Source organism: Paenibacillus sp. y28 (genome assembly GCF_037137075.1).
GTDB lineage: Bacteria > Bacillota > Bacilli > Paenibacillales > NBRC-103111 > JBBBNV01.
The window spans coordinates 1-43,221 of sequence record NZ_JBBBNV010000033.1; the positions used below are offsets into that span (position 1 = coordinate 1).

Annotated in this window: 35 protein-coding genes; 9 read left to right on the forward strand and 26 right to left on the reverse strand. The window is 54.8% G+C overall.

Annotated elements, in window-relative coordinates; genetic code table 11:
• Positions 1-2,951 (reverse strand): hypothetical protein (locus tag WBG83_RS19640; protein WP_336747035.1); only part of this gene is annotated, 2,951 nt, incomplete at its 3' end.
• Between the two features lie 1,079 nt (positions 2,952-4,030).
• Positions 4,031-4,402: a DoxX family protein gene (locus tag WBG83_RS19645; protein WP_336747036.1), complete on the reverse strand. Its 372-nt coding sequence runs from the start codon at positions 4,400-4,402 to the stop codon at positions 4,031-4,033.
• 142 nt (positions 4,403-4,544) lie between these two features.
• Between WBG83_RS19645 and WBG83_RS19650 the strand changes: the two genes are divergently transcribed.
• A complete protein-coding gene (locus WBG83_RS19650) occupies positions 4,545-4,901 on the forward strand; it encodes a winged helix-turn-helix transcriptional regulator (RefSeq protein WP_336747037.1) in 357 nt (118 codons plus the stop codon).
• Positions 4,902-5,015: 114 nt separating this feature from the next.
• Here the strand turns inward: WBG83_RS19650 and pheT are convergent, their stop codons facing one another.
• From pheT to WBG83_RS19670, 4 genes are all read right to left on the reverse strand, one after another.
• A complete protein-coding gene (gene pheT, locus WBG83_RS19655; RefSeq protein WP_336747038.1) occupies positions 5,016-7,607 on the reverse strand; it encodes a phenylalanine--tRNA ligase subunit beta in 2,592 nt (863 codons plus the stop codon).
• 25 nt (positions 7,608-7,632) lie between these two features.
• On the reverse strand, positions 7,633-8,667 hold the full coding sequence (gene pheS / locus WBG83_RS19660; RefSeq protein WP_336747039.1) for a phenylalanine--tRNA ligase subunit alpha: 1,035 nt from the start codon (positions 8,665-8,667) through the stop codon (positions 7,633-7,635).
• A 669-nt stretch (positions 8,668-9,336) separates the two neighbouring features.
• The gene (locus WBG83_RS19665; protein WP_336747040.1) at positions 9,337-10,161 is read right to left on the reverse strand and encodes an aldo/keto reductase; all 825 of its coding nucleotides are present in this window, start codon (positions 10,159-10,161) and stop codon (positions 9,337-9,339) included.
• A gap of 152 nt (positions 10,162-10,313) precedes the next feature.
• Complete coding sequence (locus WBG83_RS19670; protein ID WP_336747041.1) at positions 10,314-10,604, reverse strand: hypothetical protein; 291 nt, start codon at positions 10,602-10,604, stop codon at positions 10,314-10,316.
• A 349-nt stretch (positions 10,605-10,953) separates the two neighbouring features.
• On the opposite strand from WBG83_RS19670, the gene WBG83_RS19675 reads away from it, so the two are divergent.
• Positions 10,954-11,898 (forward strand): helix-turn-helix transcriptional regulator, encoded by a 945-nt coding sequence (locus WBG83_RS19675; protein ID WP_336747042.1) that lies wholly within the window; start codon positions 10,954-10,956, stop codon positions 11,896-11,898.
• Positions 11,899-11,989: 91 nt separating this feature from the next.
• Positions 11,990-12,490 (forward strand): DinB family protein, encoded by a 501-nt coding sequence (locus WBG83_RS19680; RefSeq protein WP_336747043.1) that lies wholly within the window; start codon positions 11,990-11,992, stop codon positions 12,488-12,490.
• A gap of 489 nt (positions 12,491-12,979) precedes the next feature.
• Here the strand turns inward: WBG83_RS19680 and WBG83_RS19685 are convergent, their stop codons facing one another.
• Complete coding sequence (locus tag WBG83_RS19685; protein ID WP_336747044.1) at positions 12,980-15,295, reverse strand: glycoside hydrolase family 95 protein; 2,316 nt, start codon at positions 15,293-15,295, stop codon at positions 12,980-12,982.
• A 138-nt stretch (positions 15,296-15,433) separates the two neighbouring features.
• Between WBG83_RS19685 and WBG83_RS19690 the strand changes: the two genes are divergently transcribed.
• Complete coding sequence (locus tag WBG83_RS19690; RefSeq protein WP_336747045.1) at positions 15,434-16,339, forward strand: helix-turn-helix domain-containing protein; 906 nt, start codon at positions 15,434-15,436, stop codon at positions 16,337-16,339.
• A 198-nt stretch (positions 16,340-16,537) separates the two neighbouring features.
• On the opposite strand, the gene WBG83_RS19695 is transcribed toward WBG83_RS19690, so the two are convergent.
• From WBG83_RS19695 to cysT, 8 genes are all read right to left on the reverse strand, one after another.
• Complete coding sequence (locus tag WBG83_RS19695; RefSeq protein ID WP_336747046.1) at positions 16,538-17,056, reverse strand: phage tail protein; 519 nt, start codon at positions 17,054-17,056, stop codon at positions 16,538-16,540.
• 26 nt (positions 17,057-17,082) lie between these two features.
• Positions 17,083-17,589 carry a phage tail protein gene (locus WBG83_RS19700; protein WP_336747047.1) on the reverse strand — a complete coding sequence of 169 codons (507 nt, stop codon included), beginning with the start codon at positions 17,587-17,589 and terminating at the stop codon, positions 17,083-17,085.
• Positions 17,590-17,643: 54 nt separating this feature from the next.
• Complete coding sequence (locus WBG83_RS19705) at positions 17,644-18,162, reverse strand: phage tail protein (RefSeq protein WP_336747048.1); 519 nt, start codon at positions 18,160-18,162, stop codon at positions 17,644-17,646.
• 35 nt (positions 18,163-18,197) lie between these two features.
• Positions 18,198-18,506: a DUF6916 family protein gene (locus WBG83_RS19710; RefSeq protein ID WP_336747050.1), complete on the reverse strand. Its 309-nt coding sequence runs from the start codon at positions 18,504-18,506 to the stop codon at positions 18,198-18,200.
• Positions 18,507-18,518: 12 nt separating this feature from the next.
• A complete protein-coding gene (locus tag WBG83_RS19715; protein WP_336747051.1) occupies positions 18,519-23,393 on the reverse strand; it encodes an Ig-like domain-containing protein in 4,875 nt (1,624 codons plus the stop codon).
• Positions 23,394-23,817: 424 nt separating this feature from the next.
• Positions 23,818-24,885, reverse strand: coding sequence for a sulfate/molybdate ABC transporter ATP-binding protein (locus tag WBG83_RS19720; RefSeq protein ID WP_336747052.1), 1,068 nt, complete (start codon positions 24,883-24,885; stop codon positions 23,818-23,820).
• Positions 24,886-25,127: 242 nt separating this feature from the next.
• Positions 25,128-26,093, reverse strand: coding sequence for a sulfate ABC transporter permease subunit CysW (gene cysW / locus WBG83_RS19725; RefSeq protein WP_336747053.1), 966 nt, complete (start codon positions 26,091-26,093; stop codon positions 25,128-25,130).
• 233 nt (positions 26,094-26,326) lie between these two features.
• Entirely contained in the window at positions 26,327-27,157 is an 831-nt protein-coding gene (gene cysT / locus WBG83_RS19730) for a sulfate ABC transporter permease subunit CysT (RefSeq protein WP_336747054.1), read from the reverse strand.
• Between the two features lie 669 nt (positions 27,158-27,826).
• Between cysT and WBG83_RS19735 the strand changes: the two genes are divergently transcribed.
• Positions 27,827-28,117 carry a hypothetical protein gene (locus tag WBG83_RS19735; RefSeq protein ID WP_336747056.1) on the forward strand — a complete coding sequence of 97 codons (291 nt, stop codon included), beginning with the start codon at positions 27,827-27,829 and terminating at the stop codon, positions 28,115-28,117.
• A gap of 2 nt (positions 28,118-28,119) precedes the next feature.
• Here WBG83_RS19735 and WBG83_RS19740 read toward each other — a convergent pair whose 3' ends face one another.
• The 8 genes from WBG83_RS19740 to WBG83_RS19775 all read right to left on the reverse strand — a co-directional run bounded on the left by WBG83_RS19740 (position 28,120) and on the right by WBG83_RS19775 (position 35,255).
• The gene (locus tag WBG83_RS19740; RefSeq protein WP_336747057.1) at positions 28,120-28,683 is read right to left on the reverse strand and encodes a hypothetical protein; all 564 of its coding nucleotides are present in this window, start codon (positions 28,681-28,683) and stop codon (positions 28,120-28,122) included.
• Positions 28,684-29,055: 372 nt separating this feature from the next.
• The gene (locus tag WBG83_RS19745) at positions 29,056-30,030 is read right to left on the reverse strand and encodes a formylglycine-generating enzyme family protein (RefSeq protein WP_336747058.1); all 975 of its coding nucleotides are present in this window, start codon (positions 30,028-30,030) and stop codon (positions 29,056-29,058) included.
• A 324-nt stretch (positions 30,031-30,354) separates the two neighbouring features.
• Positions 30,355-31,134, reverse strand: a complete 780-nt coding sequence (locus WBG83_RS19750) for an ABC transporter ATP-binding protein (protein WP_336747059.1) — start codon at positions 31,132-31,134, stop codon at positions 30,355-30,357.
• A gap of 80 nt (positions 31,135-31,214) precedes the next feature.
• A complete protein-coding gene (locus WBG83_RS19755; RefSeq protein ID WP_336747060.1) occupies positions 31,215-31,547 on the reverse strand; it encodes a hypothetical protein in 333 nt (110 codons plus the stop codon).
• A gap of 124 nt (positions 31,548-31,671) precedes the next feature.
• Entirely contained in the window at positions 31,672-32,760 is a 1,089-nt protein-coding gene (locus WBG83_RS19760) for a sulfate ABC transporter substrate-binding protein (RefSeq protein ID WP_336747071.1), read from the reverse strand.
• Between the two features lie 37 nt (positions 32,761-32,797).
• A complete protein-coding gene (locus WBG83_RS19765) occupies positions 32,798-32,998 on the reverse strand; it encodes a YezD family protein (RefSeq protein WP_336747061.1) in 201 nt (66 codons plus the stop codon).
• 97 nt (positions 32,999-33,095) lie between these two features.
• A complete protein-coding gene (locus WBG83_RS19770) occupies positions 33,096-33,920 on the reverse strand; it encodes an alpha/beta hydrolase family protein (RefSeq protein WP_336747062.1) in 825 nt (274 codons plus the stop codon).
• A gap of 468 nt (positions 33,921-34,388) precedes the next feature.
• Complete coding sequence (locus WBG83_RS19775; RefSeq protein ID WP_336747063.1) at positions 34,389-35,255, reverse strand: YitT family protein; 867 nt, start codon at positions 35,253-35,255, stop codon at positions 34,389-34,391.
• A gap of 167 nt (positions 35,256-35,422) precedes the next feature.
• On the opposite strand from WBG83_RS19775, the gene WBG83_RS19780 reads away from it, so the two are divergent.
• From WBG83_RS19780 to WBG83_RS19790, 3 genes are all read left to right on the forward strand, one after another.
• Positions 35,423-37,387, forward strand: a complete 1,965-nt coding sequence (locus WBG83_RS19780) for a hypothetical protein (RefSeq protein WP_336747065.1) — start codon at positions 35,423-35,425, stop codon at positions 37,385-37,387.
• 19 nt (positions 37,388-37,406) lie between these two features.
• Entirely contained in the window at positions 37,407-38,036 is a 630-nt protein-coding gene (locus WBG83_RS19785) for an EamA family transporter (protein WP_336747073.1), read from the forward strand.
• A 68-nt stretch (positions 38,037-38,104) separates the two neighbouring features.
• Positions 38,105-39,046 carry a cation diffusion facilitator family transporter gene (locus tag WBG83_RS19790; protein ID WP_336747066.1) on the forward strand — a complete coding sequence of 314 codons (942 nt, stop codon included), beginning with the start codon at positions 38,105-38,107 and terminating at the stop codon, positions 39,044-39,046.
• Between the two features lie 285 nt (positions 39,047-39,331).
• Here WBG83_RS19790 and WBG83_RS19795 read toward each other — a convergent pair whose 3' ends face one another.
• From WBG83_RS19795 to WBG83_RS19805, 3 genes are all read right to left on the reverse strand, one after another.
• Positions 39,332-39,667, reverse strand: a complete 336-nt coding sequence (locus tag WBG83_RS19795) for a DUF2325 domain-containing protein (protein ID WP_336747067.1) — start codon at positions 39,665-39,667, stop codon at positions 39,332-39,334.
• Positions 39,668-40,099: 432 nt separating this feature from the next.
• A complete protein-coding gene (locus WBG83_RS19800) occupies positions 40,100-41,554 on the reverse strand; it encodes a SulP family inorganic anion transporter (RefSeq protein WP_336747068.1) in 1,455 nt (484 codons plus the stop codon).
• A 228-nt stretch (positions 41,555-41,782) separates the two neighbouring features.
• Positions 41,783-42,187, reverse strand: coding sequence for a DUF2203 domain-containing protein (locus WBG83_RS19805; protein ID WP_336747069.1), 405 nt, complete (start codon positions 42,185-42,187; stop codon positions 41,783-41,785).
• An 814-nt stretch (positions 42,188-43,001) separates the two neighbouring features.
• Between WBG83_RS19805 and WBG83_RS19810 the strand changes: the two genes are divergently transcribed.
• Positions 43,002-43,148 (forward strand): hypothetical protein, encoded by a 147-nt coding sequence (locus WBG83_RS19810; protein WP_336747070.1) that lies wholly within the window; start codon positions 43,002-43,004, stop codon positions 43,146-43,148.
• Positions 43,149-43,221 lie beyond the last annotated feature (73 nt).

The following is a 43,221-nucleotide window of genomic DNA, read 5'->3' on the forward strand; positions in this document are numbered from 1 at the left end:
GCCGCGCTCGTGCTCGCGTACTGCTGCTCCACGCTCGTCAGCTTCGCCGCAACCTCCGCGTGAACCTCACGCTCTAGTTCCAGCTCCGCGGCGACCTCTGCCTTCGCCTCGCGCTCCTGCTCCAGCGCCGCGCTCGTACTCGCGTACTGCTGCTCCACGCTCGTCAGCTTCGCCGCAACCTCCGCGTGAACCTCACGCTCTAGCTCCAGCTCCGCTGAGACTTCCGCTTTCGCCTCGCGCTCGCGCCCCAGCTCCGCCTCGACTCCAGCCTTCGCCTCACGCTCGCGCTCCAGCGCCGCGGCGACTTCCGCTTTCGCTTCTCGCTCACGCCCCAACTCCGCGGCGACCTCTGCCTTCGCCTCGCGCTCCTGCTCCAGCGCCGCGCTCGTGCTCGCGTACTGCTGCTCCACGCTCGTCAGCTTCGCCGCAACCTCCGCGTGAACCTCACGCTCTAGCTCCAGCTCCGCTGAGACTTCCGCTTTCGCCTCGCGCTCGCGCCCCAGCTCCGCCTCGACTCCAGCCTTCGCCTCACGCTCGCGCTCCAGCGCCGCGGCGACCTCCGCCTTCGCCTCGCGCTCCTGCTCCAGCGCCGCGCTCGTGCTCGCGTACTGCTCCTCCACGCTCGTCAGCTTCGCCGCAACCTCCGCGTGAACCTCACGCTCTAGCTCTAGCTCCGCGGCGACTTCCGCTTTCTCCTCACGCTCACGATCCAGCTCTGCGCTCGTGCTCGCATACTGCTGCTCCACGCTCGTCAGCTTCGCCACAACCTCCGCGTGAACCTCACGCTCTAGTTCCAGCTCCGCGGCGACTTCTGCCTTCGCCTCACGCTCACGCTCCAGCTCCGCGGCGACCTCTGCCTTCGCCTCACGCTCACGCTCCAGCTCCGCCTCGACTCCAGCCTTCGCCTCGCGCTCCTGCTCCAGCGCCGCGCTCGTGCTCGCATACTGCTCCTCCACGCTCGTCAGCTTCGCCACAACCTCCGCGTGAACCTCACGCTCTAGTTCCAGCTCCGCGGCGACTTCTGCCTTCGCCTCACGCTCACGCTCCAGCTCCGCGGCGACCTCTGCCTTCGCCTCGCGCTCACGTCCCAGCTTCGCCGCAACCTCCGCGTGAACCTCACGCTCTAGCTCTAGCTCCGCGGCTACCTCCGCCTTCGCTTCTCGCTCACGCCCAAGCTCCGCTGCGACTTCCGCTTTCGCCTCACGCTCACGCCCAAGCTCCGCTGCGACTTCCGCTTTCGCCTCGCGCTCACGTCCCAGCTCCGCCTCGACTCCAGCCTTCGCCTCGCGCTCACGTCCCAGCTCCGCCTCGACTCCAGCCTTCGCCTCGCGCTCACGTCCCAGCTCCGCCTCGACTCCAGCCTTCGCCTCGCGCTCACGTCCCAGCTCCGCCTCGACTCCAGCCTTCGCCTCGCGCTCACGCTCCAGCGCCGCGCTCGTGCTCGCATACTGCTCCTCCACGCTCGTCAGCTTCGCCGCAACCTCCGCGTGAACCTCACGCTCTAGCTCCAGCTCCGCCTCGACTCCAGCCTTCGCCTCGCGCTCCTGCTCCAGCGCCGCGCTCGTGCTCGCGTACTGCTCCTCCACGCTCGTCAGCTTCGCCGCAACCTCCGCGTGAACCTCACGCTCTAGCTCCAGCTCCGCTGCTACTTCCGCTTTCGCCTCACGCTCACGCCCAAGCTCCGCTGCGACTTCCGCTTTCGCCTCGCGCTCACGTCCCAGCTCCGCCTCGACTCCAGCCTTCGCCTCGCGCTCCTGCTCCAGCGCCGCGCTCGTGCTCGCGTACTGCTCCTCCACGCTCGTCAGCTTCGCCGCAACCTCCGCGTGAACCTCACGCTCTAGCTCCAGCTCCGCGGCGACCTCCGCTTTCGCCTCACGCTCACGCTCCAGCTCCGCCTCGACTCCAGCCTTCGCCTCGCGCTCCTGCTCCAGCGCCGCGCTCGTGCTCGCATACTGCTCCTCCACGCTCGTCAGCTTCGCGGCTACTTCCGCTTTCGCTTCTCGCTCACGCTCCAGCTCCGCCTCGACTCCAGCCTTCGCCTCGCGCTCCTGCTCCAGCGCCGCGGCGACCTCTGCCTTCGCCTCGCGCTCACGCTCCAGCTCCGCCTCGACTCCAGCCTTCGCCTCGCGCTCCTGCTCCAGCGCCGCGCTCGTGCTCGCGTACTGCTCCTCCACGCTCGTCAGCTTCGCCGCAACCTCCGCGTGAACCTCACGCTCTAGCTCCAGCTCCGCTGCTACTTCCGCTTTCGCCTCACGCTCACGCCCAAGCTCCGCTGCGACTTCCGCTTTCGCCTCGCGCTCACGTCCCAGCTCCGCCTCGACTCCAGCCTTCGCCTCACGCTCACGCTCCAGCTCCGCCTCGACCCCGGCCTTCGCCTCTCGCTCCTGCTCCAGCTCCGCCTCGACCCCGGCCTTCGCCTCTCGCTCCTGCTCCAGCTCCGCTGCGACCTCTGCCTTCGCCTCTCGCTCCTGATTCAGTTCAGCCGCAGCCTGCGTGTGTGCTTGGACCGCAGCCTGCTCGTCCTTTCTGGCCGCTTCCACAGCCTCCAAGGCCTGCAGCTTTTCCTGACGGGTTTGCTCCAAGCGTCCGGACAAATCCTCCTTCTCGCCTTGAAGCCTCCGCTGCTCCGCCTCGAACTGCTCCTGCTTACTCAGCAGCTGCTGCTCCAGCTGCTCCTTCACAGAAAGCAGCCTGTTAACATTGCTCTGCAGCTCTTCGCGATCGTCAATTTCTTCTCTCATCTTTATATATTCATCGGCCATATTATAGGCCGCCAAAACTGCGATTCTCGGCAAATCAAGCCGCGGCTGCGCTTGGGCGATTTTATACATTTGTTCATTGAGCTGACTGCCGACTTTTTTCATATGGGTCATACTCGTGTTATTACCGATTAAATTATAGCTCATTCCAAAAATTTCCAGAGATATTCTAGTTTTGTCCTCAGCTGTCATCCAAGCGCCTCCCGTTCTATAAATGAATCATAAATCATTCTATTTCCAAAGCTTTCGCTTTAATTCTCCTAAATCCGCTGCGAATTCGCGCATACCTCTATTGTAGTAAACTTAACCAGATGCGGCAAATTGAAAACCTCGCTTTTCCGGTTGAAATGGAAATTAAATCCACAAACATTCAAATCCAGCCCATTTTCAACAACTATCAAACAAATTCAACAAATGCTGACAAAGCTTCCAGTCCAGATAAAGCGTTTTTATTTTTGCTGTCTTCTGGATGAAAAAGCGTTCTATCCCGATTAATTCGGCATTGTGCGGTCTTTTTCCTTCTCTTGCGCCAAGGTTATCAGCGGAATATGAGAAGGACTTTTTTGCCTCAAAAAAACCAGTCGGGTATAAAAAAAAGCGAACCCTCGCGTTCGGTTAAAAACGCAGAGAGCCGCTGCTGCTGTAAACTCACATTACTTACCGGATTATCGGCGTCGGCACCCCTGCAAAAGCAAGATGCCCGTATATAAGCTAGATTAGAACCGTTCGGAACCATGGAAACGGATAAATCCAATCTAGTATTATTGCGTCCTTAGCGAAGGCGCTGCCTGATTTTTTGACAAACCTAAAACGATGAAAGCCCTGCCTCTCTTCCATTCTTGCGGCTCCTTGACCGCGCCAGTGTGAATCAAGTCAATCAAAGCACAGAAAACAAGTCATCTTTCTTTTTTTACTGCCCCTGGAATCGGTGAAGCTTCATCAATGAGGTAAGTTACGTAAAAACGATGAGGTAAAAGAAGGCTTGTTACAAAGGATAAGTAACGAGGTTAATTGAGTTTTAACTTTCATATTATATCATACCTGTTGATAAACCACAATCTGTACCCTGTTAAGTGATTTAATATCCTGGATGAACAAGTGGTTAATCAACAGGCAGCCTATGAGCTTTGTCGAAGCGGAAATTCCATGCACTGTGTTTACTGTAAGCTTATTTCTGGTTGGAAGGGCGGATCAATGCGCTTTATAATGGAAAAACCATCCATGCTTATTACCCTGAACGACCCGAAGTACAAGAAGTACAATAACTTCTGCTATTGAACCGCTTTGGCGGCTAATTTTCTTTGCCCCAGGAACACAAGGAGACATAATACCAAAAATACAAATGGTACGAACGCCATGCCAAAGCCTTGACCTGCCTGGAGATGGGTAACCACAGCTCCCGCCATAACAATAACCAGTGCCACACTAAAAACAGGAATTAATTTTTGTTTCCATACCCCTAGCAACAGACCCACCGCCGAGATCAGTTCAATAGCGCCGACAACATACATAAATCCTGTGCCGTACCCGTAAATCTCATTGAAAGCTGCAACCTGAGTTGGATCCCCGCTCAGCTTCATAAAGCCGGATAATAAGAACCCAATACCAACCAATACCTGTAAAATTCGAACGGTCCACTTCATTTCTGTTTCCTCCTTGAATAATGCGATTTGATAGATGTATACTAATACAAAAGGGTCGATTACCGGAAGTAGGCACTTAAATTAAACATAGTATACAAAAAGAAACCATAGGATTTTATTGATGTTTAAGGAGGTTGATTCCATGCCAGAGAGCTGTGAGAACAAAATGGAAACCGCTTTAGAGATTTTGGTCGGGAAGTGGAAGCCCGTCATTTTATACCTTCTTTTTAAAAACGGTACGATGCGATTTAGTGAACTCCATAAGGCATTGCCTGGTATCACCAAGAAGATGCTGACCAGCCAACTGCGTGAGCTGGAGCACCACGATATTGTTCATCGGAAGATCTACCGGCAGATCCCCCCAAAAGTAGAATATTCAATAACGGAATACGGCCAAAAAATGGCCCCTGTATTAACATCGTTGGTGGAGTGGGGAGCCGAACACATGAAGCATTTAGAGAAATTGGGCAGATCCGAGCAGCAGCCTCATTCGATGTAAACAGCAGGATAAAAAAGCCATGTATACCGGCTGTCCCGCAAGGGCTGCCACAAGCAAAAGACCCCGGAAGGACCGAATGAATTCGGTCCTTCCGGGGTCTTGCCTTTATCCGGTTTATTTGCGCAGCTCGGCCTGGTAGGTGTTCTCAAGCGCCGTCACTACGCGGCCATGCGCTTCGCTGACTTCCTCGTCGGTAAGTGTGCGGTCTGCATGGCGGTATACGAGGGCCAAGGCAACACTTTTCTTGCCTGCGCCAAGGCGCTCTCCAGTGAAAATGTCGAACACTTCAATCGACTCCAGCAGCTCGCCCGCCGCCTCACGGGCAGTGGCAATCATGCCGCCGACCGGAATAGAGCTGTCCAGTACGACCGCCATATCCCGTCCGATGGCCGGAAAGCGCGGCAGCGCGGCATAATCGATCCCGAAATCCGCCGCCTCGGTAATTGCATTCACATCCAGCTCGAATACATAGGTATCGGACAAATCCTTCTCCTTCTGAAGATCAGGATGCAGCTGGCCAATCCAGCCCAGCACAATCCGCTCCGCTCCGTCCCGTTCCACCGCAACCTCCGCCGTACGTCCCGGATGATAGCCTGCCGGCTGAGCCGCCGTGTATGCAACACCGGCAACGCCAAGGTAGGCCAGCACATTGTCCAGTACACCCTTCAGGTCGTAGAAGTCTACTGCAGCGGCTTTGCCGGTCCAATGGGTGCCGTGTCTCTTGCCGGTCAGCAGCGCGGACAGCAGCAGCTTCTCCTGCGGCAGACGGGTCAGGCTTTCTTCCGCCGTCAGGAAGCTTTTGCCGAGTTCAAAAATAGCGACATCGTCCATGTTCCGGTTGCGGTTGTATACCGCTACATCCATCAGATGCGGGATCAGGCTCGTGCGCAATGTGCTCCGGTCCTCGCTCATCGGCATCGCCAGTGCAATAGGCTTGCTCCCTGCGTCCAGTCCCGGGTACGCCGCCATCTCCTTCGGATGGGTAAGAGAATATGTAACGACTTCATGCAGGCCGCTGTCCGTCAGCAATTGGCGGATGGTACGGCGGATACGCTGGCTGCGGGTTAAAGAGCCCGGGGTCGTTACACCGCTCATCAGTGTAGTCGGAATGTTATCATAGCCGTGCAGCCGGGCTACTTCTTCAATCAAATCCACATCGCGGCTAATATCCCCGCGGCGATTCGGCACGCGTATACGCAGCGCATGGCCCGGAACTTCCTCATATCCGAAATTCAGCCGTTCAAAAATCGCCTTTACCTCCTTCAAGGACAGCTCTGTGCCCAGGTAGCCGTTCACCTTCTCCAGCGAAAGGGTCAGCTCGACTGGTTCAAAAGAAGCCGTCGATGCAGCCGCAAAGCCGTCCGCCACTTGTCCGCCGGCCAGCTGCGCCATCAGGTCGGCTGCGCGGTTCAAAGCGGCGATAACTGCATCCGGGTTCACTTCCTTCTCGAAGCGAAGCGAGGATTCGGAGCGCAATCCCAGTTGGCGGCTCGTCTTGCGGACGCTGACTCCATCGAACTTGGCGGACTCCAGCAAAATCCGCGTCGTGCCGTCAGACACCTCTGTATTGGCTCCGCCCATAACTCCGGCTAGCGCTACCGCCTTCTCCGCATCGGCAATAACCAGCATTTGCGGCTCCAGCTTGCGCTCCGCGTCATCCAGGGTCACCAGCGTTTCGCCTTCTCGTGCAAACCGCACTTCGATGCTTCCCCCAGCCAGCTTATCGGCGTCAAAGGCATGCAGCGGCTGCCCGTATTCAAGCAGAACATAGTTTGTAATGTCCACGATATTGTTAATCGGGCGAATTCCGGCCGCCATCAGCCGGTTTTGCAGCCACAGCGGCGATGCCGCCACCTGCACGCCCTCGATCAGACGGGCGGTATACAGCGTACATTGCTCCTTGGCCGCAATGGCGATTTTAACAAAGCCGGCGTCCGGATTCAGCGCTCCGGAATAGGCTGTGCCTGCTGCTCCGGCCGGTACCTCGCAAACTCCTGTCACTGGATCGCACGAGCCGGCATCCGCAGCGTCAAGAGCCCCCTGGGAGGTCGAACCGAGCGCCGTAATGGAGGACGGCGTCACGTAGCCTGTGCCAAGGGCTGCCTGCGAAGCCTCCGGCAGCTTCACCGGACGGCCGAGAATGGCTCCGATTTCATACGCCGCGCCCAGCATGCTGAGCGCGTCCGAACGGTTCGGGGTCAAATCCAGCTCCAATACCTCATCGTTAATCGCCAGCACATCCAGAATGCTGAGCCCAATTTCCGTGTCCCCTGGCAGGACAAGAATCCCTTCCTGCTGCTCCTTCGGCAGCAGCTTCTCGTTTAAGCCGAGCTCCTTGGCCGAGCAAATCATGCCCATCGACTCGACGCCGCGCAGCTTCGCGCGCTTAATGGCGAAGTCTCCCGGCAGCTTCGCGCCGACAACTGCCACCGGCACTTTTTGGCCGGCCGCAATATTTTTAGCCCCGCACACGATCTGCAGGTCTTCGCCCTGCCCTACATCTACGATACATACGCTCAGCTTGTCGGCATCCGGGTGCTTCTCCCGCGATTTGACATAACCGACAAGCACGTTCTCAACGCCCTGATTCCGGCTCTCGACGATATCGACTTCAATCCCGCTGCGCGTCAGCTTCTCGGCCAGCTCCTGAGCCGTATACCCGGATACATCCACATATTGCGATAACCATTGATAGGATACTTTCATGTCCGTTCACCCTTTCCGCTCTCGATTACACATGCACGAACTGCTTCAAGAACCGCAGATCGTTGGTATAGAAATGACGAATATCGTCAATGCCGTATTTCAGCATCGCAATCCGCTCCACGCCCATCCCGAACGCGAAGCCGCTGTATTCCTGCGGGTCGTAGCCGGCCATCTCCAGGACGCGGGGATGAACCATACCCGAGCCGAGAATTTCCAGCCAGCCGGTCTGCTTGCATACCCGGCAGCCTGAACCGCTGCACATCATGCAGGTTACATCCACCTCGGCGCTTGGCTCGGTGAACGGGAAGAAGCTTGGACGCATCCGAATGCGGGTCTGCTTGCCGAACATCTCTTGAACGAATTGCAGCAGCGTTCCCTTCAAATCGCTCATCCGGATATGCTTGTCTACAACCAGCCCTTCGATTTGCGTGAACTGGTGGGAGTGTGTCGCATCGTCGTCATCGCGGCGGTATACTTTGCCCGGGCAAATAATTTTGACCGGAACGCCGCCCTTCAGCCGCTGCATGGTTCGTACTTGAACCGGCGATGTATGGGTCCGCATCAAAACCTCATCGGTAATATAGAAGGAATCCTGCATGTCGCGGGCCGGGTGATTTTTCGGCAGATTGAGCGCTTCGAAGTTATAGTAGTCCTGCTCAACCTCCGGTCCTTCCTCGACGGTGTAGCCCATGCCGACGAAAATATCCTCAATCTCCTGAATCACCTTGCTCAGCGGATGGACCGCCCCTTGCGGCGCCGGACGGCCCGGCAGGGTGACATCAATCGTCTCCGCAGCCAAGCGCGCTTCCGTCTCCGCTTTATCGAAACGAGCCTGCTTGCTGTTGATGACTTCCTCGATCGCCGCCCGGACATCGTTGGCCACCTGGCCGATTATCGGACGCTCCTCGGCGCTCAGCGCCCCCATGCCGCGGAGAATTTCCGTGAGCGGCCCTTTTTTGCCCATATACTTGACCCGAATGTCATTCAGCTCCGGCAGTGTTTGCACCTGTCCAAGCTCACGCAGCGCTTCTTCCTTGAGCGCCAGCAGTTTGTCTCTCATCGTGTTTCCCTCCATATTTGTTCAAATAAAAAAAGCCATTTCTCCCGAAAGGGACGAAATCGCCGTGGTACCACCCTTATTTAGAAGGCCTGCGCTGATAAGCCGCATGCTTCCTCACTTTGCCGAAATAACGGTTCGGAAATCCGGTACCCTCTACTTGCGCTGGAATCCGGCCCGGCATCCTTACAGCAGCAATGCGGCCTGCGGGTCAGCAGTTCAAGGGACGGCTCGGGAGTGAACTTCGGCAGCCTGGTTCCGCGGGGATGCTCTCAATCTCCGGCATCCTCTCCCTGTGGGGAAGCACTGCGTACTTTTCTCCGTCAATGCCTTTGGCTTGACTTTTGGTATAACTGCTATTATAGGGAAATACGGGGCAGGATGCAAGGGCCGGGCTGCCGTTTTTTGCCGGAAAAATACGATGCTCACGAAGCCGAATCTCAACAGGTAATATCTGATGCATCCGGAGGAATGGTTTGATTGGTCTTTCCGCACGCGCGCAGCTCCCAGCGCGCGGTGTTTCGCTGCATGACGGCGGTCGGTCGACCACATGCGCGAGCCTGTGCTGCCATGACTCAAAGGCTCTGTATCATCCTTCTAAACCAAAGGACCCAAAACCGGGTTTTCATGGCTTTGGGGCTCTCAAGCGCTGCTGTCAAATGCCAGATTTGCTTAAAATACAAACTGATCCGGATCAGGCCCGACCCGCTTATCCTGGTTCAGCCCGTCGATTTGGGCGATTTCTTCCGCTGTCAGCTCAAAATCGAAAATGTCCGCATTTTCACGGATGCGCTCTGCCGTAACGGATTTCGGAATGGTGACAATCCCCTTCTGAATATCCCAGCGGAGTATGACCTGGGCGGAGGACTTGCCGTATTTGGAGGCAATGGCTGCAATAACCGGCTCCTGTGTCAGCTGGCCCTGCATCAGCGGGCTCCACGCCTCAAGCTGAATCCGGTGCTTCAGGCAGAAATCATGCAGCTCCTTTTGCACAAGGCGGGGATGAAGCTCGACCTGGTTAATAACAGGCACGACGCTGCTGTTTTGAAGCAGGTCCTCCAGATGGCGAATCTGGAAGTTGCTTACACCGATCGCGCGGACGCTGCCTTCCTCATATAAGCGCTCGAACGCTTTCCAGGTATCCTTGTATTTATTCGTGCCAGGCCAATGAATCAGGTACAGATCGATGACGTCCAGGCCGAGCTTTTTCCGGCTTTCCTCGAAGGCCCGCAGGGTCGAATCGTACCCCTGATGCTCGTTCCAGAGCTTCGTTGTCACAAACAGCTCCTCGCGGGGAACGCCGCTGCTCTTGATTGCTTGGCCGACTTCGGCTTCATTGCCGTAAATAGCGGCCGTATCGATGCTGCGGTAGCCGGCTGCGAGCGCCGTCGTTACCGATTCCAGCACCTGCTCGCCGGTTGCCTTCCACGTGCCAAAGCCAAGCCAGGGAATGGTGACACCGTTATTCAGTACTGTACCGTCTGTCATTCGCTTCATCCTGCCCACTCCTCCCAGATATTGCAAATCATTCGTTATCATCCAGTTTATTTATTTCGATGACATGATCCATTATAGCCAAAAAGATCGGTCTTGCAGAAGCAGGCATACCTGTGTAAGCTAGTAAACCAATATACCGGGTGCCTTGACCGCTATAAAAACTGAACCTTCTGCTCCCGCCACACAGTACGGGCATAAGCTTCCGCAAGACCGGCTTGCTTAATCAGCCCTCTGTTGACAGCCTTGCGCCTTAGCCTGGCCGTAAACAGCCGGATGAAGGGTGACGGGGGCAGCGCCACGGCAGATCCGTCAACCCATTTCGCCTGAAGCAGCGGGCCGTCCTGCCCTGCAAGTGGCGCAGAACGGGCAAAGCCCGCCCGGTACCAGGGGCGACCCTCTTTTTTGCTTGCGCCGGGCTTGTTCAGACAATGCCTCGGAAGCAAGGTTTAGCCGACCGCTCTTCAAGCCATTCTATTGTACATCCAAATGATACCATATTCCTTCGCCCCGATGAACCTGTTTATGAAGATTTTGCAATACGCCCTGTTATAAATAGGGTCGACTGCCGGCATGTATTGAAGCTCCGAGCTTTATAACTCCAGCTATATACAGCCCCTATCATGACGAGGGTCATTCTCGAAGTATGTTTTGGACGGACGGGCCTGCCGCCCCGTTTTTATTCGCAGATCTCAACTGCAATCTGCGCTATTTCAGGGAACCCCTATTCCTTGTCCATGATGAAAGTGAGTATAATGAGGTAAAAAACGCTGGAAGCAAAGGAGTGTAGCCTCATTGAAGCTGGACCGACTGCTAGCCATCACCATGCTGCTGTTAAACCGGAAACGGGTAAGCGCGGCGGAGCTGTCCGAACGGTTTGAGGTATCGCTGCGCACGGTATACAGAGACCTCGACACCCTGTCTCAGGCCGGTATCCCTGTTGTCTCTCACGCAGGCGCGGCGGGCGGCTACGAGATTATGGAGCAGTACCGGATTGAACGGCAGTTTCTTTCCCTGGACGAGCTGCAAAGCATCATCATCGCCCTGCGCGGCATTCAGTCCACCTTCAAGGATCAAGATATCAGCAGCCTGATGGATAAGGTCGGCACCCTCGTTGCCCGTTCTGAGCAGCAGACGGTGCAACAGATGAAGGAGCAGCTCGTTATCGACCTCAATCCATGGCATGGCGGACAAGAAGAAAAGGAGAAGCTGGCGGCGCTTCGCGAAGCTATCGGGCGCACACAGATTGTACAGTTTGCGTATACCAGCTCCCAAGGGGACGATTCAGTGCGCTCGTGCGAGCCTATGGGCGTGGTGCTCAAGGGCTATATCTGGTATTTGTGCGGCTTCTGCAGGCTGCGACAGGATTACCGCATTTTCCGCTTAACCCGCATCGATCGGCTGGAGGTGCTGCCGGAAACGTTTGAACGCCGGGATAAAAGTCTGGAGCAGCTGAGCTACGGGTGGGGCGGGCCTGCAGCGGCGTCTGCCAATATCCGGCTGGTGCTGCGTTTCCATTCCCGAAGAAAGGCTCGTATTCGGGACGATTTTCAGGCGGATCAAATCAAGGTGGAGCCGGACGGCAGCCTGCTTGTCACCGCCTCTCAGCCGGAGGAGCCCTGGCTGTACAGCATGCTGCTCAGCTACGGCGCGGATGTGACGATTATCGAACCAGAATCCGTCGCCAGAGCTGTATGCGCGGAAGCCAAAAAATTGATTGGCTTGTATCCGGAATACTGACACTCTGTTGTCAGGGTCGGTGGGGTATTGTTATAGGCAAGACCGGAAATTATAACAACCTATCCTAATCGGACTGAAGGAGTGTTTCTCAATGTTTACAAGCATCGAACAATTTGCAGCCAGCTGGAAGCAGCAATCGGCCGCGACACAACAGGTCATGGATGCGCTCACCGACGCATCGCTCTGCCAGGAGATTGCTCCCCGCTATCGAAGCCTCGGCCAAATCGGGTGGCACCTGGCCACCACTGTACATGAGATGCCCAGCCGCACCGGTTTAATCTTCCCGCAGCTTGAAGGCGAAGAGCTTGCCCCGGCATCCGCCAAAGTGATCGCGGAGGGTTACCGGAGCGCCAGCAAGGCTTTGCTGGATGCAGTGCAAGCCCAGTGGAAGGACGAGGATTTGTTGAAAATGAGCGACATGTACGGCGAGCAATGGTCCAATGGGCTGACGCTACGCATCCTTATTCAGCATGAGATTCATCACCGCGGCCAAATGACGGTTCTGATGCGGCAAGCGGGCCTGCGTGTGCCCGGCCTCTACGGACCGACTCGCGAAGAATGGATTGAAAGCGGCATGCAGCCCCTGATTTAATACGGACAGGACCAAACGGAATGGCCCGCATCACCTGTTTCCGGAATATATCCGCTATCCTTACTAAGTTAAACGCATGGAGCAGCAATCGAAGCGTACATCATAAAATTTCGAGCGCACATTAGGTCACAAAATCCGCTCAAAAGAAGCTATCCGACCCCACCGGTTCGGATAGCTTCTTTATTCGTTTGCTGTTTGAACTTTTTTGAATCTATCGAGCCGGACCATGAAGTACATTTCGCCATCACATTTTTCAGGGGTTAGCCGCTGAAAATGGACGGCGCAGCCGTCTTAACCCGGCTCCGGTGTGAAGCACGCAAAGATACATCGCTGCCTTTGTATTTAGGGGGCCACTGCTGCCAGACAGCAAAACACCGCGCGCTGTATGCAGCGCGCGGTGCGAATCTTCATATCATATCAGTCGAGACCTGGACGGTAAGATGAAAAGATTGCCAGCCGGCAGATGAGACGACGATGAGCGTTACATGCCTAGCAAGGCTTGATTACGATCGTCTGGCCCGGCGCCATTGTGACCGTAAGTGTTCCTGCACCAGCTTGAGACCCGCCGTCATTTCCTTCGGTCTGCAGCGGAACGTTAGCCCGGATAGAGCACGCTCCGGCCTGGGTGCTTCGGATGACAGCCTGCACCAGCTTGCCGCCGCTCCATTCGATATCCACTTCATACCCGCCCCGGGCACGCAAGCCGCTGACACGGCCGGACACCCATGCTTTTGGAAGCGCCGGGAGCAGGTGAATGCCGCCGTCGTGGCTTTGCAGCAGCAGCTCCGCGATACCGGCCGTGCCGCCGAAGTTGCCGTCAATCTGGAAGGGCGGGTGATTATCCAGCAGATTCGGCAGCGTCGATTTCGCCAGCAGCGCTCTGACATTCTCATAAGCCGTCTCCCCGTCCTGCAGCCGTGCCCAGAAGTTAATAATCCAGGCGCGGCTCCAGCCGGTATGTCCGCCTCCGTTGGCAAGACGGCGCTCCAGGGTGACCCGGGCGGCAGCCGCCAGCTCCGGTGTGCCCTGTACTGTGATTTCCTTGCCCGGATGGAGCCCGAACAGATGAGAGATGTGACGGTGTCCCGGCTCCCGCTCCTCGTAATCCTCCATCCATTCCTGAATTTGGCCGTACTTGCCGATTTTGGTTTGCGGCAATCGGCTGCGGATAGCGCTCAGCTCCTCCCGGAATGCTTCATCCCTGCCTAGCAGTGACGAGGCATCAATAACCGCACTGAACAAGGCGTTCAGAATTTGATTGTCCATCGTCGGGCCGGCACACAGCATCGGGACGGAGCCGTCCGGCATAATATATTTGTTCTCCGGCGAGGAGGAAGGGCATGTAACCAGCTTGCCGTCAGGCCCTTCGATTAAGTAATCCACAAAAAATAACGCGGACTCCTTCATCGTGTCATACGACCGGTCCAGAAAAGCCATATCCCGGCCGAATTCAAAGTGCTCCCACAGGTGCAGGCACAGCCATGCCGCGCCGAGCGGCCAGTAGGTCGCAGGAATGTAAAGATCCTGCGGCGCTGTATCCCCCCAGATGTCTGTGTTATGATGAGCTACAAAGCCTCTGCAATTGTACAGCTTGGCAGCTGTATTGCGCCCCGGCACACGCATCCGCTCAATATGGTCGAACAGCGGCTGATGCAGCTCGGGCAGATTGCAAACCTCGGCCGGCCAGTAGTTCATTTCGGCATTAATATTAATCGTGTATTTACTGTCCCACGGCGGATTCAGCAGCTCATTCCAGATGCCCTGCAGGTTCGCGGGCAGTGAGCCCGGCCGGCTGCTAGCAATAAGCAAATAACGTCCATAATGAAAATAAAGCGCAGCGAGTGCTTCATCCGAATGTCCGGCTTTGACCCGCTCCAGCCGCTCATTGGTCGGCAGCAGCGCAGCTTCCTGCTCGTCCGCAGCCGCTCCCTGCAGCTCCAGACCGACCCGGCCGAACAGCGCCTGGTGGTCCGCCTGATGAGCCTGCAGCAGATCCGCAAACGGCTTGGACGCTACCGCTTCGGCTTGCCGGATGCAGTAGGCTTCCGGGTCGGCTTCGCGGAAGGTGGTCGCCGCCGTCAAAACCAGCATCGCCTCGCGAGCTCCTTCGACGACAAGGTGATCCCCAATGACGGCTACGGTTCCGCCATCTGTTACCGCGCGGAGGGCAGCTCGGAAATCGACGCCGCCGCCGCCGGCATTGCCGCGCATGACAAGCGTCCTGGCATCATGCCGGACCGTATGCTCGAAATCACGGTTGCGGTGCAGCCGGGCGGAGAAGGAGAGCAAGTCCGGGCCTTCTGCGCGCACTCGCATAATGATGGCCTCATCCGGATAGCTGGCAAACATTTGACGGCTGTACGCCGTTTCGCCGACCTGGTAAGAAACGGTTGCCAGGCCGTTATCCAGGTTCAATTCCCGGCGGTAACCGGTCGCATGCTTATGCCCCAGGAACGTCATGGCAATATCGCCCAGCGGCGTGTAATGCCGCATGCTCGGCGGCGTAGAGGATAACGCATACAAGGCCAGCTGCTCTGCTTCCTTCACCCGTCCGGAGAGAATCAGCTCCCGGATACGCGGCAGGTTCTCCAGCGCATCCGGATTGTTCCGGTCGATTGGCCCGCCATACCAGACCGAATCCTCATTGAGCTGGATGCGCTCCTTATCCGTGCCTCCAAAAATCATTGCGCCAAGCTTGCCGCTTCCGATCGGCAGCGCTTCATTCCAATTGGCCGCCGGGCGGCTGTACCAAAGCTGCTTGCTGCCCGAAGCAGTGTAGTGGTTCTCAACCTGTATTGAATTCAAAATGATAGCCTCCCTGCTAATCGTAAGGTTATAAATATGTTATCGGTAACATAATACCACAATTACTTGATATAATCTTGTTTATTGTTGCGTTGTTTTTCACTTTTAGCTGTTTTTTTGTTCTCTGGAGGTGCAAGCATGAGCGATATGGTCGGACCCAAATACGAATTGGCGGGGAGCCAGTTTACCATTCAATACATGCGGCGCAAGGGCTATTCCGAAATGCCCCGCGCCCATTTTCATCCCCACTATGAGCTGTATTATTTGATGCATGGGGAACGGACCTTCTTTGTCAACGACAAGGTGTATTCCGCCGAGCCGGGCGATATGATTATTGTAAATCCATATGACATGCACCGGACCATCAGTCTGGACGGCACCGGCTTCGAGCGGGTGCTGGTCGGCTTCTCCCCGGACTTCGCCTTCTCCTCCAGCTGGAAGGAGCAGCTGCCGTTTCCGGCCTTCATCGAAAGCTCCCGGCTGCTGCGGTTTGCAGCGGAAGAGCAGCAGGCTATCGAGCAGCTGCTGATGGAAATTTTGAAGGAATGCAAGGAGCAGCAGGTGGGGCTGGAGATTTATGTGCAGGCGCTGCTGACCAAGCTGCTGTTGCGGATTTACCGGGCGGCGCAGGCGGAGCAGCGAACGGATCAGCGTGAGCATCCGATGCACAATAAAATATCGGAAATCGCCGCTTACATGCATGAGCACTTCCGCGAAGACATATCACTTCAGGAAGTGGCCAAGCTGTTTTATGTGAGCCCGTCCTATCTAAGCCGGATTTTCAAGCGGATTACGGGCTTTCATTTCCGCGAGTATTTGCAATATGTGCGGATTAAGGAAGGGCAAAAGCTGCTGCGGGAGACGCGCGACAAGGTGCAGACGATTGCAGAAAGCATCGGCTTTGAGAACATCGCCCACTTCAACAAAACGTTCAAAAAAATTACAGGCAGCTCTCCCCTCCGTTACCGCAAAGAAAATAACGATGCGATCGAAAAGGAAGCGGATTACAGAAGCAAAATTCAGCGCCCCCTTCCCGCCGACTAAGCGCAATCATTTTGGCCACTTTCGAACGGTTATTTGATGGTTATTTGATAATGATTTACGGGATACAGCCCCGCGAAAGCCGCGTTGAACCATGCCAGATGATCAGGCCCTGGCCTGTCCATGATCCGTTACACGCAAAAAAACCACCTTCATCTCCCCCGGATGAGCAGGGAATCGAAGGTGGCCTTCAGCATACGGCTACTGCTTGGAGGGGTAAATCCCTTCCAGGCAAATAATATAGTTCAATGCGACGAACGGCTGCATATTGTTATGAGCCTGAGACCCACCCACACTGGATAGAGCGGCAGGCTGCATGTCGACATTCGGCGTTTCTGTGTAAACGCTGACTGTCGAGCCCCGCGGCTCATTGGCCCAAACGTTCCCGATCGGACTCGTGTCGGTTGCGGTTGTTTGGGAATTAACCGTATGCGTATGATATGGAATTTCGTTCACACTCAGCGTCTCCGTCATGCTTCCCCCTGACGAATAGCAAGCCCTGGGAGTCAGACCGGCTCCGCTGCCCTGATGCATCGGCACGCAGCCGCGCAAATCAGGCAAACAGAAGTACGTTTTGTTATCCGTGCCGAACGCTCCGCCCAGTATCGTAAACAAAGCCTGATATCTCAGCAGAGACAATTGCTGGCCCTGGCAAAAGGCCCAGCCTGCCGGTGCATAGTTGCCTGAAAAAATGCGGATTTCACCTAAATAAGCGTCCATAGTAATCCTCCCTTTCGTTTATTTAATTATTGAGAATGCGGCGGGAATACACCCTGGAGAGCAATGCAGAAATTGACCACGGCATAAGGCTGCATATTGGAGTGAGCCTGGCTGGAACCGGCATTGGCGATCGCGGCCGAGGACATAGTCCCGCTGGCGGCTGAGCTGTAGCCCATGGCGCTTCCAGCACCCCACACATTATTTGTTGCCGCATTCAAATTTGCCGTATTTGTACTCCCGATGACCGAATGAGTATGTTGGGGAATTTCGTTCATGGTCAAGGTGTGCGCTTCTTCGCCCGCGGTCATATAGAGTGGAATGCCGGCAGCAGCATTCGGGTTCAAGACCGCCTTCCCTTGCAGATTCGGCAATTGGAACGTGGTTTTGCCGTCCCCTCCGAAGCTCGTTCCAATCAGGGAATACAGCGCTTGATTCTGATTGATGAGCATAACCTGACCGTTGCACTGCGCCCAGCCTCTTGGAGCAAAATCAAATGAAAACAGGCGAATTTCGCCGATAAACCAATCCCCCATCGTTCTCTCTCCTTTGTATATAGTGAATTTATATCGATGCATGAATAATAGAATTTAGTTCGGACGCACAGGATACATCCCCTCAGTGGCAATGATATAAGTCAATGCCATAAACGGCATCATGTTGTTGTGGGACTGATTCCCGCCTACTCCGGATACCGTACCGGGGTTCATCGTCGCGTTCGGGGCCGCACTGGAATATTGCTTCACGGTGCTGGCTGCCCAGAATCGATTCGTTGGAACGATGGACTCTCCGGGATTTTGCTGCGCACTTGCAATGTGTGTATGCTGAGGCAGCTGAGACTCCAACAGTGTAACCGTCTCGGTTCCCTTCTTGTCCCCCCGCGCGTAACTGGTTCCTTGAACGCTGGTTCCCATATGAACCGCAACACGGCCCTGAAGATCCGGCAGCGCAAAATTATTGGTCCCATCCCCGCCATACACGGTTCCAATCACACTATAGAGCAATTCATACTCAGCAACAGAGAGTAATTGTCCATTGCACAAAGCCCAGCCTGCGGGCGCATAATTACCGACAAACAGCCGGATTTCCCCTACATATTGATCACTCATTGGAATATCCTCCTTAATCTGTTGTAATGGAATCGCTAGACAAGCGTTTCATCCTTCAATACGCTGAACACCGCTTCGTACAAGAAGCCGTCCTCTGTACGCCCAACCGGCACCAGCATCCAAAGCACCTCATCAAGGGTGTCATGCTGCAGCTTGTATACATCTTGAGGAAGGCAACGCTCCAAGGCGCCTTTGAAAAATAATGAAAATTGCTCAAATTGGGCATTACCGCCCATAGGCTTCACCTCAGCCAGCTGAAGAAAAGACGCTTCCTCCTGATTGCTCAGAAGGAATTTGCTCCCCTTCTCCAGCCCCTGTGCCAGAGCCAACGTAAACTTCTCCATTTGCGCCTCCCCTTACCTGTTGATTAAATCAGCTTGCTGCAGCAATCTGCGGACCAGAGCGGCTGTCTCCGCACGCGTTACTTCGTCCTTCGGATGCAGTCCGCCAATGCCACCTTCTACAAGCTGGTTGCGAACTGCAGCGGATACCGCATCCTTGGCCCAGCCGCTAATCCGGGCTTGATCGGCAAATGCGGCCAATGCCTCGGGCTGCGCCGAAGTATCCAGCTTCGTCAGTTTCATGGCTCTTGCTATGATAGTGATGGCTTCTTCGCGCGTAATCGTACGCTGCGCGGCAAAGTCGCCATTCTCATAACCATTAATCAAACCGTAAGCGGCAGCTGTTTCGGTATAGCCTGCATACCAGTCACCGGCAGTTACATCTGGAAAGGCTGCCTGAGATTGAGCCTGTATTTCAGCTGGCTTCAATCCGAGACCGCGAACCATAATCGCAGCAAACTCGGCGCGGGTAATTGGCAGATCCGGAGAAAAGCGAGTCTCGCTCGTGCCCTGGATAACCAGTCTGGAGGTCAGATCATTTACATCCGCCTTGCTCCAGTGCTGTTCCACATCTTCCAGCGTACGCGGGTTCCATACAACCGAATACGTGCTGTTCGACAGGCTGCTGATCACCGCATAATAAGTGCCGTCGACTTGAGTAATCCTGGTCGGCACATGGGATACCTGGCCGTTCGGGCCAAGTACAATGCCCGTTGTAATTTGCGACGGATCCACAGCAGCAGGAACAGGAATCGTCCGCTCAACATAACTGTTAAATGCGGATACAACCACCTGCTTATCGCCGTACTTCGCAATGATCTGGAAGTCAACAGGCGGCACTACAACCTTCATGGAGCCATCAGCTTCATTGGCGTATACAAGCTGTGCCTGCTGCGCTCCCGATGCGGCAATATTAATGCTGATTTGGATATCCTCAAGCGCTGCCGGCGATCCCAGTTGTCTGGAAATTTCATCGATTTGAATTTCTGCAGCCGGTAGGGTGTAGGCAGCCAGTGCGGTTTTGATTTCAAGCACGGCTGATTTGTCCTCCATCGTTTTAGCCAGCTTGCCATTCAACTCGCTGATAATACTCGTCGCGGCTTCCGTGTACGGAATCGTAACCGTACGGTTGGATTCCGTTTCCAGTTTATGAGCAATTGTATCGTTATCAATCGTAATTACTGTCTGACCATTGCCGTTTGATTTCGCGACAGCCGTCTGCTCCTGCTTCACTCCATCTACATAAACCGCAATTCCGCTATTGGACGGGCTGGACGGCGTCTGTCCGGAGGAGGATGAACCGGAGGACGAGCCTCTATCCTTATCCTTCTGGGCCCGTGTTACGGTCAGGGTATAGGTCACATCACTAAGCCCGTCGCTGGATTTCACGACGATGGTAATCGTATTGACGCCAAGCTCAAGCGGGATTGCGCCCGAAGCCTGACCGGAATCAACCGCGCTGCCGTTGACCGTAATCCCCATAGCCTCGCCGGCCATTACAGGTGTCACCGTCATTTCAGTCACTCCGTAAGCCACCTGCAGCTGATAAGCTGTCCGTTCAGGCGAGAAGACGGGGGATACTGCCCCTGCAGAGACTGCCAGACTGCTTAATTGGGCCTTGCTTGTTCTAAACAGCCGAATCGTATACGTTTTGACCGGGTCCGAGGCATTCGGCGGCGTAACCACAACCGGAATTTCATTCAGGCCTACCGCCAGATTCGTAATCACTGCGCTTAATCCAGGCTGACCGCCAATGGTGACCGTCGCATTCGGATCGTAAACTGCGGCAGTAACTGTAGTGGATGTAACGGAAAAAGCAACTGTTTCTTCATAAGTGAGCGTATTTTTGTCGAAGGCCGGTGTCATGCCGCCCGTGCTGGTGGACAAAGCGCTCAAATCTGCAATCCCCGAAGGGAAAATCGTTACCGTGATGACAGCAGGGTCCGAATCAAGCTGACCGTCGGTTGCCACATAGGTGAAGCTGTCCAAGCCAAGCTCTCCCGGACGAGGCACATACACAAATTCATCCCCGTAAACGGCAAGACTTACGGATTTGGTTCCTGGTGTCAGCAGCCGGAAGGTCAAGGAATCTCCATCCACGTCCGTCGCGTGCAGCTTCTTGGTTAAAGTGGAGAAGCTGGTAACGCTGTAGCTTGCATTCTCCGCCACCGGTTTATCATTCACGGGGTTTACTGTAACGGTGAACGTCACCGGGTCCGATTCATCCGTTCCGTCAAAAGCCTTGATGCTGAGGCTGTCTGTTCCGTTATAATCCGGATTCGGCGTATAGCTTAGCTGATTGCCGTTACTTACAGCGGCAAGGCCGTGCTGAGCCTGTCCAGCAATGGAGAAAGTAAGTGGGTCTTGATCCAGATCAGTGCCTGTCAAGGTATGGAGCAGGACATCATCCTCATCCACCTGCAGCACTCCGGGCTGCGTCACAACCGGCTTCGCATTGCCTACAGAAACCTTGAAGCTCGTTGTGCCTTCCGCCAGGCTGGCGTCAAACACATGCAGCGTAATGGTCGCTGATCCAAGTAAGCCGTTAACCGGTTCTACCGTAACCGTGCGCTGTTTTCCGCTGCCGCTGAGCGTAATATGACTCACCGGAATCAAAGCCGTGTTGCTCGATTCGGCAGTAACCACAAAATCAGCCGGCTCTGCATCCGGGTCGGTAATGGTAAATGCCAAAGCGGAAGTTGCCGTATTCTTGGCCACACTCTGATCAGCGATAGCGCTGATTGAAGGCGCATCATTGACAGAGGTCGTGATTACGGTCGTTTGGCTGTCTGTGACAGGAAGAGCCTCCCCGTCTGTGACGGTAATCGTGATGGTTGCGGTTTCGGTCGTTTCGGGTGCAGCACGGTTCGGTGCCGGCTCAAATACCAGTTGTCTGATTTGGCTGGTCAATTGAGCCTCTGTCCCGCTGGCCTCATACACATTCCCTGTCACGCTGAAGCCGGCCGCCTGCAGGGAGGCCGCTGTAAATCCGCCTTTAGCCGCATCGTCCAGTTCGATGGTCAGGGTCAAAACCTGTCCTTCATCAGCATCGGCAACACTGACGTTAGGAAATGGCATAGCAGTTTCGGTATCCAGTATTTCGAACGGCATCACTGTAATACCGGACAATTCCGGCGCATCGTTCACCGCCGTGACCGTTACGGTAATCGTGCTCGTTGCTGTGCCGCCGTTGCCGTCGCTCACTTCGATTTTGAACTCATCTTGACCGTTGTAGTCCGCGTCCGGCGTATATTCCCAAGCACCTGTGGATGCATTGACTGTTGCTGTGCCGTGCGCGGCCTGCTGGGAAATCGAGTACGTCAGCGTATCCCCATCCACGTCGGTGGCCGATACTTGTCCGCTTGCTGCCGTATCCTCATCCGTTGTTGCCGTATCGTCGCTGGTTACCGGCGCATCGTTCACCGCCGTGACCGTTACGGTAATCGTACTCGTCGCCGTGCCGCCGTTGCCGTCGCTCACTTCGATCTTGAACTCATCTTGACCGTTGTAGTCCGCGTTCGGCGTATATTCCCAGGCACCTGTAGACGCATTGACTGTTGCTGTGCCGTGCGCGGCCTGCTGGGAAATCGAGTACGTCAGCGTGTCTCCGTCCACATCCGTGGCCGATACTTGTCCGCTTGTGGCCGTATCCTCATCCGTTGTAGCACTTTCAGCAGGAGTCATTACCGGGGCATGATTGACTTTATTGACCGTCACCGTAATCGTACTCGTCGCCGTGCCGCCGTTGCTGTCGCTCACTTCGATCTTGAACTCATCTTGACCGTTGTAGTCCGCGTCCGGCGTATATTCCCAAGCACCTGTAGACGCATTGACTGTTGCTGTGCCGTGCGCGGCCTGCCGGGAAATCGAGTACGTCAGCGTATCCCCATCCACGTCGGTGGCCGATACTTGACCGCTTGTTGGCGTATCCTGGTCCGTTGTTGCCGTATCGTCGCTGGTTACCGGCGCATCGTTCACCGCCGTGACCGTTACGGTAATCGTACTCGTCGCCGTGCCGCCGTTGCCGTCGCTCACTTCGATCTTGAACTCATCTTGACCGTTGTAGTCCGCGTTCGGCGTATATTCCCAGGCACCTGTAGACGCATTGACTGTTGCTGTGCCGTGCGCGGCCTGCTGGGAAATCGAGTACGTCAGCGTGTCTCCGTCCACATCCGTGGCCGATACTTGACCGCTTGTGACCGTATCTTCATCCGTTGTAGCCGTATCGTCGCTGGTTACCGGCGGATTATTCACTACGGTTTGTTCATATTGCAGATAAGGGTCCGCATCAAAACGGAACCGGTGAACTGCCGCACCGTCGTTCACATTTTCCGCACCGGTGATAAAAAAGGTAAGCATCCCGTTTGAAGCGTCGTTAAAATAAGTCGTCACATCAAAGGACAGCAGCTGTTCTGCTTCAATCGTGCCCAAATGGCTGTCAAGCAGCTCGTACTTACTCGGGGTTGTCAGCACTTCATTCATCGTAGGCCAGTTGGTATGGGCATTTTCAGAGCTGGAAGGCAGCGTCGTCGACTTGTATGCCCAGACCTTGGCAATAGGTATGCCGCGGATGGCTACCTCTTCCGGACCGGTGCCATTATTTTCGCCTACCTTAATGCGCAAATAAACCTTATAGCCGGCAGGAGCATTCGCTGTTTTATTGAACCTCACAAAGGCATGATAGGCATTCGTTACGCCCGTTTGAAATCCAATAAAGTAAGGCGCCCCCACATACGCCCCATAAGTAAAATCATGACCTGCAATTGCAGCAAGGGGCGGCCCGGCCAGCGTATCGGCATACACGGCCTCCCGGCCGCCGAATATCCCAACCATAATAAACACCACTGCCATCAGTCTGGCAAAAAGAACTCGCACTCCTGTTCTCTTCACGCTTTCCTCTCCTTTATACATAAAATAAATGGTCGTAGCAGCGACAAAATCGGACAAAAACTAGAGGTAAGCCGCAGCTTGCTCCTAAGCATGAGAATCGACAAAATTCCCGTTTTTCCCCAATAAGTATATCAATTCGTTCTGAACAAATTCTGAACATCATCACAATAAATGGAATTCAAAGCACGATGCCATTACGCAAATTCAGAGAAGCAGCTCCTCTGTCAGTTTACAAAATGAATCTCCCAAAAAACTCTCAAATTGTCATTTAACAGAAAATAAAATGCTTCATATGGCGGGGCGTGATTACGTGCTGATGCACACCAAAAAAGCTGTTCCGGCCGAAGCGCATTCCCGTTTCCTTCCTTGGCTCACAGCCAAACGCGAATGTGTTTCGAATCAGAACAGCCTCTTTGTCATTTGTTTAAATATGCACCGGCATCGGATCGACCTTCAGCCCGTTCTCCACCATAGCGGCTTCACTGTCATTAAACCGGTACAGCCGGTGAATGAGCACAGTGACTTGCTCGCCGGGAAGCAGCGGCTCTTGCTCAAGCGGGCGGTATGCATACAACCGGGTCCCTCCGACTTCCGCCTCAACCAGCCAGTTAGCCCCGCGAAAATAGCTGGCCCGAACCACACCCGACTCGGCGGCAAGCGGATAGCTCACCTCGCGCTCACGGCCAATCTCCACAAATTCAGGACGGATGATACCCTTCGCAGGGGCGTCGCCCTGTTCCGGCTCAAACCCCTTCAGCCCGGATACATTTTCCAGCACCGTCGATTCCCCGATAAATCCGGCCACAAATGCGGTGTTCGGCTGGCGGTATATGTCCAGCGGCGTCCCTTTTTGCTCAATCCGGCCCTGATTCACAATAATTATTTCATCTGCCACCTCGACAGCCTCTTCCTGATCGTGTGTCACGAAAATCGTCGTAATGCCGACACGATTGATCATTTCCCGCAGCCAGGTGCGCAGCTCCTTGCGTACCTTGGCATCAATGGCTGCAAACGGCTCATCGAGCAGCAGCAGCTGCGGCTCGGGAGCCAGCGCCCGGGCAAACGCCACACGCTGGCGCTGGCCGCCGGACAGCTGGCTCGGCAGCCTGCGTTCCAGCCCTGTCAGCCCTGTCAGCTCCAGCAGCTCCGTAACGCGCGCCTTAATCTCCGCTTTACTGCGGCGCTGAACGGTAAGCCCGAAGGCAATGTTGTCGTACACCGACATATGGCGAAACAGCGCATAGTTCTGAAATACGAAGCCGATGCCCCGCTCCTGCGGAGGTACATCATTCACCCGCTTGCCGTGTATATAAATGTCTCCCGAATCGGGCTGCTCAAGACCGGCCAGCATCCGCAGGATCGTCGTCTTGCCGCCGCCGCTTGGCCCGAGCAGGCCAATCAGCTTTCCTTGACCGACGGTAAAGCTGACATCCTTCGAGGCTTCAAAAGCGCCGAATCGCTTCCATAAAGATTCCACCACTACATGCTCCATCGTGAGTCCCTCCCGGTAAGCCGGCGTCCGGCGCCAGCATGAGTGCTAATAATTCCATACAGCCTTTTTTCAATCTCCTGACAAGCATTCTCTCTATACAGCTGCCAACAACAAGGTCGTCTGCGCGCAGGCTAAAGCCTTATTTTCGGCACCGTCCCGAATCCTTCCAGTTTCAAGCGGCGCTTGATTGCAAGTAATCTGCACAAGCAGCGCCCGTTGCATTCTGCGTCAGCCCCCGGACATTAAACCGATTGCGCCGCTTGGGAACCGGACTTGCCCTGACCGGTTCCGGCGGAGCCGCGGCCTGACGCAGCCTGAGCTTCCGCGAGCTGGGCCTGACGCAGCTCCTTCTGCTGCAGCCATTCCATCAGGTGTTTAATAATGAGCGTCACTACGGCCACCAGCACCAGCAGGGAAGCAGCTGCAAACGATGCAGCAAACTGGTATTCATTGTATAAAATCTCCACGTGCAGCGGCAGCGTGTTCGTTTCTCCGCGAATATGTCCGGATACTACCGATACGGCGCCGAACTCGCCCATGGCCCGCGCATTACACAAAATTACGCCATACAGCAGCGCCCACTTGATGTTCGGCAGCGTAATCCGCCAAAAAATACGCCAGCCGCCTGCGCCCATACTGGCTGCGGCCTCCTCCTCCTGGCTGCCCTGCGCCTGCATAACCGGAATAAGCTCTCTGGCTACGAACGGGAATGTAACAAATATCGTCGCAAGCACGATCCCCGGCAGCGCGAACACGATGCGAATATCATGCGCAATAAGCCACGTCCCGAAAAAACCGCGCGAGCCGAATAGCAGCACGAACACAAGACCGGAGATAATCGGTGAAATCGCGAACGGCAAATCGATCAGCGTGATCAGGAAATTTTTCCCTCTAAAATTAAATTTGGTGACCGCCCACGCCGCAGCTACGCCGAACACTGTATTCAGCGGGACCGCGATGGCCGCCGTCAGCAGCGTCAGGCGCACTGCGCTTAGCGCTTCCTTCTCCGTAATAGCGGCCAAATAGACTTCCGCTCCCTTGCGGAAGGCCTGCGTGAATACAACGCCAAGCGGCAAAATAAGCACAACGGCAAGAAACAGCAGTGCAATTCCGATCAGCACCCACTGGATGCCCCGCGACTCTGTGATATGTCTTGGCCTGGACCCCGCCGCAGCGGTTCCGCCTTGAACCGTAATGACTCCAGCCATCCGCTTCCCTCCCCTTCTGTTGAAATATAAAATGAACTGCTGGCGATAAGGCCTGTGAAACTGTGAAAACCAAGCTGCCTCCAGACAGGCCTTGCTCCGGCATTTACCGGTCTTCGTTGTTCATTTCAAGCTTTTCATTCGAAGAACCCCGCCGCCAGTAAGCCCTCGTTGTCCTCAAGCTCTGGTTTTCGCCTCGTTTTGGGGCGGGCAGCTTACTTTCCAGGCCGCCGTTTCTAGGCCGCCGTACGGCGGCCCGCATACCACTGCAGCAAATTAATGACCAGCAACAGGGCAAAGGAAACGACCAGCATGCCCAGCGCGATCGTTGTCGCTCCCGCATAATCGAACTGCTCCAGCTTGGTGCGGATGAGAAGAGGCGTGATTTCGGTTTTCATCGGCATATTGCCGGAAATGAAAACGACAGATCCGTACTCGCCAAGCCCCCGGGCAAACGCTAATGCAAACCCCGTCAGCAAAGACGGCAGCAACTGGGGAAAAATAACCCGGATAAACGTGCGCAGCCGATAAGCGCCCAGGCTGACTGCCGCTTCTTCGATTTCTCGCTCCAGCTCCTGCAGCACAGGCTGAACAGAACGTACGACAAACGGCAGCCCGATAAAGGTCAAGGCAATCGTGATGCCAAGCGGGCTGAAGGCTGATTTAATGCCGAATTCCCCCAGAAAGCTTCCGATCGCCCCATTCGGGGCATAAATCGAAGTCAGCGCAATCCCGGCGACAGCTGTCGGCAGCGCAAAGGGCAAATCGATCAAGCCGTCGACCAGCTTGCGCCCGGGAAATGAATACCTTACCAGCACCCAGGCGACCAGCAATCCGAAAACGGCATTGATGAGGGCCGCATAAAAGGCTGTGCTGAAGCTGATTTGAAAGGAAGCCACCACCCGGTCATCGGTCAGGATGCTCCAAATCTGCTCCCAGCTGAGGGACATCGTCTTCAGCAGCAGTCCAGCCAGCGGGAACAGCACGATCAGGGATAAGTACAGCACTGTGTATCCCATGGAAAGCCCGAATCCAGGCAAAATGCTGCGCTGCTTTTTCTTTTTCATGTGCGAGGTCACTCCCATTCTTCCCCTGTTTTCATAATTGCTTCTGATGAATGTTAATAATACCTAGTTGTTTAGTGTGATTTATGGTTTTTATCATATCATCGGCTTTTATTTACTGTCAACGGTTTTTCCTATATTTCCGGTTGGAATTATTATAATTCACCTTGTCTCCTCCTGCACAAATAATTGATTTCGAGAATACGGGGAATGACGGTTTGACAGGGCAAAAGAATGAAAATGACTATTTCTTGCGTAGAGCCTCCGATCACTCTATTTTGAAAAGGTCCAAGCCGCCTCAAACTGATGCTTTTACTAGGATAAGGTGGAATACTAATGAATTGGTGGGGAAAGCGGTTTATTTTGAAATCGTAGATAACAATGAAGGGGGACATTTGCGTGGCTTGCAGCAGATTCCATCCGAAGTGGTAGTAACTGGAATGTATTTATGAATGCTGAATGGAGCAACGATTGTAAATTTGTACCAGGCAGTACAACCGGTACCGCTTTCAGGAAGGAATGTGAAGTCTGGCCCCACGGCAGTAAGGTTGGTTGGGAGGGGAATGGATGGATGGATGGATTCAATCCGGGGAGGCGAAACGGCAATAGGAACATGGAAATCTGGATTATTTACTGTCCAGAATGACACCCTTTCCTTCCTGGCTGCTGGACATGATGATCAGCATCTACTTCCTTCAAACTCCCGCCTGGCCTGTTTTCATCCGCAGCCAGGAAGAATTTAAGCGCGGCGAATCGAGCAGGCCTCCCTTTGCCCTTGGAAATAAAGGCGCGCAACTACTCACGTTCTTCGGTCGTGAAGCGAACTGGATTTGGATCGGACGCGTTTATGAAAACCTCATTTCTGGCACTACTATACCAGCACTACTATACCAGCACCACAGCAAAAGAAGCCAAAAGAAGCCAAAAGAAGCGGAGTTGCTACTTCCGCTTCTTTTGCTTTGATTCTACTTATTATTCAGTTTTCTTACATCATCGTCAAATGCCTTGCTATATTGCTGGAATAATCCAGTATCAAATTTGTAACTCTTCTCATTTGCTTGGGGCTTGTTATTCTTAAGCTGATTGTACAAATTATCGGTCTCTACTGACAGTTTTGACCAAACTTGCTTCACATGATCATATTTCCCATCTAAGCCTTGTATAAATGTGTTATACTCTTCCTTTTTTTCCATTGCTTTGCCGAGACGCTCAATTGTGAAATCGATGTCGATTTTCTCACCCGTGCTACCAGTCCCACTATTTTTATACCAACTAATAGTAACAAAACCTTCGTTCCAAAATGAAACGGTAATAAACTTACTAATTTCTTCCAATTTCGACTCTACAGTGGGCTCTTCCTTTTTAGCGGAAGCGGAAGCATCCTGTTTATTTACTGCGTTAGCTAATGAATTCTGAACTGCTTCTGCCAGTTTTTCCTCGTCCGTTTTTTCTTTGGCACATCCGCTAGCGAGCAACATTACACTCGCCATGCCAATGAACAACACCATTTTTTTGTTGCGATTCAACATCCTATTGACTCTCCCCTTTTGTCTTTTCCTTGAGCTCCTTATTTATTGGAATTCATACTAATAGTTCAAGGAAATTTATATTTGCGTAATAATATACGTACCAAGAAATTTCTGGTTTCAAAGCAAATCGCTTTTGGCTTATCGTGAAGCACCGCCGAAAACAAAAACACAAAAAAACGCATGCCGGTCGGCATACGGAAATCCTGTAAGTGAAGCTGATGTAGGACTAGCAGTGACAGCATGACTCCGCGCCGGGCACCGCGTGCAGTTCCCTGCGCGCGGTGTGACGCTAACTTGCAGATTCCAGCTCCCGGTATGCCGCTGAATCGGTGGTCAGCCGTTGCTGCACAGCTCGTCCTTGTCAGAAATGTCTTATACATCGGCTGCGCAGCGGAAGCCCATATGTCCGGTGGAGCTATCTGCCGTATTGGAGGTTCGGGCCGCAACCCGGTAGCGGTTGCAGTAAGATTTGTGGCACAGGTAGGAGCCCCCGCGAATCACCTTGTTCGTCCCCTTGGACGGGCCCTTCGGGTTCAGCCTCGGGCCGTTCACGTGGAAGTCGGGACTGAACCAATCCGCGCACCATTCCCACACGTTGCCCGCCATATTGTACAGTCCGTACCCGTTCGGCTGAAAGGCTTGTACCGGGGCTGTTCCCAGGTAGCCGTCCGAGGCGTGATTTTTTCTAGGGAACAAGCCCTGCCAAATGTTGCACTGATGCTGCCCGTCGATAAGCAGCGTATCTCCCCACGGGTAGCGGCGCTGAACGAGCCCTCCGCGGGCGGCATATTCCCACTCCGCTTCGGTCGGAAGACGCTTGCCGGCCCAGGTGCAGTATGCCTGCGCATCATTCCATGAAACATGGACCACGGGATGGTCAAGCCGGGCTGCAATATCGGAATCGGGACCTTCCGGGTGTTCCCAGCAAGCGCCGTCCACCTTCCACCACCACGGAACCTCCTGTACCGCATTCGTCACCGTGTCTTTTGTCTCTGGAGAAACAAACAGGTGGAACACATACGACCATCCGAACCGCTCCGCTTCCGTCCGGTACCCGGTATCCCGGACAAAGTCCCGAAACTGGCCGTTAGTAACGGCGTGGGCATCCATGCGGAACGGACCCAGCGTCACGGTGCGAACAGGCCCTTCCCCGTCAGCCGGGAAGCCTTCGCCGTCATTCGTGCCCATCAGGAATTCACCGCCCGGCAGCAGGATCATGCTTTTCTTGAGCTGCTCCTGCTGCGAAGCCTGCCGCAAAGGGGCAGTGGACGCCGTCTCAGGTGCTGCGTTTGCGTTTCGCCCGACCGAACAGCCGCAGGAGGAAGTCGTTGGGAGGGATTCAGTCATTAGTGCTCACCTTTTCTTCATTAAATAGGTTCTTCATACAAGCGTACTCTACCGGCGACCGAGGGTCAATGTACAGGAAGGGGACGCGGCACCCGGCGCTCGACCGCCGTCATGCAGCGAAACACTGCGCGCTGGGAGCTGCGCGCGGTGCGGAAACTATGCAGGCAATGATGAGATTAGAAAGGCTGCCGGAACACAGCAGCACCGGGCGCTGAGAATCCCGCGCCCGGTGTGATTATCCTCATCGTATTCAACAGGATTGAACTCCGGCTGCCAGCGATGGACGGGTCAGATCCAGCCCGAAGCTGGGGCTGCATCCTCCTTCTAGATGCCCGAGCTGTCGATCAGCTCCAGCTCATCCACCTTCTCGAACTCGCTCAGCACAAGATGGCGGAACTCCTGGAACGCAGTGCTCGCTTTTTTGCGGGGATACGGCAAATCCACCGGAATTACATGCTTGACCGAGCCCGGCCGCGCTTTCATAATGACAACCCGCTCCCCAAGATAAATGGCCTCATCGATATCATGCGTGACGAAAATCATTGTCGTCCGGTTCTGCTGCCAAATATCGAGCAGCACCTCCTGCATATGGTTGCGGGTGAATGCATCCAGCGCCCCGAACGGCTCGTCGAGCAGCAGCACCTTCGGGCTGCGCAGCAGGGCCCGGGCAATCGCCACCCGCTGCGCCATTCCACCGGACAGCTCACGCGGATACGCCTGTTCAAAGCCCTTCATCCGCACCAGCTCAATCAGCTCATCCACCCTGCGCCGGATGGCCGGGTCCTTGAGCGACAAATCAGCCGCAATATTTTTCTCGACCGAAAGCCATGGAAACAGCCTCGGTTCCTGAAAAATAAACCCTTTTTCAATACTAGGCCGTTCCACCCGCTGCCCGTTAAGTGTCACCAAGCCTTCGTAGCCTGTATCAAGACCGGCCACAATTTTGAGCAGGGTGCTTTTGCCGCAGCCGCTCGGACCGATCACCGTTACGAATTCCCCTTCGCGAATGTTGAGCCGGATATCCCGCAGCGCCTGAACGACGCCCTGAGGGGTGCTGAACGTTTTGCTGACATTCGATATTTCAAGCCATTGTGCTGTAGCCATGTGTTGTCTCCTCCTCTGCAGCGTGCCGGCGCCGATCGGCGAACACTCCGCTCTATGTTTGCCTGGGACCGACAGCCCGGTTAATGGGCAGCGAAATATTCCTGCAGCAGCCGCGTCAGCCCGCCCTGGCCGAACCGGATAGACCGCAAGCTTTGCCCCGGTCCCTCCTGGGGCTGGCGATTTACATAGTCGAGAAACGACAGCGCTGCTTCCCGTCTTTTGATAATCGTGACGTAGCCGCTGCGGTAGAGCCACTCATCGATGGTGTTGTAAATCCCCCGGTTAATCCGAAACACCTCACTGCAATATTGATGAAACAGCAGATCCGGCAGCTGCACCGCCTCGCCCGGCTCAGTCACGCCCGCCAGCTGCTGAACCGCCTGCCATTGCGTTGCCCCTCCAATTGCCGCCATAAACATTCCTCCTTCAACATTTAAAAAGACCCCCTTATCAACATCCGCCCTCACACTGCGATGCAGGAGAACGAAAGGAGAGAAGGAGGTCTCCGGTGGACCGGTAGACGCTCATCACCAAATCTTATTTGCTAGGCTTGTAAATTTGGTCAAACACACCGCCGTCGTTAAAATGCTTCTTCTGCGCTGTTTGCCAGCCGCCAAAGTCTTTATCGATGGTCAGCAGGTCGATTTTGGGGAATTGGTCCTTGAATTTGGCCGCTACCGATTCCAGACGCGGGCGGTAGTAATTTTGAGCCGCGATCGTCTGTCCTTCCTCCGAGTACAGGTATTCCAAATAAGCTTGAGCCACTTCGCGCGTGCCGCGTTTATCAACGGTTTTGTCTACAACAGCAACCGGCGGTTCAGCCAAAATACTAATGGAAGGCACCACAATTTCGAATTTGTCCTTGCCCAGCTCATTAATGGACAGGAACGCCTCGTTCTCCCATGCAATCAGCACATCGCCGATGCCCTTCTCTACGAAGGTCGTTGTCGCGCCGCGTGCGCCGGAATCCAGCACCGGCACATTTTTGAACAGCTGGGTTACAAATTCCTGTGCCTTGGCTTCCTCGTTGTTGTTTTTCTTGAGCGCATAGCCCCAAGCCGCCAAGTAGTTCCAGCGCGCGCCGCCCGATGTTTTCGGGTTCGGGGTGACGACGGATACGCCCGGCTTCAGCAAATCATCCCAGTCCTTGATGCCCTTCGGATTGCCTTTGCGCACCAGGAAAACGATGGTGGACGTATACGGCGAGCTGTTGTCCTTCAGCTTGGACTGCCAATCCTTATTCAGAAGGCCAACCCCCTGAATTGCGTCGATATCGTAGCCGAGCGCCAGGGTAACCACATCGGCCTGCAAGCCGTCGATAACCGAACGGGCCTGTGCCCCGGAGCCGCCGTGGGACTGCTTAATCGTCACGGTTTGGCCGTTTTTCTCCTGCCAGTGCTTCACAAACGCTTTATTGAATTTATCGTACAGCTCCCGTGTCGGATCATAGGATACGTTCAGCAGCTCAACCGGCGGCTTCGCGGAGGATGCCGCCTTGTCGCCCGAAGCCGGCGTTTGGCCTCCGGCTGTGCCCTGTGTGGCCTGGCCCCCTCCCCCGCAAGCGGAAACAAGCAACCCCAGGCTTAGTACAAATGGAATAATACCGTATTTTTTGACACGCTTCATCATCACAAGACTCCCTTCTTCTCTACCTCATTTTTTTCTACTTTACGCGTTGCGTCTTCCCCCCGGCGGGCTTCGTCAGCTCGTTCTCCTGCATATCGAACCGTCGGCGCTCGGAACGCTCGATTTGAACGATTCGCCCGTCATGCACCGTAATGAGCACCGTTCCGTAGCTCAGGTCCGACACGCTTTCAAGGATACGCCCCACCCACAACTCATCAAGCCCGTGCGTACTGCTCATTGAACCCATCTCCATTCCCTTTATTTCATATGAATTTACTTGGTTTTGTTCTCTAAAAAAATTGCCCTTCGGCCCCTATGGCAGCAGCTATCCGATTTTATATGGACCAGCCGTGCCACTCTTTCTTTTTGTTGTGGGTGTAGTTCAGCCAATCAAGCGTTTTGCTGATCGCCAGCCGGCTGCTGTCTCCCGCCGAGAAGGTATGATCCGCCTGAAACAAAATTTCTTTCTCGCACTGACCTTCACTGCGCATCCAAAAAACCTTTTGATATAAAAACGTGTAATCGACCGGGATGATCTCATCCGCAGTCCCGTGCACAAGCAGCACATCCCCGCTGAATTTCTTCACTTCCTGAAAGGGCTGGTACTCGGTCAACGATTCAAAAAACACCGGCTGCAGGGTGTAGCCTAAATAATCGGCCCCTCCCCGGCTTACTGCCTCCTCATACACGCGTTTGGTCGTGATCTTGACAATATCCGAGAACGGATGAGCGACCGGCGCCCATAAGGCCAGCGTCTTGACGCGTTTGTCGCGTGCGGCCGTAAGCAGGGCGACTGCGCCGCCGAGGCTGTGTCCCAGCAGAATGACCCGTGCCAGATCAACGCTGTCTTTTTGCAAAGCATAATCAAGCACATGGCGGGTTTGTTCAATCAAAGACGTTAAACCGCCTGTTCCATAGTCCCCATGGCTTTCCCCGCAGCCCGCAAAATCAAAGCGCAGCACCATATACCCTTGTGAACTGAATTCGCGTGCCGCTTTGACGAACAACCGGTCAACGCCGACCCGGCTGCCTACGAAGCCGTGACATATAACGATGAGCGGAAACCGGCCCGCCTCCCCTTCACCGGCTTGCGCCGTCGGGTAATGTAATGTAGCGGCAAGCTCCGTTTCTCCTGCCGGTATCCAAATATGATGTTCCATCGCCAGTCCCTCCATCGTCATCAGTCATGCAGTGTGTCTTGCAGCAGGCTCCTTCAGGTTCAGCGGCTTGATCCCTCCCTCCGGTGGTCCGGTTGCTTGATTACCCACAATTCCTATTAATTTAGTATGTTTTGCTGTTGAACGTATTATATAATCGTGCAAACCCGCGTGTCAATACGTTTTTTCTAGAAAAATAGCTTTCCCTTCCTCCAAACGAGCTGCATCCGTTTATAAGCAGGATTCTTCGTATCTATAAATTATTCTGATACATGACGAAAAATAACCGGCCGCTCGCCCTTAAGCCCGTCGTTCCCGGTTATACGCCGAATATTTTCTTCCTGGAAAAAATAAGTCCCGCCGTGCAGCAAACAGCCGATTGCGGCCGCAGGCAAGCACAGCGGGACGTCTAGTTACGATCTGCCCGGAAGAGGATCGGATCGAACAGAGTATCTTTTCAGTACGAAATGCTTAGTGAATGTTGTTTTTCTCAAAATTGCCGCCCAGCACATCGGATACATGCTGAATGGAAATAAACGCCTTGCTGTCAATTTCATGCACAATCGCCTTCAGCTTGGCGACCTCCAGCCGCGTCACCACACAATAAATCATTTGCGTATCTTCCTTGGTGTAGCCGCCCTTGGCATAAATGTAGGTCGTGCTGCGGCCCAGGCGGCTGATGATGGCTTCCGAGATTTCTTCATATTCGCTAGAGATGATCGTTACCGATTTGGATTCATCCAGGCCTTCTACAACAATATCCATGACCTTGGCGGCGATATAGAAAGTGAAAATCGAATACATGGCTGAATCCCATCCGAACACGAAGCCGGCAATGATAAAAATAAAGACGTTAATTATCATGACGATTTGGCCGACCGGAATCCGGGTTTTCTTGGACAGGAGGATGGCAACAATTTCTGTCCCGTCCAGCGATCCTCCGAAACGGATCACCAGACCGATGCCTAGACCGAGAATCAGCCCGCCGAACAGGACCGCCAATATTTTCTCATTCGTAAACGGATCTACATGATGAAGCAGCGCGGTGGTGGCGGACATTAAACCGATGGCATATAAAGTGGAAAAGGCAAAGGTTTTGCCGATTTGCTTGTAGCCGAGGATGAGAAACGGAACGTTGATGAAGAAGATGAATAGTCCGAGAGGAACCGGAGTCACGTGGGACAGCACAATGGAAATACCGGTGATTCCGCCGTCAATGACCTGATTCGGGACGAGAAAGACTTCGAGTGCAACCGCCATTAAGATGGCGCCGAGCGTGAGAAAAATAGCCCTTTTCAAAAAATCCAAGATTGTAAGCCTTTTGTGCGTGCGTGTCATTTACTGATTGCCCCTTTTCTGCGATGGATAGTTATTATTGTACTATTCCTGCCTCCAAATTCCAAAAAGAGCGGCAGCTTGACAAAATTCCCCGCTGAAGGAAAATGGACATGTAGTGTCATACTCCGCAGCAGCAAACCGATTCAAGTGAAAGGGAGGAACCCGCATTGCCAGACTGGTCGTACCAAACCTTATTCCGTCCTTTGCTATTCCGGCTTCCGGCCGCCGCAAGCCGGGCGGTCACGCTCCATGCCATCGGACTGCTCAGCAGGCTTCCGCTCGGCTCCCTGGTCATACGCACACTCGGCCATATGGAAACCGCTCCTTTACTGGAAAGCAAGCTGGCCGGCATTCCACTGAAATATCCTGTCGGCCTGAGCGGCGGATTAGATCCGCTGGGCACGGCTCACCGGGCGCTGGCCCAATTCGGGTTCGGCTTTGTCGAAATCGGCCCGGTTACTGTGCAGCCGGTTGCAGGAGAAGCGCCGATGAAGCGTGAGCTTTCATCGGAAGCTATCATTTATCCCGACCGGTTTGAAAATCAAGGCCTGGCGCATACACTCCGCCGGTTAGAGCGCAAGCAGGGGCACCGGCTTCCTATCATGCTGCGCCTGGCTCCTATGCCCGGCAGCACAGCGAGGGATGCAGTAAATCAGATGAAGCTGCTGGCAGAGCAGCTTAGCCCGTATGCCGCCGCCCTGTACATCGACGGGCTCCATCCGGGCTGGAGCAGCAAGGAGGCTTCCCTTTATCTGGAGGCAGTCGCACAAGCCCTTCACAGCGCTTGTCCCGCTGTGCCCTTGCTGCTGTATGTGCCGCTGGACTATCCGCCCGATCGGCTGGAATCGCTGGCCTCGGAGGGCCAGCTCACCGGATGGGCGGGAATCGCCCTCGGCGATACGCAGCAAACCGCCGAGGGCGATGTCGCCGGCCGTAACGGGAAGCAGCTGTCCATCCGGCTGCTAAGCTGTTTGCGCCGCCGAATCGGCCCGGAGCTCCCTATTATTGCCGCCGGAGGCGTCCATGAGCCGCAGGACGCCCTGGAGCTGAAGCAGGCAGGGGCAAGTTACGTGCAGCTGCACAGCGGGATGGTATACGCCGGGCCGGGACTGGCCAAACGGGTCAATGAAGCTCTTATTTATGAGCAAATCGCATCGGGGGCGGCGAAGCTCCCTTCCGCTCCCCCCTTCTGGCACAGCTGGGGCTGGATGTGCCTGCTTGGCATCGGCATGATTATCGGCGGCCTGCTGGCCTGGATTATTGCCGCCACTACGGTTGTGCTGCCTTATGATTTGGCCTATTTGCTGATGACCCCGGAGCAGATCGCCGGGGCGAACGGCAGGCTGCTGCCGTTTATGTCCCACGACCGGGTCACCTTGGCCGGGACGATGATCTCCATCGGCATTCTTTATTATCAGCTTGGACGCTATGGTTTGCGGGAGGGGCTGCACTGGGCCAGAACGGCGCTGCTCACTTCCGGGCTAGTTGGCTTCAGCAGCTTCTTCCTGTATCTCGGCTACGGCTATTTCGATCCGCTTCATGCCTTGGCCGGTGCGCTGCTGCTGCCCATGTTCATCATGTCCATGCGAAGCGGCGCCGATTTGCCGCTCAAGGATCAGCCGAACCTGCGGAATGACCGGAGCTGGAGGCTTGCCCAGTGGGGGCAGCTGCTGTTCGTCATTCTCGGCTTCGCGCTGGCCATCGGCGGAATCGTCATTTCTGTTGTAGGAATTACGGGCATTTTTGTGGCTACGGATTTGGAATTTCTCTGTACGACGCCGGACATGCTTGCTCAAATCAACGAGCGTCTGCTGCCGCTCATCGCCCACGACCGCGCGGGCTTCGGCGGAGCGCTGTTCTCCAACGCCCTGGCGCTGCTGGCGACAGCGCTGTGGGGCCTGCAGCAGGGGCAGCGCTGGCTCTGGTGGACATTGCTGGTTGGCGGGTTTCCGGGATTTTTGGCGGGCTTCAGTGTTCATGCCGCTATCGGGTATACGGATTTTTGGCATTTGGCGCCGGCTTATTTCGCCTTTGCCCTGTATGCCGCTGGCCTTGTGCTGCTCTATCCTTACTTAATGAAGCCGGCCGGACCTATTCGGCGACTCGACACGTCGAATCCATACCTGAATTGAGGGACTTCCTTTGAAATACATGCTATACGTTTTGCCTGACGCATGCAGCTATGGCGTGCTGTCCACCTTTATTAAACAGGCTTATGATGAAGGCTTTCGTGCCGGGCAAGTGTCCGGCTCGCAAATGCTGTTCGTCCTGCTGCTGATGTGGCTGCTCGCGTTGTGGCAGCAGGCCCGGCGGACATCCGGTCCGGTCACCCCGATCGGTCGGACGGCTCACGGCGGACAAACAGCGCCTGGAGCCAATAGATTCGGAAGACCGCTTTGGAAGGACATGATCGCGCTGCTCGCTGCAGGGCTGCCCATGGGTCTGACCAGCCTGTTCTACTACGGCTCCCTGCAGTACGTCCCGGCTTCGCTGGTAATGATTCTCCTGTTCCAGTTCGTGTGGATTGGCGTCCTGCTCGATGCCTTGCTGTCACGCAAAAGGCCGGGCGGCAGGCAAATGCTTGCCGTTGCGGCGCTATTCACAGGCACAGTGCTGGCGGCAGGCCAGAGCGAAATGCTCTGCCTTCCCTGGCCAGGTATCGGGCTCGGCCTATTCCTGTTCACTTCATATTTCAACTCCCACTCCCGATCCGGCATAACCTGCCCTGAGGCAACTTTTTTTGTCGGTTTCAACAAGTTTTGCGGTTATCAAATTCCTTGAATAGCCCCAATAAATCGGCGCGGCGGTAAAACTGTTTCTCTAGACCCACACGGGATTCATCCGTTATCATGTGTAGAGCAAATAAAACGGAAGAGGTGCAGCGTACCGTGGACGTATACAACAACATCAAGGAAAGTGAGAAGGGGGCCTGGCTCAGCATCGGCGCCTATCTTGTTCTGGCCGCGCTCAAGCTGGCATCCGGCTGGTATTTCGCCTCCGAGGCCCTGACGGCCGACGGCTGGAACAATACCTCCGATATCGTCGTCTCCCTCGCTGTTCTGGTCGGCCTGCGGCTCTCACGCAAGCCGCCGGATGATGACCATCCCTACGGCCATTTCCGGGCGGAGACGATCGCCGCGCTGGTCGCCTCCATTCTCATGATCACCGTTGGCCTCCAGGTGCTGTACCAGGCTGTCACCAGCCTCTTGTCGCCGGAAAAAGCAGCTGCGCCGGATATGCCTGCCGCCTGGATTGCGCTCGGCTGCTCAGTGATTATGTTCTTCGTGTATGCCTACAACATGCGCCTGGCCCGCAAGGTAGACAGTCAGGCGCTGCGGGCGGCGGCGGCGGACAACCGCTCTGACGCGCTCGTGAGCCTGGGAGCTTTTGGCGGAATTAGCGTTTCCCGTTTCGGCCTGCAGTGGCTGGATACTTTAACTGCACTCATTATCGGCATCCTGATTTGCAAAACGGCGATCGATATATTCCGCGAAACGTCCCATTCGCTCACGGACGGATTCGATGAGACGCGGCTCGATGAATTTCGGGACACAATACTGCATATTGAGGGTGTCGATGAAATCAAGGACCTGCGGGCCCGGCAGCACGGCAATCAGGTGCTGCTCGATGTTGTCGTCTGCGTGGACTACCGGCTCAACGTGTGGGAAAGCCATGAAATTTGCGAGGAAATTGAAGAAAAAATGATGAAGGTGCATCAAATTCATTTCGTTCATGTTCATATTGAACCGGTCGATACCCCTGAGCAGCCAGCGGCCAAGGTTGTGAATTAGCCGTTTGCCTCTGGCTGCTCAGGGGGGATTCTTCCCCAAGCCCCCTATGGAATACACTCCCCGCGCGATACACCAGGCTTGTTACCTTTGAGCTTTCAAGTCCTGCTTCACTTCAATCCCTTTTTTTCTCCTCCAATCGTGCGCCCGATGAAAAATTACATACAAAAAACGGACGTTCCAGTTGAAATGGACGTCCGTTTCTGCTTGAAGCGCGTCTCGCGCAATGAAAGGCCCAATTTATTGTTATGCGCAAGGCATTGCGCGGCTAGCCGCGCTGCCTTCTGTTTACGCCCGCCCGCGCTGCACGCCGCAGCTGCCTTCCTGTGCGGCTTTACAAAGCTCGCGACAATCACACAGCACTTTTTGCACCGAACACCAGGAACGCTTCGCATAATAAATCGGCACCTCCTGATCCTTCGCCTGCTGCTTGATGACCTTGGACAGGTTGTGATTCACGTAGTCCGTCAGGACGAGCACCGCATCGACATTTTCCGGAATGCCCTTCTTGACCGCCTGGCATTTGCGGCCGGAAATGTGCAGCACCTCCCGAAAGCCCATCTCATTCAAATGATCCTTCATATTCCCTAAATGGTCGGCACCGACCACAAGTAAATTCGCCATTGCAGTTTCGCTCCTTCTTCGCTTAAGTAGATGTATTGCTATTGTGCAGGCTGGGCTAGCGCAATCGTCTGCCAGCTCTATGTATGTGCTCCCATGTGGTTCAACTGAAATAACGGCTGACGTGATTTGATCATAATTCTTATTTGGTTGATAATAATTCTCAATCTCAATTTCAATTATATTCATCCTTTGGGCGAAACGCAAGTGTTAGATTCGACCAAAGGCATCCAAATTAAAAAATTCCCATTTTTCAGCCCGATTAATCGGATTGTAAAATGGGAATTTGTTCTTGATTTCTGCAGGATTTGAGGCAATTCGGCTTTATTTCAACCATTTCGGCGTTTGAAGCGATAAAATGTGTCCAGCTTCAGAATGCTTCTACAGGACAGAATCGATTCCTGCTTTTATAGATCTCACATTTACTCAGCCCATCTAGTGGGCCCCGGACGACCCCGAGAGTCCGACCTGCTCAACAAGCCGGCGGCTGTGTTCGTTCAGTCCGGTAATCGATACCTTTTTGCCGGCCTGCTCATATTTGGCGATCAGCTTGCCGACGGCTGTAACTGCGGATTGATCCCAAACCTGGGAGTGTGTAAAATCAACCGTCACCGTCTCCGGATCGCCGCTGTAATCGAACAGCTCGGCAAAGGAGGAAACTGTGGCAAAAAACAGCGGGCCGCTTACGCGATACAGCTTGGCTCCGTTCTTCTGCTGTACGGCCTCCGCTTTAATGTGCGCCGCCTTCCAGGCGAACAGCAGCGCGCTCACCAGCACACCGGCGATGACGCCCTTGGACAGGTCGTGAGTTACCAGCACAATCGCGACAGTAATGAGCATGACCACCGCATCGCCGCGCGGCACCTGATGAAGCTTCAGCGAGGACCAATTGAACGTGCTGAAGGACACCATAATCATCACTCCGACAAGCGCAGCCATCGGGATTTGCTTCACGATATCCGCCAGCAGCATAATCAGAATAAGCAGGAACACACCGGCTGTGAACGTGGACAGCCTTGTCCGGCCGCCTGAACGGACATTAATGACCGTTTGCCCGATCATCGCGCACCCCGCCATGCCGCCGAACAGGCCGGTCACGAAGTTGGCCAGACCCTGGCCCTTGATTTCCCGATTTTTGTTGCTCTTCGTATCGGTCAGCTCATCAACAAGTGTGGCTGTCAGGAGCGATTCCATAATGCCGACCAGTGCCAGCGACAGCGAATACGGGAAAATAATACGCAGCGTCTCCAGCGAGAGCGGCACCTCCGGCAAATGAAACAGCGGCAGCGTGCTGCGGATATCGCCCATGTCGCCGACGGTCTTCAGGTCAACGCCCAGCGCAACCGCCAGCGAGCCGACCACCACAATCGCTACAAGCGGAGAAGGGACCGCCTTCGTAAACCGGGGCAAAATATAAATGATTGCCAGCGTCAGCGCCACCAGCGCGTAAAGCTGCCAGCCCGCGCCTTTAAAGTGCGGCAGCTGCGCCGTGAAGATAAGTATCCCCAAGGCATTAACGAAGCCCAGCATCACGGGATGCGGCACGAAGGTAATAAACCGGCCCAGCTTCAGCAGCCCCATCAGAAATTGCAGCACACCGGTCAGGATGGTCGCGGCCAGCATGTATTCAAAGCCGTGCTCCCGGACCAGACTTGCCAGCACCAGCGCCATAGCGCCTGTCGCGGCGGATATCATGGCGGGCCGCCCGCCGGCAATCGCCGTAATCATCGCAATGCAAAAAGAGGCATACAGGCCGACCATCGGGTCAACACCCGCAATAATGGAGAAGGCAATAGCCTCGGGAATCAACGCCAGCGCAACCGTAATACCGGACAGCAAATCGGTGCGGACCGTCGTCAACCGCCCGTTTGAAACTTGTGCTTGTGACACGTTTGTAACTTCCTTTCCTCCGTACATACCGTAAAAGCGAGCTTCCACGCCACCGCGCCCTTACAGCAGCCGTTACTCTGCAAGCCTTTATTATACACGCAACAATACCGGCAGTCCCGGCTGCGAAGGGGCATGAGAGCGGATACAAGGCTTTTAACGGCACGATATCTCTAGTATTCTTTCATTTTGAATAATCTAGCTTCCATTATCTATCGATAAGAAATAGTGCTATTCCTCAATTTGCCTGCGTCCGGCATAGCCGTCCTCATAGCCGTGATAATGGGCTACACGCTCTTCTCCCTGCCGCCAGCATAGCAGCACCTCTTCCCCATCGATGACCGCAGGAAAATCAACCAGGCCCAAATCAATATCCTTAAGCTGAATGCCCTTTAAGGTAAAGCTCTGAATTTGGGTGCGGGCTTGAATTTGGAGAAATTCCATTTCGCTCTCCAGTATAAAAAAGCGCTCTTCGTCCACCCGGACATGCTCGGCAAGCTGCCTGGTCTTGAGCTGCCGGTGCTCGAAAAGCTTCTCTTCAAATTCCTTCTTCGTCTTCTGCAGCGCCTCCAGCTCCAAGCGGATCAGCGGAAGCATCCGGTTCGCCTCTTCAGGGGTAAACCGCTTCTCGTTCATTGTCATGGCTCCTCTCCGGCAAAGCGGCTCCTGTTGGGCGGACCCGCATCTCTATGGAATGATATTTGCCTTCATCATACCCGATTGTCCACCCGGGGGCAATGCTAGTCCTCCTCACGGGCGGAGACGAAGCGGTTCATGCTCCGCCCAGGCGGATTCAGACCATTTGCAGATAACAAGAAGCATCCCGCCGGAGAAGCCTGAAACCCGCTTCCCTGGGGGATGCTTGCGAATGCCCGTTCTGCCGGGCCGCCTTGGATAAGATAGCAATCATATAAGCTCGGCGGAGCTGCACAACGGGTGACCACCGCCTTCTTGCCCCAGCCTGCTTGAGGTGAGGAGAAGCACGCCGGTTCCCCGCTTTGTTTACCATTCTGGTAAAGCATCAAAAAACGGACACACACCCACCAATCGCACCGCACATCGCCCCTTCTCCCTTCTCCTCTTATGCCGAGAGAGCAATTACGCGCCCTGAACCACATTCTGCGGCGTCTGCCCCGGGGGCACATCCAGAATGGCCTGCGGGGTCACTGGCTGACCTTGCGGTACGTTTCATACGTCTGCGCGGCTGTATACGGGTCGTAATGATGTTTAAATGTCCTGTTTATCCTGCTGTCAACTGTTCCCCGCTCGGCTTGGCAAAACAAAGCACACACAGCCTGGCTCTTATCCGGGCATACTACCGGAGAGGACCCGCGGCAGCAGCGGCAGCAGCAACTTCTGCTGACTGGAGCATGTGGAGCTGCACGGCTGCAGCCTCCTGCTTTTTCGCGGCTTCCTTTCGCCGGTCCTTCATCCTTCTGGAGGTGACGATATGCCAAAGCACAAGTATCCGAAGTTCAAGCAGTCCGACGGCAACAAATACGCCTTCAACAATGAATTTGCCAAAGAAGTCATTGCCCGCAACACAAAGCATCCGGCACAAAACAATCCAAGCGAGGGCGTTCAGCGCGGGGACTAGTGCTTAAAATCTCAAATACCTCAACGTTAACAGGTTAATCTTACCAAGCGATGTGATACACTGAAAGCACGAA

Bases quoted from the DNA above. Each gene is read 5' to 3' on its own strand.
- WBG83_RS19645 (WP_336747036.1), bottom strand. From the start codon at position 4,402: ATGAAGTGGACCGTTCGAATTTTACAGGTATTGGTTGGTATTGGGTTC.
- WBG83_RS19650 (WP_336747037.1), top strand. From the start codon at position 4,545: ATGCCAGAGAGCTGTGAGAACAAAATGGAAACCGCTTTAGAGATTTTG.
- pheT (WP_336747038.1), bottom strand. From the start codon at position 7,607: ATGAAAGTATCCTATCAATGGTTATCGCAATATGTGGATGTATCCGGG.
- pheS (WP_336747039.1), bottom strand. From the start codon at position 8,667: ATGAGAGACAAACTGCTGGCGCTCAAGGAAGAAGCGCTGCGTGAGCTT.
- WBG83_RS19665 (WP_336747040.1), bottom strand. From the start codon at position 10,161: ATGAAGCGAATGACAGACGGTACAGTACTGAATAACGGTGTCACCATT.
- WBG83_RS19680 (WP_336747043.1), top strand. From the start codon at position 11,990: ATGTTTACAAGCATCGAACAATTTGCAGCCAGCTGGAAGCAGCAATCG.
- WBG83_RS19690 (WP_336747045.1), top strand. From the start codon at position 15,434: ATGAGCGATATGGTCGGACCCAAATACGAATTGGCGGGGAGCCAGTTT.
- WBG83_RS19695 (WP_336747046.1), bottom strand. From the start codon at position 17,056: ATGGACGCTTATTTAGGTGAAATCCGCATTTTTTCAGGCAACTATGCA.
- WBG83_RS19700 (WP_336747047.1), bottom strand. From the start codon at position 17,589: ATGGGGGATTGGTTTATCGGCGAAATTCGCCTGTTTTCATTTGATTTT.
- WBG83_RS19705 (WP_336747048.1), bottom strand. From the start codon at position 18,162: ATGAGTGATCAATATGTAGGGGAAATCCGGCTGTTTGTCGGTAATTAT.
- WBG83_RS19710 (WP_336747050.1), bottom strand. From the start codon at position 18,506: ATGGAGAAGTTTACGTTGGCTCTGGCACAGGGGCTGGAGAAGGGGAGC.
- WBG83_RS19720 (WP_336747052.1), bottom strand. From the start codon at position 24,885: ATGGAGCATGTAGTGGTGGAATCTTTATGGAAGCGATTCGGCGCTTTT.
- cysW (WP_336747053.1), bottom strand. From the start codon at position 26,093: ATGGCTGGAGTCATTACGGTTCAAGGCGGAACCGCTGCGGCGGGGTCC.
- cysT (WP_336747054.1), bottom strand. From the start codon at position 27,157: ATGAAAAAGAAAAAGCAGCGCAGCATTTTGCCTGGATTCGGGCTTTCC.
- WBG83_RS19735 (WP_336747056.1), top strand. From the start codon at position 27,827: ATGATGATCAGCATCTACTTCCTTCAAACTCCCGCCTGGCCTGTTTTC.
- WBG83_RS19740 (WP_336747057.1), bottom strand. From the start codon at position 28,683: ATGTTGAATCGCAACAAAAAAATGGTGTTGTTCATTGGCATGGCGAGT.
- WBG83_RS19745 (WP_336747058.1), bottom strand. From the start codon at position 30,030: ATGACTGAATCCCTCCCAACGACTTCCTCCTGCGGCTGTTCGGTCGGG.
- WBG83_RS19750 (WP_336747059.1), bottom strand. From the start codon at position 31,134: ATGGCTACAGCACAATGGCTTGAAATATCGAATGTCAGCAAAACGTTC.
- WBG83_RS19755 (WP_336747060.1), bottom strand. From the start codon at position 31,547: ATGGCGGCAATTGGAGGGGCAACGCAATGGCAGGCGGTTCAGCAGCTG.
- WBG83_RS19760 (WP_336747071.1), bottom strand. From the start codon at position 32,760: ATGAAGCGTGTCAAAAAATACGGTATTATTCCATTTGTACTAAGCCTG.
- WBG83_RS19765 (WP_336747061.1), bottom strand. From the start codon at position 32,998: ATGAGCAGTACGCACGGGCTTGATGAGTTGTGGGTGGGGCGTATCCTT.
- WBG83_RS19770 (WP_336747062.1), bottom strand. From the start codon at position 33,920: ATGGAACATCATATTTGGATACCGGCAGGAGAAACGGAGCTTGCCGCT.
- WBG83_RS19775 (WP_336747063.1), bottom strand. From the start codon at position 35,255: ATGACACGCACGCACAAAAGGCTTACAATCTTGGATTTTTTGAAAAGG.
- WBG83_RS19785 (WP_336747073.1), top strand. From the start codon at position 37,407: ATGCTATACGTTTTGCCTGACGCATGCAGCTATGGCGTGCTGTCCACC.
- WBG83_RS19790 (WP_336747066.1), top strand. From the start codon at position 38,105: ATGTGTAGAGCAAATAAAACGGAAGAGGTGCAGCGTACCGTGGACGTA.
- WBG83_RS19795 (WP_336747067.1), bottom strand. From the start codon at position 39,667: ATGGCGAATTTACTTGTGGTCGGTGCCGACCATTTAGGGAATATGAAG.
- WBG83_RS19805 (WP_336747069.1), bottom strand. From the start codon at position 42,187: ATGAACGAGAAGCGGTTTACCCCTGAAGAGGCGAACCGGATGCTTCCG.
- WBG83_RS19810 (WP_336747070.1), top strand. From the start codon at position 43,002: ATGCCAAAGCACAAGTATCCGAAGTTCAAGCAGTCCGACGGCAACAAA.